This window comes from Streptomyces sp. AC558_RSS880 (assembly GCF_019049255.1).
Classification (GTDB): domain Bacteria; phylum Actinomycetota; class Actinomycetes; order Streptomycetales; family Streptomycetaceae; genus Streptomyces.
The window spans coordinates 1-46,935 of record NZ_JAGMUJ010000085.1; the positions used below are offsets into that span (position 1 = coordinate 1).

24 protein-coding genes and 4 pseudogenes are annotated in these 46,935 nt (G+C 71.1%); 22 read left to right on the plus strand and 6 right to left on the minus strand.

Features of this window, described 5'->3' with window-relative positions:
* From KUM38_RS42200 to KUM38_RS27065, 8 genes and pseudogenes are all read left to right on the plus strand, one after another.
* A pseudogene (locus tag KUM38_RS42200) lies at positions 1 to 124 on the plus strand (IS6 family transposase); the annotation flags it as partial.
* Positions 125 to 1,010: 886 nt separating this feature from the next.
* Positions 1,011 to 1,451, plus strand: a complete 441-nt coding sequence (locus tag KUM38_RS27035; RefSeq protein WP_217132844.1) for a hypothetical protein — start codon at positions 1,011 to 1,013, stop codon at positions 1,449 to 1,451.
* A gap of 896 nt (positions 1,452 to 2,347) precedes the next feature.
* Positions 2,348 to 3,412 carry an NAD-dependent epimerase/dehydratase family protein gene (locus KUM38_RS27040; RefSeq protein WP_217132846.1) on the plus strand — a complete coding sequence of 355 codons (1,065 nt, stop codon included), beginning with the start codon at positions 2,348 to 2,350 and terminating at the stop codon, positions 3,410 to 3,412.
* Positions 3,403 to 4,242, plus strand: a complete 840-nt coding sequence (locus tag KUM38_RS27045) for a UbiA family prenyltransferase (protein ID WP_217132848.1) — start codon at positions 3,403 to 3,405, stop codon at positions 4,240 to 4,242. Before KUM38_RS27040 ends, KUM38_RS27045 begins: the two co-directional genes overlap by 10 nt.
* The gene (locus KUM38_RS27050; RefSeq protein ID WP_217132850.1) at positions 4,242 to 5,423 is read left to right on the plus strand and encodes an NAD(P)/FAD-dependent oxidoreductase; all 1,182 of its coding nucleotides are present in this window, start codon (positions 4,242 to 4,244) and stop codon (positions 5,421 to 5,423) included. The genes KUM38_RS27045 and KUM38_RS27050 overlap by 1 nt, the downstream gene beginning before the upstream one ends.
* Positions 5,420 to 6,502, plus strand: coding sequence for a type III polyketide synthase (locus KUM38_RS27055; protein ID WP_217132852.1), 1,083 nt, complete (start codon positions 5,420 to 5,422; stop codon positions 6,500 to 6,502). The genes KUM38_RS27050 and KUM38_RS27055 overlap by 4 nt, the downstream gene beginning before the upstream one ends.
* Positions 6,503 to 6,505: 3 nt before the next feature.
* Positions 6,506 to 7,024, plus strand: coding sequence for an isoprenylcysteine carboxyl methyltransferase family protein (locus tag KUM38_RS27060; RefSeq protein WP_217132853.1), 519 nt, complete (start codon positions 6,506 to 6,508; stop codon positions 7,022 to 7,024).
* Between the two features lie 10 nt (positions 7,025 to 7,034).
* Positions 7,035 to 8,063, plus strand: a complete 1,029-nt coding sequence (locus KUM38_RS27065) for an NAD(P)/FAD-dependent oxidoreductase (protein ID WP_217132854.1) — start codon at positions 7,035 to 7,037, stop codon at positions 8,061 to 8,063.
* An 87-nt stretch (positions 8,064 to 8,150) separates the two neighbouring features.
* On the opposite strand, the gene KUM38_RS27070 is transcribed toward KUM38_RS27065, so the two are convergent.
* A protein-coding gene (locus tag KUM38_RS27070; RefSeq protein ID WP_217132855.1) for an IS3 family transposase occupies positions 8,151 to 9,361 on the minus strand; the annotation gives its coding sequence in 2 pieces (ribosomal slippage) (positions 8,151 to 9,109 and positions 9,109 to 9,361; 1,212 coding nt in all).
* Between the two features lie 413 nt (positions 9,362 to 9,774).
* Positions 9,775 to 10,668, minus strand: coding sequence for a class I SAM-dependent methyltransferase (locus KUM38_RS27075; protein WP_254397810.1), 894 nt, complete (start codon positions 10,666 to 10,668; stop codon positions 9,775 to 9,777).
* 253 nt (positions 10,669 to 10,921) lie between these two features.
* Here KUM38_RS27075 and KUM38_RS27080 point away from each other — a divergent pair, with 253 nt between their 5' ends.
* The 4 genes from KUM38_RS27080 (at position 10,922) to KUM38_RS27095 (ending at position 28,190) form a co-directional block, all read left to right on the plus strand.
* Positions 10,922 to 12,043: an SDR family oxidoreductase gene (locus KUM38_RS27080; protein ID WP_217132856.1), complete on the plus strand. Its 1,122-nt coding sequence runs from the start codon at positions 10,922 to 10,924 to the stop codon at positions 12,041 to 12,043.
* 258 nt (positions 12,044 to 12,301) lie between these two features.
* Positions 12,302 to 13,927 (plus strand): PfaD family polyunsaturated fatty acid/polyketide biosynthesis protein, encoded by a 1,626-nt coding sequence (locus KUM38_RS27085; protein ID WP_217132857.1) that lies wholly within the window; start codon positions 12,302 to 12,304, stop codon positions 13,925 to 13,927.
* Between the two features lie 23 nt (positions 13,928 to 13,950).
* Entirely contained in the window at positions 13,951 to 20,205 is a 6,255-nt protein-coding gene (locus KUM38_RS27090; protein WP_217132858.1) for a type I polyketide synthase, read from the plus strand.
* A gap of 5 nt (positions 20,206 to 20,210) precedes the next feature.
* Positions 20,211 to 28,190 carry a beta-ketoacyl synthase N-terminal-like domain-containing protein gene (locus tag KUM38_RS27095; protein ID WP_254397812.1) on the plus strand — a complete coding sequence of 2,660 codons (7,980 nt, stop codon included), beginning with the start codon at positions 20,211 to 20,213 and terminating at the stop codon, positions 28,188 to 28,190.
* A 148-nt stretch (positions 28,191 to 28,338) separates the two neighbouring features.
* Here KUM38_RS27095 and KUM38_RS27100 read toward each other — a convergent pair.
* From KUM38_RS27100 to KUM38_RS27110, 3 genes and pseudogenes are all read right to left on the minus strand, one after another.
* Positions 28,339 to 29,005 (minus strand): annotated as a pseudogene (locus KUM38_RS27100) (transposase).
* Positions 29,006 to 29,041: 36 nt separating this feature from the next.
* Positions 29,042 to 29,545: pseudogene (locus tag KUM38_RS27105) on the minus strand (transposase); the annotation flags it as partial.
* Positions 29,546 to 29,823: 278 nt separating this feature from the next.
* The gene (locus KUM38_RS27110) at positions 29,824 to 32,532 is read right to left on the minus strand and encodes a GDSL-type esterase/lipase family protein (protein WP_217132859.1); all 2,709 of its coding nucleotides are present in this window, start codon (positions 32,530 to 32,532) and stop codon (positions 29,824 to 29,826) included.
* A gap of 377 nt (positions 32,533 to 32,909) precedes the next feature.
* On the opposite strand from KUM38_RS27110, the gene KUM38_RS27115 reads away from it, so the two are divergent.
* Positions 32,910 to 35,693, plus strand: coding sequence for a LuxR family transcriptional regulator (locus KUM38_RS27115; RefSeq protein WP_217132861.1), 2,784 nt, complete (start codon positions 32,910 to 32,912; stop codon positions 35,691 to 35,693).
* Between the two features lie 400 nt (positions 35,694 to 36,093).
* Here KUM38_RS27115 and KUM38_RS27120 read toward each other — a convergent pair whose 3' ends face one another.
* Positions 36,094 to 36,354 carry a hypothetical protein gene (locus KUM38_RS27120; RefSeq protein ID WP_217132863.1) on the minus strand — a complete coding sequence of 87 codons (261 nt, stop codon included), beginning with the start codon at positions 36,352 to 36,354 and terminating at the stop codon, positions 36,094 to 36,096.
* Between the two features lie 712 nt (positions 36,355 to 37,066).
* On the opposite strand from KUM38_RS27120, the gene KUM38_RS27125 reads away from it, so the two are divergent.
* From KUM38_RS27125 to KUM38_RS27165, 9 genes and pseudogenes are all read left to right on the plus strand, one after another.
* A complete protein-coding gene (locus KUM38_RS27125; protein WP_217132864.1) occupies positions 37,067 to 37,906 on the plus strand; it encodes an NADPH-dependent oxidoreductase in 840 nt (279 codons plus the stop codon).
* Between the two features lie 32 nt (positions 37,907 to 37,938).
* On the plus strand, positions 37,939 to 38,544 hold the full coding sequence (locus KUM38_RS27130; protein WP_308409057.1) for a TetR/AcrR family transcriptional regulator C-terminal domain-containing protein: 606 nt from the start codon (positions 37,939 to 37,941) through the stop codon (positions 38,542 to 38,544).
* 18 nt (positions 38,545 to 38,562) lie between these two features.
* Positions 38,563 to 38,757 (plus strand): annotated as a pseudogene (locus KUM38_RS43700) (IS5/IS1182 family transposase); the annotation flags it as partial.
* Between the two features lie 252 nt (positions 38,758 to 39,009).
* A complete protein-coding gene (locus KUM38_RS27140) occupies positions 39,010 to 39,906 on the plus strand; it encodes a transposase family protein (RefSeq protein ID WP_254397813.1) in 897 nt (298 codons plus the stop codon).
* A 359-nt stretch (positions 39,907 to 40,265) separates the two neighbouring features.
* Entirely contained in the window at positions 40,266 to 42,521 is a 2,256-nt protein-coding gene (locus tag KUM38_RS27145) for an FUSC family protein (protein ID WP_217132872.1), read from the plus strand.
* Positions 42,522 to 42,874: 353 nt separating this feature from the next.
* A complete protein-coding gene (locus tag KUM38_RS27150; protein ID WP_217132873.1) occupies positions 42,875 to 43,789 on the plus strand; it encodes an MBL fold metallo-hydrolase in 915 nt (304 codons plus the stop codon).
* Positions 43,790 to 43,809: 20 nt separating this feature from the next.
* Positions 43,810 to 45,303 (plus strand): carboxylesterase/lipase family protein, encoded by a 1,494-nt coding sequence (locus tag KUM38_RS27155; RefSeq protein ID WP_217132874.1) that lies wholly within the window; start codon positions 43,810 to 43,812, stop codon positions 45,301 to 45,303.
* Positions 45,304 to 45,350: 47 nt separating this feature from the next.
* Positions 45,351 to 45,731: a RidA family protein gene (locus tag KUM38_RS27160; protein ID WP_217132875.1), complete on the plus strand. Its 381-nt coding sequence runs from the start codon at positions 45,351 to 45,353 to the stop codon at positions 45,729 to 45,731.
* Positions 45,732 to 45,816: 85 nt separating this feature from the next.
* Positions 45,817 to 46,662 (plus strand): hypothetical protein, encoded by an 846-nt coding sequence (locus KUM38_RS27165; protein ID WP_217132877.1) that lies wholly within the window; start codon positions 45,817 to 45,819, stop codon positions 46,660 to 46,662.
* Positions 46,663 to 46,935 lie beyond the last annotated feature (273 nt).

The window sequence follows — 46,935 nt, forward strand, 5'->3', positions numbered from 1 at the left end:
GTGGCTGTACTTCCGCTTCCCGTTGTCCTACCGCGAGGTCGAGGAACTGATGCTCGAGCGCGGCGTGATCGTCTCGTACGAGACCGTGCGACGGTGGTGTCGGAAGTTCGGGCAGGCCTACGCGAACGGGTGATGAAGGGCTTCCGCTCCGTGGGCGGGGCGCAGAGGTTCCTGTCCGCGTTCAGTGGCATCTCACCCCACTTCCGGCCTCGTCGCCACCTGATGCCCGCACCTCACTACCGAGCCGAAATGACCGTCCGCTTCACCATCCGGGAGCAGATCACCGGCGTCACGGACCGACCTGCCACGGCCTGAGCACCGGCCCGGAACCCGGCCCCACCACACCTCGACACACCGTCAGACGCCCACACACCCAACAACGTGACAACGCCGTCGGTGGTGTTCGCCCGGGCCGTCGTCTGCCGGTTTCCCGACGTCGATAGCCCTCGGCCTCAGATGGAGAGACCGGGGGCTACTTACCATGACGGGGCGGTTACCAGAGCCGGCGGTGACGCATCCCATGCCGGAGAGAATGAGGACCGGAGGGCACCGATGCACGCGTGTCGCCTTGTCCAACGGACGGAACCCGGCGCGGTCACGGGAGACATCACTTCCCTCTTCAAGTCGCACCGGCGGCTCGTACTCGTGCCGAACTTGTTGCCTTATAAAGTACCTCTCGGTGGGAACGGCTCGGAGCCGTGACTATGGTCCGGCCCGGGGAGAACCGAGTGGCGAGAAAACGTAGGACACCCGTGTCGGTACGCGGCCACAAGCGCCGCCTGCCCAACGGGAGAACGACATACGTACGTCGGCACACCCGAACCTACTGGACCGGGCGGAAGCCCCAACTCGCCGTGCGCGGGCCGGGACGCTCCACGGGATCGACGCGACACATCCCTACGCGATCGACGTCGGACAGTACGCGATCCCTCTCGCCGAAGACGGCCAAGCCAACGGAGGCAAGCGCGGCCTGTGGCGCGTGGGGATGCTTCGGCCTTCTGTCCACCGTCATGATCTTCGCCTCGCTGATATCGGAGAAGGGGGAGCGGCCGTACCTGTCCATCATCGTTCCGGTTTTCGTCGCGGCGGTGGTCGCGGGTTGGCTGTGCGGCCGCGTCTTCTCGCCCAGCACGGCCCAGGGGCGGAGGCGGTTGACGACAGCCAGGCGGATCGCGCTGGCCTTGGGCGCCTCCATCGCGGTAGTGCCGATGCTGGTGTGGGAGGCGGTGTCCGACACCGCGGAGCTGGCGCCCATGTGGCTCAACGTCATCCGAAATCTCGGCATGGGCTTCCTCCTGTCCTGGGTGGCCGGCACTCGAAGAGGAGTCAGCAGCGCGGCTTCGGCGCAGAGCACGTCGCCCGAGTCATGCTCGCCACAGCATGAGGCTGCTCCGGACGACTGGACCAGCGTCCCGGACAAGGGCCGCACCATTCAGTCCGACCAGGCATGACGGGCCGTAGGTACGACACAAGCATCACGCCAACGGAAACAACACCCCGCAGGCAGGCGTTCTGCGGTCAGCGCGCGGAGGCCCGGCCGACGCGCAACAGACCAGGATGGCCCCGATCCCCCGGCCGCACGCCCGCCCCGCCCCGCCGCCCGCCCGTCCCTTCCTTTCCTTTCTTCTTTCCGGTCCGGGACCAGCGCAAGGGGTGTACACAGGGGGATGTCGGGCTCCCGGCCACGACCGTACAAGCGTGGTGACCTGCGTGTTTGGAGCTCGGGGACGGACTGCCCACAGACAGTTGTCGGTGAGGTTGTGGGCCTGGTCGCCGACGGTGTTGTCGCATCGTGACCGTGGCCGGGCTCTGGTGGTCGGCGTACTGGTCGGAGGCGGCTGATGCCCTGCCTCGTACCCGCGGCACCCGGTGAGGGGTGGTGGCGTGGTGTTCGCCCTTGCCGACGTCCAGGCCGAGGAAGACGTCGATGTCGCCGGTGTCGATCACGTGCAGGCCCCTCCATCACGCTTTCGTCCGGCCTTGCCAGGGCATCGAGCTGCCACATCCACGTTACGGAGAGCTCTTCCGGTCTTGGGTGAAGCCGGTGCTCAAGCCCCTCATCAGCGGTCCGTCGATGCCTCCGGGCCCGGTGACACCCCCCCGGATCATCAACCGCAACAAGGGGGGAAGTCATGCCGGACCCGAAGGCCGGTAGCTCCATTGCGGAGCCACGAAAAAGGTAACGGGGGGACGGAGAGGTGGCCGCCCTCGGCGCGGCATACACGCAGAAAACGCCCCATGTCCGAAGGATGCACACACGCGCAGTGCACCGGCCGGATGACGTCGGTGTCCGCCGTATGCCGGAATACCCCGTGTGAGAGGAGGGACGACGGGCAACGCATCCTGCATGCGCATCGTGGTCACCGGGGTGACCGGAAACATCGGTTCTGTCGTCGTGCGACGCTTGCGTGCCGAGGGCGGGCACGACCTTGTGGGTCTGGCCCGGCGGCTGCCCGAGGGCCGTGACAGCTGGGGCGTCGACTGGCGCCCGGCGGACCTCAGCACCGAGGCCTGTCACGGCACACTCGTCGAGGCGTTCACCGGTGCGGACGCGGTCGTCCACCTGGCGTGGGGTTTCCAGCCGTCCCACGATCTCGCCTATCTCAGGGAACTCGGCGTCGGCGGCACCCGCCGCGTGCTCCGGGCCGTCGCCGACACCGGTGTCGCGCACCTGATCCACATGTCCTCGGTCGGCGCCTACTCACCGAAGAAGGACGATCGTCCGGTGGACGAGTCCTGGCCCACCGGGGGCGTGCGCAGTTCGCGGTACAGCCGGCACAAAGCGGCGGCCGAACGTCTCCTCGACCGGTATGAGGCCTCCGGCGCCGGCACGCTCGTCACCCGCCTTCGGCCGGGAATCGTCGGGCAGCGCGCCGCCGGCAGCGCTCTCCTGCGGTACGGCGTGCCCGCCCTCGTGCCCTCCAAGGCGCTCGGTTTGCTGCCGGTCCTGCCGATGGACCGGAGGCTGACCATCCCGATGGTTCACACCGACGACGTCGCCGAGGCGATCGTCACGGTGCTGCACCGGCGCGCGGCAGGTCCGTTCAACCTCGCCGCCGACACGCCCGTGACCGCGGCGATCATCGCGGACGCGCTCGGCGCCAGGCTGGTGCACGTGCCCTCCGCAGTGGTCCGCACCGTCATGTCGGCCGCCTGGCACGCGCGCCTGCAACCGGTCGACACCGGGTGGCTCGACATGGGCTTCGCGCTCCCGGTGCTGGATACGACCCGTGCGCGCACGGAACTCGGCTGGGCCCCGGCCAAGGACGGCCCGCAGGTGCTCGCCGAGGTGATCGAGGGCATGAGGGAGGCCGCGTCCGGCCGGACACCCGTGCTGCGCCCACGCACCGTCCTCGGGGCGCTCGGTGACGCGGTCCGTCGTGGGCCGGTCGCTGTGCGGCGATGCCCGTGACCACCGGCACGGCACCGACGCGTCCCGGACCGCCGCCGGTCGCGCTGCTCGCCGCCGCCCACGGCGGACCGGCCCTGGCGGTCGCCGCCATCGCAGGCCTGCTCACGTTCCGCAGCGACCTGGATCCGCTCGATGCCGCCGTCGTCACCGCTGCGGTACTCGCCGGGCAGCTCACGATCGGTTGGGGCAACGACCTGCGGGACCTGCCTCGCGACCGTGCCGTCTGCCGGACCGGCAAGCCGTTGGTCACCGGAGCCCTTCCGGTCGGCCGGGTGGTGCGCGCCCTGGCCGTGGCCGGACTCGCCTGCATCGTGCTGTCCGCGCTCGCCGGCTGGCGCAGCGGGCTGGTCAACGTCGTCCTCGGCGCCGGCGCGGGCCACGCCTACAACCTGGGGCTCAAGTCGACCCGGTGGTCGTGGTTGCCGTACGCCAGTGCCTTCGGAACGCTGCCCTCGGTCGTCACCCTCGCCGGCCCCGCCCCGGCCTGGGCGCCGCTGTGGATGACCGGTGCCGGAGCCGCGCTCGGTGTTGCGGCACATCTGCTCAACACGCTGCCCGACCTCACCGACGACGAACGCACCGGCGTCCGCGGCCTGCCGCACCGGCTCGGCGAGCACCTTTCGCGCACCCTGGCCGTTGTGCTGCTGGCCGCCGCCTCGCTGCTGGCCGTGCTCGGTCCCGCCGGGTCCCCTCCGGCGTGGGCGTCGGCGGTCCTCGCTCCGGTGGCGTTCCTCGTGGTTCTCACGGCGGCCGCCCACGGCCGTGCTCCCTTCCGGGCCGCGGTGGCCGTCGCCCTGCTCGATGTCGTGCTGCTCGTGGCGGCCGGTTGATGGCACCTACCTCCACTCGTTGGGACCTCGTGGTGGTCGGCGCCGGGCCGGCCGGCGCCGCCGCCGCCCTGGGCGCGCTGCACGCCGACGCAAGTCTGCGCGTCGCCCTGCTGGACCGGGCGGGCTTCCCGCGGGACAAAGTCTGCGGCGACGGGGTGGCCCCGCACGTCCTCGACCTCCTCGCCGAGGTCCGCGTCACCGGTCTCGTCGACGACCGGGTCCCGGTCGAACGCCTCCGCCTCGGCCGGGGCGGCCTGGTCGTCGAGCGGCGGACGGCCCGCCCGGCGTGGGTGGTGCCACGCCGGATCTTCGATGCCCGGCTGGTCGACGCGGCCGTCGCCGCGGGCGCCCGGCTCCTGCGGCACCGGGTCCGCGATCTGTGGCAGGACACCGATGCGGTGGTCCTGGACGGGGAGGTCTGCGCCGCGGTCGTGGTCGGCGCCGACGGCGACCACTCGGTCGTCCGACGCACGCTCGGCCGCTCTCGCGGTCCGGTGGCCCTGGCGCTGCGCGGCTACGCCCCGGTCACACCCGGGCGGCGAGGCGTGCAGGTCATCGAGTTCGGCACCCGTCATCAGCCGTCGTACGCCTGGTCCTTCGACCGCGGTGACGGCCATGCGAACGTCGGGTACGGCGAGGTCCTCCATGGAGGCCGGCCAGCGCCGACCCGCGCCCAGTTGTTCGAGCGGCTGGAAGCGCTCCTGCCCGGTGCGACCGAGGAGGGACGGAACTGGGCCGGACACCTCCTGCCGCTCTCGACGGCACGTTGGCGCCCTCCGGCCGGCCGCGTACTGCTCGCGGGCGACGCCGCCTGCCTGGTGAATCCCTTGACCGGAGAGGGCATCCACTACGCCGTGGCCACCGGCATCGCGGCCGGTCGCGCCGCCGCCGCAGCCCTGCGTGACAGACGGCCCGAGCAGGCGGGAGAGCGATACGCCCGCGTCACCCGCCGGATCCTGCTGCCCCACCTGCGCCACACCGCGCTGGCCGCCCGGCTCGCCCGCACCGCTGGTGTCCTCGAGGCCGGGCTGCGGGCCTCAGCCGCCGACCAGCGCGTCTTTGACGACTTCGTCGAACTCGGTCTCGCCAGGGGCCGGCTCACCCCCGCCGTCGCGTTCGGCCTCGGCCGGGCGCTCCTCACATCCGTCCGTCCGACCGACCGTCCTCAGGAGTCGGCATGACCATGAGCGTCCTCAGTGTCTGCGGTGTCCTGCCCGATCACCGCTACCGACAGGAGGAGATCACCGAGTCCTTCGCCGGCATACTGGTCGAAGGCGCGGTCGACCGCGGCGTCGTCGAACGGTTCCACCGCAACACGTGCGTCGAGACCCGGCACACCGTGCTGGCGCTGGAGGAGTACACCCGCCTCGGGGACTTCGGCCGGTCGAACGATGCCTTCATCCGGACGGGCGTCGAACTGGGCGGCCGCGTGGTCGTCAACGCGCTCAAGGAGGTCGGCCTCACGCCGACCGACGTCGACTTCATCGTGTCGTGCACGGTGACCGGTCTGGCCGTCCCCTCGCTCGAAGCCCGCATCGCGGCGGAGGTCGGGTTGCGCCCCGACGTGGTGCGCATGCCCCTGGTCGGCCTCGGCTGTGTCGCCGGCGCGGCCGGCATCGCACGCCTGCATGACCTGCTGCGCGGCTGCCCGGGCGGGGTCGCGGTACTGGTGTCGGTCGAATTGTGCTCGCTCACGTTCCAGCGTGAGGACACCTCGCTCGCCAATCTCGTGGCGAGCGGCCTGTTCGGGGACGGCGCCGCGGCGGTGGTCGCAGTCGGTTCCGGGCATCCGCTCGCCCGGTCCGACGATCCCGCCCGCCCCGAGGTCCTCGCCTCGCGCAGTCGCCTCTACCCCGACTCGGAACGCATGATGGGCTGGGACGTCGGTTCCGGCGGATTCAAGATCGTGCTCGACTCCTCGGTCCCCGACCTGGTGCGCCGGTACGTCGGCGACGACGTTCGTGGCTTCCTCGCCGACCACGCCCTCACCGGCGACGACATCGGCTGGTACGTCGCGCACCCCGGTGGCCCCAAGGTGCTGGAAGCGCTGCAGGAAGTGCTCGGGATCGAGCGCGACGCCCTGGGGGTGACCTGGGACTCACTGCGTCGGATCGGCAACCTGTCCTCCTCCTCGGTGCTTCACGTCCTGGCGGACACGCTCGCCGACCGCCCTCCGCGGCCCGGCTCCCACGGGCTCATGCTCGCCCTGGGCCCGGGCTTCTGCTCCGAACTCGTGCTCCTGCGCGCCCCGGGAGGATGAGAGGTGAGCGGCGGAGTCCTGTTCACCGTCCTGGTCCTGACCGTCGGCCTGGAACGGGTCGCCGAACTGTCCGTGTCCCACCGCAACGCCGTCCGGAGCCTTGCACAGGGCGGCGTGGAGGCCGGGCGGGGTCACTACCCGTTCATGGTGGTGCTGCACACGGGCCTGCTGGTCGGCGCGCTCGTGGAGGTATGGGTGCGGCGGCCGGACATCGTACCGGTCCTCGCCTGGGCCATGCTCGCCCTCGTCGCGGCCTCGCAGGCGCTGCGCTGGTGGTGCGTCGCCACCTTGGGCCGGCAATGGAACACCCGGGTGATCGTCGTACCCGGCGCTGCTCGCGTGACCTGCGGCCCCTACCGCCGGCTCCCGCATCCGAACTACCTCGCCGTCGTCGTCGAAGGGCTCGCACTTCCGCTGGTGCACTCGGCCTGGGTCACGGCGGTCGTCTTCACCGTGCTGAACGGGCTCCTGCTTGTCACCCGCGTCCGCGTCGAGAACACCGCCCTGGCGCGGCTGGCCTGAGGAGGGGCGCATGGATCTTCTCGTCGCCGGTGGCGGACCAGCGGGTCTCGCCACGGCACTGCACGCGGCTCGGGCAGGCCTCGAGGTCGCCGTCTGGGAGCAGCGCGCCGGTACCGTCGACAAGGCGTGCGGCGAAGGTCTGATGCCGGGTGCCGTCGCCGCCCTGGCAGCGCTCGGTGTGCACCCGCCGGGACACGACCTGCGGGGTATCGCATACGTTTCCGGGCCGCGTCGGGTCGGCGCCGACTTCCGGGCAGGGCCGGGCCGCGGGGTGCGTCGCACCGTCCTGCACGCGGCGCTGCGGGAGGCAGTGCTGGCCGCCGGCGTACGGGTCGAGCAGCGCACGGTGCGCCGTGTCGAGCAGGACGAGGGCGGTGTGGTGATCGACGGCACCCGTGCCGGGCACCTCGCCGCTGCGGACGGCCTGCACTCGCCGATCCGCCGGTCCCTGGGTCTGCACCGGCCGCGTCGGGCCCACCGGCGACACGGGCTGCGCCGCCACTACGTGTCCGCCCCCTGGAGCGATCGCGTCGAGGTGCACTGGGCCCGTGACGCGGAGGCCTACGTGACCCCGGTGAGCGACGACCTCGTCGGCGTCGCGGTGCTCACCGCCGGCCGCGGACCGTACGACGACCACCTCGCCGCCTTCCCCGAGTTGCGAGAGCGGCTGGCCGGGGCCGGGTCCGCCGGACCGGTGCGCGGGGCGGGGCCGCTCCGCCAGGACACGAACGCACGCACCGCCGGCCGGGTGCTGCTTGTCGGCGATGCGGCCGGTTATGTCGACGCGCTGACCGGTGAGGGCATCGCGCTGGCGCTCGCGCAGGCCTCGGCGGCGGTGCGAGCAGTCGTCGACAACGACCCGGCAGCGTACGAGCGGGAGTGGCGACGGCTCACCCGGCGCCACCGCTGGCTGACCCAGGCGCTGCTGGGCGTGACGAGGATCCCCCCGGTCCGCTCAGCGCTGGTACCTGCGGCACAGCGGCTGCCGGGGTTGTTCTCCGCGGCCGTCAATGCGCTGGCGCGTCCGGCGGGGACGTGATCCGGCAGGCTTCGGACACCCGCGCCGTGTACGGGCAGAAGGGTCCGGTGCCATCTGAGGCGTCCCCTGGAGTGTGGACACGGGGGTTCATGCCGCGAGAGTGAGTCTATGCTCTGCCCGGTGCCGCTGTTCGAACTCGATGGGTGAGAGGTAGCCGAGGGAGCTGTGGCGCCTGCGGGCGTTGTAGTACGTCAGCCACTGGAAGATCTCCAGCCGGGCCTGCCGCACCGTCGTGAACACCCCGCGCAGGGCTTCTCTCTTCAGCCCCTGCCAGAACGATTCGGCCAGGGCGTTGTCGTAGCTCGACCCGACACGACCCATGCTCCGGCGGATGCCGAAACGGTCGCTGACGTGGGCGAACGCCGCTGAGGTGTATTGCGATCCCCTGTCCGTGTGGAAGATCACTCCGTCCACGTGGCCGCCGCGGGTCGCCACCGCCATCGTGAGCGCGTCGACGACAAGCTCGGTCCGCATGTGCGTGGCCATGGACCAGCCGAGCACCCGGCGCGAGCAGATGTCCAGGACGCACGCGAGGTAGAGCCAGGCGCCGCCGACCTGCACGTATGTGATGTCGCCGCACCACTTCTCGTCCAGGTTCTCGGCGGTGAAGTCGCGTCGGACCAGGTCCGGCGCGGGCGGCGCGAGCCGGTCGGGGACGGTGGTGCGCTTCCGCCGCCGCAGGTGCCGGCCCTCGATTCCTTCCCGGCGCATCAGCCGCTCGACCCGCTTGCGGTTGACCGTGTGCCCGAAGCCCCGCAACTCAGCGTGCACGCGCCGCACTCCATAGGTGCCACGGTGGTCGGCGTGGATCTCGCGGATCTCCGCGACCAGTGCGTCGTCGGCCGCCCTGCGCTCGGCGCGGGCCGCCGCGCCGGCCGTCCACCGGCAGTAGCCCGAGCGCGAGACGCCGAGGACCCGGCATATCCGCTGCACGCCGAAGTCGGCGCGGTGGAGGGAGATGAAGTCCCAGCGGCCGGTCATGCCCTCATCTCCCGGGCGAAATACTGGCCCGCCCGCCGCAGGATCTCCCGCTCCAACTGCCATTCGGCCTCGGCCTTGCGCAGACGGCCGAGCTCGGCCCGCAGCCTCGCCAGTTCCTCGTCCAGGCCCTCAACGGCCTCGCCGCCGCGGGCCCGGCCCGCCTGCTCGTCGGCCTGACGCACCCAGGACCGCAACGTCTCGCCGGTCACCCCGACATCCGCCGCAACCGCCGCGTACGTGCGCCGACCGGTGGCAGCGCGATACAGCGCCACCGCGTCGTTCCTGAACTCCTCCGGATACGGAGACCTACGTCCCACAGGACACCCTTCCTCGGACCATCAAGATCCATTGTCAGAGTGTCCACACCCCAGGGGTCACCTCACCCGTCAGTAGCCCCAACACCGTAGTTACACCACTCATTTGACAGACCCGCCCCGGCGGCGACCGGGAGTGACCGCCTCCTGACATCGGTCCGGCCGGGGTCCCCATCGGTGAAGGCCCCATTGCCCAGCTCCTCGGAATCCACGTCGTGCACCAAGCGTCTTGCAGGCCGCGGAGCTGTCTTGCCCATCGCACCCCCGGCCCCGAGGATCAGCGCAGGAGCCCACCGACCGCCGCGCGAAGCAGTCCCTCGGTGCCGCGCACCGGGCAGCTCGCTCCGCCCGAAGCGGGCTCATCGAGCACGTCCAGGGCCAGTAGCAACGGCGGCTGAGCCGGCCGAAGGTGGTGATCAGGCTGGTTTGTCGAGCACCAGGGCGACGTAGCCCGTGCAGCGTCCTACGGAGCAGTGGGCGTCGACACTGGCGAGGGTGTGCCGCCAGTCCTGTTCGCTGAACTCGCGCAAGTCGGGCCAGCGCAGGCACAGCAGTTCCCGGCCGACCTGGTTCGTCGCCATGCGTGTCAGGAGAGCGCCGAGACGGGAGAAGCCTTCGATCACCGGACGGGTCCAGTCGACGGTGCGCCGCATGACGAACCCCGTCTCCTCCGCGTGCCTCAGGTAACGCCTCAGGGGCTCGAACTCGTCGAACTGCCACGCCTCGCGCACGAGGCCCAGTGGATCGAGCTGCCGGATCATCGACGGATCGTCCGTGTTCCAGACGAAGTCGACCAGGACGAACCTTCCGCCGGGGCGCAGTACCCGGAAGGCTTCGGCTAACAGAGCGCGGCGGTCGGCAGGAGAGAGGTGGAAGGCCGCCTCCAGGCAGAGCACCCGGTCGAACGAGCCGTTCGTGGCACGGATGCCCTCTGCCTGCGGCAGGGCGGTGACATCGGCCACGGCGAAGGTGGCGCGGACGGCGTCGCCGTACCGGGCGCGAGCCTGTGCGATCTGGTCGGCGGTGATGTCGACCCCCACGGCGTCACAGCCCGCGGCAGCCAGCCGGGCGGTGGTGTGGCCGCGTCCGCAGCAGGCGTCCAGCACCCGGTGTCCCGGACTGGCTTGCAGGAGTGCCAGGCTCCTGGTCTCGAGCCGTCGTTGAAACCAAGCCAGCCCACCGACGATCCCGGGGAGGGTCGGAAGGGTGTGGTAACCGAGGTTGACCAGCGCGCCCCAGCCCAGGTGTCGGCACAACCGGAACAGTGGATTGGCATCGCCGTAGGACGCTGCAAGGCGGTCCTGGCCCATTGAGTTCCTTCCTGTGTGTTCCAGGCGGCTCGCATTCCAGACGGCTCGCAATACCCAGGAACGCAGGGGCAAGCAGGCGTGCCGGACCGCGCCCACGCACGGTACAGAACAGGTGCTTACCGGCGAAAGCGGCGGTGTGCCAGCGGTTCTGCCTGAATATCAGCACAACGAGTGGTGCCGTTCCCGTGGCCTCGTCCCACCGCTTTCCGCGTGAGAACGTGGGCCAGCATCAGGGACGAGAGCTGGGGGTACGGTGCGGGTGGCGTTGACCGGTGCCACGGGTTTCCTTGGCCTTCGACTTCTGCACGAGCTGTTGCGCCGTCACCCGTCGGTCACAGTGCTCGCGCGCGGGGAGCCCGACCGCGTACGGGAGCGGATCACCCGAGGCCTCGGCCGGTTCGCCCCCGACCTCACCGGCCTCGCCGACCGCGTCCAGGTGGTGTCCGCCCGGATCACCGAACCTGGCCTCGCCCTGCCGAAGAGTGACTACCAGGAACTGGCGGACTCGCTGGACGCGATCTGGCACTGCGCCGGGAACACCACACTCGACGGTGACCTGGCCACGCTGCGCGAGGTGAACGTGGAGGGCACCCGGTACGTCCTCGACCTGGCCGGGGCCGGACGCCGTACCCCCGTGGTGTTCCACGTCTCTACGGCGTTCGTGGCCGGGGCGCGTCGCACCGGGGTGGTGTACGAGGACGAACTGACCGATGCCTACGGCTTCGAAGGCACCTACGAACGGTCCAAGTTCGAGGCGGAACAGTTGGTGCACGCGTGGGCGAGGGCCACCGGCCGGCCGGTGGTGATCTTCCGGCCAAGCGTCCTGACCACCGGTCTGCCGCCCCACCCGGATCTCCCGGAACACCCGTTGCTGAACATCACGCGGAACCTGTCCGGCATCGCACGGAGCCAGCTCGGCCCCGGCCTGACACCGGACGTGCTCCTCTCCCGGACCAACCGCTTCCGGATCCTGGGGCGGCCGGACGGACAGCTCAACCTGATGCCGGTGGAATCCGCCGCCGCCGTGATGGCCCGGCTCGCCGACCTGCCTCCTCCCGACGGGGTGGAGACCTACCACGTCGTACACGGCCAGGAGACACCGGTCCTCGTGTTCGGCAGACTGCTGGAGCAACTCTCCGGGGTCCGTATCGCAATTGTGCCGGAGCTCCCCGACCCCTCGCCGTACGAGTCGGTCCTTTCACTGGTCAGGGGGGTGTTCTGCTATCTGCGGCACCACCGTCGGTACGACGACTCCCGGGTGAGGGCCAGACTCGGACCGGCGGGCGTCCCGGAACACATCAGCCTGGAGTACCTGCTGTCCGGGCTCCCACCCCGAACGGAGGCTGCCCCGGTTGACCCGGCACCGCATCGCTGAACTGCTGTGGCCCGCTTCGGGACGGCGGGTCGACTCCTGGGGCCGTTCCCCGGCCGTCCCCGTGTCGCGTCCCCGGGCGTGTTCTTCCGTGCCCGGCAGTGCGGCCACCCGGGAGGTGGGGGACTCGGCGAGCCCGCCCGCTGTCGGTCGTGCCGCCGCGGACGGTCGCCGCAGGGCAGTCGGCCCAACCGGGAACGGGTACGGGCCGGCCGGAGGACCTACGCCCACACCGACGCCGCGTCCGAGAGGAGCCGACCGGTGAACACCACGCTGTCCGAGGCGCCCGGACGTGCCGCCGACGCGCCCCAGGTCTGCTGGCGGCCCGGCCCGGAGCCGGCCGCGTTCGACCCGGCCGGGATCTCCGCCTGCGCGGCCCGGATCCGTGAGCCTTTGTACGTGGTAGGCGGCGGATCCGGGTACGGGTTGGCCGTGGGCGGGACGCTCGGGCCTGGTGGGGGCCACCCGCTCGTCGGGCTGGCCCCACCGGTGTACCCGGAGTGGCTTGGCGACCGAGGCTTCGCCGAGGCACACGGAACACGGTTTCCCTACGTGGCCGGGGAGATGGCCAACGGGATCGCCACCACCCGGATGGTGACGGAGCTGGCCGGAGCCCGGCTCATGGGCTTCTTCGGCGCCGCCGGACTCGCCCCCGACCGGGTGGAACAGGCGGTGACGGAGCTGACCGCGGCGTTGGGCGACGCGCCCAACTGGGGCGTCAACCTGATCCATTCACCCGGCGAGCCCCGACTGGAGTCGCAGGTCGCCGACCTCCTGCTGCGTCACCGTGTACGCCGGATCTCGGCCTCCGCGTTCATGGACCTGACGCCCGCCGTCGTCCGCTGCGCGGCGGCCGGACTGCGGCGGGACGCCGACGGCCGGGTGGTCAGGGACACCTGTCTGTTCGCCAAGGTGTCCCGTCGTGAGGTGGCCGAGAAGTTCATGTCGCCTGCGCCGGAGGCGCTGTTGGACGCGCTGGTCCGGGACGGGGCTCTCACCGCCGAGCAGGGCCGGCTGGCCCGCCTGGTCCCGGTCGCCGAGGACGTGACCGTCGAGGCCGACAGCGGCGGTCACACCGACAGCCGTCCGCTGTCCGTGATCCTGCCCGAGCTGCTGGCGCTCCGGGACACCCTGGTGGCCAGGTACGGCTTCCTCCGCCCGATCCGGGTCGGTGCCGCGGGCGGTCTGGGCACCCCCGGCGCGGTGGCCGGTGCCTTCGCACTCGGCGCGGCCTACGTGATGACCGGATCGGTCAATCAACTGGCAGCAGAGTCCGGGGTGTCCGCGGACGCGCGGGAGCTGCTGGCCGGAGCCGGCGTCACCGACATGGCCATGGCCCCGGCCGCGGACATGTTCGAGCAGGGCATTCAGGTCCAGGTTTTGACGAGGGGCACCCTGTTCGCGGCGCGCGCCAAGCGACTGTACGACGTCTACCGGCGTCACCGGTCCCTGGCGGAGATCCCCGCCGAGACGCGGCACAGGCTGGAGAACGAAGTGTTCGGCGCGGACCTGGACGCGATCTGGGCGGACACCGAACGGTTCTGGCTACGGCGCGACCCCGGACAGCTGGCCAGAGCCGAACGCGACCCCAAGCACCGGATGGCCCTGGTATTCCGGTGGTACGTGGGCAACGCCAGCCGATGGGCGATCGAGGGCCGGCCGGAGCGCCGCACCGACTACCAGTTGTGGGCCGGTCCCTCGCTCGGCGCGTTCAACAACTGGGCCCGGGGCAGCCTGCTTGCCGATCCGTCCCGGCGCACCGTCACGCAGATCGCCTTGAATCTGCTGGAGGGCGCCGCCGTGATCACTCGCGCGCACCAGCTGCGTACCTTCGGGCTTTCCATACCGGACTCCGCCCTGACGTTCCGTCCCCGCAAACTCGCCTGACCCCTGCAGGAGTGTCCGCGCAGATGAGAGCAGAACGTGCCCAGGTTCCCGTCGCGGTGGTCGGTCTCGCCGCGTTCACCCCAGGCTCCCGAGACGTGGCAGGGTTCTGGCGGAACGTCCTCGCCGGCCGGGATCTCATGTCCGACGTACCGGTGGAGCGTTGGTCACCGGCCGACCACTACGACCCTGACCCGTTCGCTCCGGACAAGACCTACGTGCGGAGGGGCGCGTTCCTGCCTGACTTCGAGTTCGATCCGTTGGCGTACGGAATCCCGCCGAGCGACCTTGCGGCCACCGACACCGCCCAGCTGCTGGCCATGATGGCCGCGGGTGACCTGCTGGCCGACTGCGGCCTCGGGCAGATGACCGCACAACAGCGGGAACGGGTCGGGGTGGTGCTGGGCACCAGCGGCCTGGCCATGGGGTTCGAGGTGTCAGCGCGGCTCTCCCGGCCGGTGTGGAGAAGGGAACTCCTCGCCTCCGGTCTCGACCCGGCCGCGGCCGACGAGATCTGCGACCGGATCAGTGCCAACTTCCCTGCCTGGACCGAGGCGACCTTCCCCGGTCTGCTCGGCAACGTGGTGTCCGGCAGGATCGCCAACCGGTACGACCTGCACGGCGTCAACCACGTGACCGACGCCGCGTGTGCCTCGTCGCTGGCCGCGCTCTCCACCGGACTGGGTGAGCTCGCCCTCGGCAGCTGCGACCTGGTGATCTGCGGCGGCGTGGACGTGCTGAACGACATCACCATGTACGTGTGCTTCTCGAAGACTCCGGCGCTCTCTCCGACGGAGGACTGCCGGCCGTTCGCGGCCGACGCCGACGGCACCATGCTCGGCGAGGCCGTGATCATGTTCGCGCTGAAGCGGCTGGCCGACGCCGAACGCGACGGGGACCGGATCTACGCGGTGATCCGGGGCCTCGGCGCAGCGTCGGACGGCCGGAGCAAGGCCATCTACGCGCCGCTGGCCGCCGGCCAGGAACGGGCGCTGCGCCGGGCGTACGACGTGGCCGGGTACGGCCCGGAGAGCGTGGAACTCGTCGAGGCGCACGGCACCGGGACCAAGGCCGGTGACGCCGCCGAGTTCGCCGCGCTGAGGGAGGTGTTCCAGGCTGAAGGACGCCCTGACCGGCAGTGGTGCGCCTTGGGCTCGGCCAAGTCCCAGTTCGGGCACACCAAGTCCTCCGCCGGCGCCGTCGGAATGCTGAAAGCCGTACTCGCCCTGCACCACCGGGTGTTGCCTCCGACCATCAAAGTGGGGCGGCCCAACCCCGAACTTGAGCTCACCGATTCCCCCTTCTACCTGAACACCGCCACCCGGCCCTGGATCAGCGGCGCCGGTCGGCCGCGCCGCGCCGGCGTGTCGAGCTTCGGTTTCGGAGGCACCAACTTCCACGTCACGCTGGAGGAATACGTTCCCGCCAGGGGCGGCCGACGAGCCTGGCACCTCCCGGCGGCCCCCGGCGAACTCGTCCTGTTCAGCGCGCCCTCCCCCGGCGCACTGGCCGAACTGATCCGCCGGCCCCGGCCCGACCGGCCGTTGGCGGCGATCGCGCGGGAGTGTCAGGCGGCGTTCAGGACCGAACACCGGGCGAGGCTGGCCGTGGTGGCCGACGACGCCACCGATCTGGCGGGGCGGCTGGACGCGCTGGCGGTCCGGGTGGAGGCCGGGGTGCCGTTCTCCGCGCCCCGGGCGCACTTCGCCACCGGTGATCCCGCTCCCGGCCGGGTCGCTTTCCTCTTCCCCGGCCAGGGCGCGCAGTACGTGGGCATGGGCGCCGAACTCGCCATTCACCACAGGGCGGCCCGGGATGCCTGGGACGCGGTCGCGGCAGTCCTCCCGGTGCACCGGGAGGTGTTCCCGCCCCCCGTGTTCAGCGAGGAGGACCGTGCCTCGCTGGAGGCGGCACTGACCGCCACCGAGGTCGCTCAGCCGGCGTTGGCCGCGCACAGCCTGGCCCTGCTGGCCGTGCTGTCGGAACTGAAGCTGACGCCTGACTGCGTGGCAGGGCACAGCTTCGGTGAACTGGTCGCCCTGCACGCGGCGGGCTCCTTCGACGCCCCCACCCTGGTCCGGCTGGCCCGGCGGCGGGGGGAGCTGATGCGGGACGCGGCCACCACCGCCGGGAGGATGCTCGCGGTGAACGCGCCGCTGGAGCGCATCGAGGAGCTGACGGAGCAGGTGGACGGGGTGTGGGTCGCCCACCACAACGCGCCCCGGCAGGTCGTCCTGGCCGGCACGGACCAGGCATTGACCGCCGTGGAGGCCCGGTGCGCCGCGACCGGCGTGGTCATCCGCCGGCTGAACGCCGCCGCCGCGTTCCACAGTCCCCTGGTCGCCGACGCCACCGAGCCGTTCACCCGTTTCCTTGCCGACCTCACGGTTCACCGGCCGGCACGGACGGTGTACGCAGGAGCCGATGCGGCCCCGTACCGGCGCGAACCGGCGGCGGTGCGGCGCGGCATCGCCGCCCAGCTGGCCGCGCCGGCGCGGTTCGGCGACATGGTGGAGGCGATGTACGAGGACGGGGTGCGCACCTTCGTCGAGGTCGGGCCCGGCACCACCCTGACCGGGCTGACCGGTGAGGTACTCGGTGACCGTGAGCACGCGGCGATCAGCCTCGACCGGCGCGGAAGCCACGGGTTGGCCGCGTTCTACGACGGGCTGGGGCGGGCCGCGGTGCGCGGGGTCGCCATGGACCTGTCCGCGCTGTGGGAGGGGCACAAGCCCGTGCCCGAGCCGGATCGTGAGGAGAAGCCACGGATGACGGTCCTGATCAACGGCGGCAACCACCGCGATGACCATCGTGGCGGACGTGCCACTCCCGCAGCTCCGGGACCGGTGGCGTCGCCCGACGGGGCGCCGGGGCGGCCGGGACCGGTGGTGCCGCCCGCGGTGGTGTCGGAGGCGACACCACCGGTCCCGGGCCCGATGCCGGCGGCGCAATTGTCGGTCCAGCCGGTGGCCTGGTCGGCGCCGGTGTCCTCGGCCGGCCCGTCCCCGGAGCCGGTCCCGGATCTCGCCGAGCCGGCCGGGCCCGGCACGCAGGCACCGCTGATCCCCGGCCAGGTGGCCACGGACAGGCCCGGAGACATCCGGCCGGGCACGCCGGCTCCCGTGGCCACCCCGAGCGTCCGGTCCACCGGCTCGGCCCACCCCGCTCCGCCGACGGATTGGTTGCGGCTCCTGGCCGAGGCCCAGCGGCAGAGCGCGGAGGCGCATGCCACGTACCAACGGGTGACCGCGGAGAACCACCAGCTCTACCTGCGGACGGCGCATGCCTCGATGGAAGCCCTGCTCGGCGCCGCCGGTGTCCGTCTCCCCGCCGTCGGCGTGGACGACCCGCAGCCATGGCCCGTCGCAGAGGTCGCGGTGGGTGCCACCGGCGCGCAGGTCGTGCCCTCCGGTCAACCGGTCCACGCCCTCGTGCCGTCAGGTACGGTCCCCGGCTCTGGCCAGCCCTTCCGTTCCGGTTCGGGCGGCGACAGGGATGAGGCGACATCGGCTGTGCCGGCGCCACCCCCGCAGGCCACCGTCGTGCCGTCGCCCGTGGAGGCCCCGGCGCCCGGGCTGGTGCTGCTCGGGCCGCAACCGGACGCGTTGCGGCTGGACGGGCTGCCGCTGGACGCCGAGTCGATCGGCGCGCTGCTGCTGGAGGTGGTCGCCGAGCGCACCGGCTACCCGGCGGACATCATCAACCTCGACATGGAACTCGAGGCCGACCTGGGCATCGACTCCATCAAGAAGGTCGAAGTGCTCTCCCGGGTCCGCCAACGTGTGGGTGAACTGCCCGCAGCCGACCTGTCCGAGCTGGCGTCCTTGCGCACGCTGCGGGAGATCTCGGTCAAGGTCGCCCAGCTGGCGGGACAGATCGATGACGCCGGCAACCAGGCGTCCGCCGGTCCGTCGCCGGTGTCCCCGAAGACTCCCGGGACTTCCGCCCCCGGATCCCCGGTGTCCCCCCAGACCCCCGGGACCTCCGCCCCCGAATCCCCCGAGGACGTGGACTCCGAGCCCGCCGCCGGTCCGGAAGCCACCGATGCCCCCGCCGCCGAAGTCCCCACCACCACCAGCCGTCCGGAGCCGGTCCGCCTGGCGGTACGCGCCCTGCCGCTGGCGCCGGCCGGGCTGGCCCTGGCCGGTCTGCGCGACCGGGAGCTCCTCGTGCTCGACGACTCCACCCGGGTGGGTCATCTGCTGGTCGAGGAACTCGCGGCCCACGGTGTGCCGGCCCGGCTCGTCACCGGTCTTCCGGCCGAGGCACGGTCGGTGATCCTGCTGGACAAGGGCGACGACCCGCCGGCCGCCTTCGCGGCGGTCCGGGGGCTGGCCGACCGGCTCAGCTCGGCCGGCGGCCTCCTGGTCACCGTGCAGGACACCGGGGGCGACTTCGGGCTGAGCGGAAACGGCGGCCGGCCGGTCCATGGTGGTCTGGACGCACTGGCCAGGACCGCCGCCCGGGAGTGGCCCCTGGCCACGGTGAAGGCCATCGACTGCGCACGCACCGGGCGCAGTGACAAGCAGGTCGCTGCCGCGATCGCCGCCGAGCTCACCGCAGGCGGGCCGTCGATCACGGTCGGTCTCCCCGCCGACGGAAGCCGGACGGTTCCGCTGGCGTGCCCCGTCGCACCCGGCCCCGTCGAACCCCGGGCCGATGCCGACTCGGTGATCGTGGTCACCGGCGGCGCACGCGGCGTCACTGCGTCGGCGATCCGCGAACTCGCGGCCGCCCACCGGCCCAGACTGGTGCTGCTCGGCCGTACCGCACTGGCCGAGGAGCCCGCGGGGCTGGCCGGGGCCACCGACGAGGCGGGCCTGATCCGGCTGCTCGCCACCGGCCCCCGCCAGGCCCCACCAGCCGAACTCGCCGCCGAAGCGCGGCGCGTGCTGGCCGTACGTGAGGTCCGGCAGACCCTGCAGGCCCTGAAGGATGCGGGCTCGCCGACGCGCTACCTGTCCGTGGACACCCGGGACGAGGTGGTCCTGCGCGACGCCCTGGCCGAGGTACGCCGGGACTGGGGCCCGATCACCGGGGTGGTGCACGGCGCCGGGGTGATCGCCGACCGGTTGATCGGTGCCAAGACCAACGAGCAGTTCGCCCTGGTGTACTCCACCAAGGTGGACGGGCTGCGCGCCCTGCTGGCCGCCACCGCCGACGACCCGCTCTCCCTGCTCGTGGCGTTCACCTCGGCCTCCGGAGTGTTCGGCAGCCCGGGGCAGGCCGACTACGCGATGGCCAACACCGCCGTCGACCACCTGCTCTCCGCGTACGCCGCCGCCCATCCCGGTTGCCTGACACGCTCTTTGGCCTGGGGTCCTTGGGACGGCGGCATGGTCACCCGGACGATCGCGGAACGGTTCCGCGCCGCCGGGGTCGAGCTGATCGAACCGGCTGCCGGAGCGCGCGCGTTCGTCGCCGAACTCGCCGACCCCGGCGGGCCCACCCGGGTGCTGCGCGCCGCCGGGGACGTGGCTCCCGACGTCCTTGCCGGGCAGGGACCGGTCGCCGAACTGACCCTCGCCCGGCCGCAGTACGCGCTGCTGGACGACCACCGGATCGACGGGGCACCGGTGGTTCCGGTCGCCGTCCTGGTGCACTGGTTCACCGGGCTGGCCCGGTCCTGGCGGCCGGACACCGGCCCGTTGGTCCTCCACGACCTGCGGGTACTGCGCAGGATCGAACTGCAGGAACCGGGCGAGAGGCTCGTGCTGCGCGGCCGGACGAGGACGGACGGGTCCGCACGGCGCGGCGGTCTCACCGTCGAACTGGGCGCCGTGGGGGCCAAGTACGCCGGCACGGTGGTCGCCGACGGCCCGCCGCCGGACCCGCACCGCTGGCGGACGCCGGAAGGCCTCGAAGAGGTCCCCGAACCGTACGACGGACCGGCGCTCTTCCACGGCCCGGTGTTCCAGGTCCTGGACCAGGTCCGGCTCGGCGCCGACGGGGGTGTGGCCGCGCTCCGCCCCCGGGACGTCGAGCCCTGGCTGGCCGTGCCCTGGACGGTGGACGTCGCCGCGCTCGACGGCGCCCTCCAACTCGCCGTCGGCTGGACGTTGCGGGCCGGTGTCGGGGCGGCGCTGCCGATGTCGATCCAGGAGTGCCGGATCCACCGGGCGGGGACCGACTGGGGAGCCGCGCGCGTCGTCGTCTCGGCACGACGGACCGACGGGATGTCCGCCGAGTGCGACGCGGCCGTCCTGTCCGAGGACGGCACCGTGCTGGCCGAGCTGCTCGGGGTGGAGCTGATCCGCCGGCCCGACCCGACCGAGGGCTGACGCGAATGCGTTCTCCGGAAGCGACTCCTCGGCAGGCGCCGTTCTTCGAACCGGTCGCGATCGTCGGGCGCGGCTGTGTACTGCCCGGTGCGCTCGACCCGGACACCTTCTGGGCCCAGATCGCCGCAGGCCGTTCCGCCCTGTCACCGGTGCCCGACGGACGCTGGCGGGTGCCGCCGGCACGGGTGTCGGGTGCACCTGGTGACACCGATCGGATCTGGACCGACATCGGAGGCTACGTCCACGGCTTCGACGAGGCGTTCGACCCGACCGGGTTCGAGCTGCCCCCGGCCGAGATCGCCCCACTGGACCGGGTGTTCCGCTGGGTCCTGCACGCCGGCCGGCAGGCGTTGGACGAGGCGGGCCGGCCCGATCTCGGCCGCGCGGGGCTGGTCCTGGGCAACCTGGCGTACCCGACCACGGCCATGGCCCGTTACGCCGAGCACGTGTGGCTGTCCGGTTGGGGGCGGCCGGGGCCGAGCGACGACTTCCGCCCTGATCCCCTGAACCGGTTCGGGGCCGGTCTCCCCGCCCATCTGGCCGTTCGCGCGCTCGGCCTCGGCGCCGGCGGTCATGCCCTGGACGCCGCCTGCGCCTCCTCCCTGTACGCGGTGAAAGCCGGCTGCGACCGGCTGCGGGACGGGGACGCCGACCTCGTGCTGGCCGGGGCGGTGGCCGCCGCCGACAGCCTCTACATCCATCAGGGGTTCTGCGCGCTGACCGCGTTGAGCCGGTCGGGCCGTAGCCGTCCCTTCCACCGGGAGGCGGACGGACTGGTGCCCGCCGAGGGCGCGGTGCTGTTCGCACTGGCCCGGCTCGATGACGCACTCGCCCAGGGCATGCCGGTCCTGGGCGTGATCCGAGGCATCGGGCTGAGCAACGACGGCGTGGGCGGTGGCCTACTGGCCCCGGACCGGGTCGGTCAGGAGCGCGCCGTGCGCGCCGCCTACGCCTCGGCCGGGATCGCACCGGAGACTGTTTCGCTGGTCGAGTGCCACGCGCCAGGCACCCCGAGCGGGGACGTGACCGAGGCACTGGTGATGCGTGAGGTGTTCGCTGATGCGGTGGACCTGCCGATCGGTTCGGTCAAGTCCAACCTGGGACACCCGCTCGCGGCGGCCGGCGGTGCTGGTCTGCTGAAGGTTCTCGGTGCGTTGCGTGCCCGGGTGCGGCCGCCGTCCCTGCACGCGGACGCGCCGTTGGACATGCTCGCCGGAACGCCGCTGCGACTGCTGCGGGAGGCCGAGGAGTGGCGCGGGCGGCGCAGGGCAGCGGTCAGCGCGTTCGGATTCGGCGGCGCCAACGCGCATGTGGTCGTCGATGCCTGGGAGCCCGGTCGGGCCGCATCCACCGCTGCCCTCTCCCCCCGCCCTGTTTCCAGCCGGCCACGGGTGGACCAGCGGGTGGCGATCGTGGCGATCGGTGCACGGGCCGGGTCGGGGGCCAGCTACCGGGACCTGTGTCACGCGGTCCTGGACGGCGCGCCCAGCCTTGGCCCCCGGCGCTCCATCGAGGTCGCGCTGGCCGGGCTGCGGTTCCCTCCGGCCGATCTGGCCGAGGCGTTGCCGCAGCAGGTCCTTGCCTTGGAGGCGGCCCGGGAAGCCGCCTCCGCGACCCGGCTGCCGCCCGACCGGACGATGGTCCTGATCGGCATGGGCACGGACCCCGAGGCGGCGCGTCCCGGTGCCCGCTGGCGTGCGCCGGGCTGGGAAACCGCCTCCGGCCTGCCCGCTCCGGTGCCGGACTGGCCGGACGCCTTCCGCGCTCCGCTGGTCCCGGAAACCGTGCCGGGCACCATGCCCAACCTGGTGGCCCACCGGATCAACGCCCAACTGGACCTGCGCGGCCCCAGCCATGTGGTCTGCGCGGAGCAGGCGTCCGGCCTGGTCGCCCTGGATCTGGGGGCGCGGGCGCTGCGGGCGGGGGAGGCGGACGCGGTGCTCGCCGGCGCGGTCGACCTGTCCCATGAGCCCGTGCACCTGGCGGCGCTGGGCGCGCTGGGAGATCACCGGCCCGGTGGTGACGTGGCCGTCGTCCTGGTGTTGAAACGCCTGACCGACGCCGAGCAGGACGGCGACCAGGTCATCGCGTTGCTCGACCACGCGACGGCCCGGACGGCCCCCGCCGGCCTGCTGGTCGGCGACGCGGACGCCGGAGGCACGGACGGGACCCACCGGCTCCGGGATCACGAGGTCCCGCCCGATCGTGACGGCGACAAGATCGACAGGGGCCGGGCGGGGAACCAGGAGGACGGGGACGACCGGGACGTGATCGGAGGGGACGGCGAGCCGGCCGGCCGGCCGCCCACGCCCCGCGTCACCGCCCGGTACGACCACAGCGAACTGTTCGGGACGGCCCATGCCGCGCACGGTGCGCTCGCCGTGGCGGTGGCCGCGATCGCGGTCCACCACCAGGCGGTGCCACGGTCGGGTGCGGCCGCGCTGCCCGCCGACGCGCCCCTGACCGCCTGCGCCCGGGTGACCCCCCTGGGCGCCTCCCCGATGTCGGTCCGCCTGCGTCCGGCCGGCCCGCCGCTGCCCTGGTCCTCGATCGCGCCCCGCTCCCACGTGTTCTCCGGCGCCGATCGGGCCGAGGTACTGGCCGCACTGGCCGACGGACGGGAGTCCGACACCGGTCCCGCTCGCCTCGTGGTGGTGGTCGACCAGGTCTCCGAGACGCTGCGCGAACGGCTGGCGGTCGCACGCCACTGGTTGACGTCCGGCGGGCCCCGCCCGGACCGGATCGCCTACCAGGACGCCCCCACGAGCGGAGAGGTGGCTTTCGTCTTCCCCAGCGGCCAGGCGAGCTATCCCGGGTGCGGGGCGGAACTACGACTCGCCCTGCGCGCCCCCCGCACCGAGGAAGCCGCCCGGCCCGTCCCGGTGCCGGAGCCCCGGCACTCCACCGGCACCGCCCCGGTCCCGGTCGTGACGCGGATCCGGGACACCACCGAACTCGCCGCCCTGCACGGCGAGATCACCCAGAGCCTGCTGGGGCTGCGGCCGGACGCGGCGATCGGCTTCTCCTCCGGGGAGTCCACCGCACTGATCGTGCTCGGGGCGTGGCCCGACGCGGCCGGCCTGTACCAGGCGGTCTCCGACAGCGACGTTTTCCGGTTCGACCTGTCCGGGGAGTTCCGCGCGGCGCACCGGTTCTGGCGCGGACACGGCCAGGAGCGGGGGCGTTGGGCCGAGTACCTGGTGCACGCGACCCCAGCCGACGTGCGCGCCGCCCTGGCAGGCGAACCACTGGCCCACCTGCTCGCCGTCGACTCGCCCGACACGTGCGTGATCGGCGGACTGGACGCGGCCTGCCGGCGCGTGCTGGACCGGATCGGCCCCGGGCTCCCGATGGCCGACGGGTACCAGATGGTGGCGCACGCCCCCGAGGCGAACCAGGTCGCGGCCGCATTTCGCGCCCTGCACCGCCGGCCGACCAGTCCCACGCCGGGTATCCGCTATTACAGCGCGGCCACCGGCGAGCCGTACCCGGTCGATCCGGACCACGTCGCGGACGCGCTGCTCACCCAGATGACCAGCACGCTCGACTACCCGAAGGTGGTCGAGCGGGCCTGGACGGACGGGGTGCGCGTGCTGATCGAGCATGGCCCGCAGAGCGGGCGCACCCGGTCGATCCGCCGGATCCTGGCGGACCGGGACCACCTGGCGGTGGCGCTCGATGTGCCGGGACGGGGCCTGCGGCAGCTGTGCGACGCGGTCGCCGAACTCGTCGCCGCCGGGGTCTGCCCTGATCCCGCGCCGCTGTTCGACCGGCTCACAGCGGCCGCCAGGCTGCCGGCTGATCCGGGGAGGACGATCACCCTGCCGGCGCACCCGCCCGCGATCCGGCTGCCCGGAACAGATCATCCGGAGCAGCGGATGGAACCTGCGCCGGTATCGCCTCCGGCGACGGTACCGACGAAACCGGTCGGCGCGCCGGCCGGTCCCGGTACGGCGGTCCCCTCCGATGCCCAGGGCTCGGCCTCGCCGCGTGCCAGAGCTGTACCCGTCGCACGAGCCGCGTCGATCGGCCCGGTGACCGCTGCGGATCACCCGGTGCCGCCCCTTGCCCCTGCGAACCACCGGGCGCCGGCCGTGGCCGCTGCCGACGATCCGGTGCCGGCACTTGCCGCCGCCCACCACGCCCGTCTCGCCGTCGCCCAACAGGAGTTCCTGGAACGGCAGGGCCAGGCTCACGCGGCGTTCCTCCGCACCCGGCAGCTGGTGATCGGCTCGATCACCGCCGTGACGGCCGGCGGTGACCGAGCCCTGTCCCCCGCCCCGGATCCCGCGCACCTGCCGCAGGCCATCGAGCCCGCGCCGGTGGCGATCCCGTCACCGGGCTCTCCGCCCCTGCCGTGGCGACCGGCAGTACCGGAGCGGCCCACGCGGGGACTGTCGCTGCCCCTGGACCGTGCCCGGCTGGAGTACCTGGCGCACGGGCGGATCTCCGACGTCTTCGGTCCCGCCTTCCGCGCGCAGGACCACAAGCGACGGCAGACCCGGTTGCCGCGCCCTCCGATGCTCCTGGTGGACCGGGTCACCCGGCTCGACGCGGAACCCGGCTCGATGTCCACCGGCACGGTTCACACAGAGACCTACGTCGCCCCGGACGCCTGGTACCTGGATCCGGCCGGCCGGATGCCCGCGGGCCTGTTCATCGAGGCCGGCCAGGCCGACCTGCTGCTGATCAGCTGGCTCGGGGCGGACCTGCTCGACCACGGCGACCGGGTCTACCGGCTGCTGGGCTGCGAGGTGACGTACCACGGACCGCGGCCGGCCGTCGGGGAGACGCTGCGGTACGAGATCCACGTCGAGGGCCATGCCGAACACGACGGCGTGCGGCTGTTCTTCTTCCGCAGCGACTGCTACGTCGGGGAGGAGCTGCGGCTGTCGGTACGCCAGGGCCAGGCCGGTTACTTCACCGACGCGGAACTCGCCGGTTCGCAAGGAGTGCTCTGGAGCCCGGAACCGTCACCGGCAGGGGCGGTCGACCCGCCCGCTGTTCCTCCGGCCGCCACCGCTTTCGGTCCCGACGCCGTACGCGCCTTCGCCGAGGGCCGACCGGCGGACTGTTTCGGCCCCGGCTGGGATGTGTCGCGCGCCCATGTGCGTACCCCGACTCCCGGGGAGGGCCGGCTGTGGCTGCTGGACGAGGTGAGCGAACTCGACCCCGCCGGGGGCCCCTGGGGTCGTGGCTACCTGCGTGCGGAGAGCGAGGTCCGGCCTGACGACTGGTTCTTCGACGGCCACTTCCACAACGATCCCTGCATGCCTGGCACGCTCATGTTCGAGGGCTGCGTGCAGGCGATGGCGTTCTATCTGGCCGCGCTGGGCTTCACACTTGACCGGGACGGCTGGCGGTTCGAGCCGGTGTCCGACGAGTCCTACCGGATGCGCTGCCGGGGGCAGGTCACCCCCCAGAGCCGTCGGGTCCGCTACGAGGTGTTCGTCAGCGGACTGTCGTCCCATCCTCGGCCCACGCTCCGTGCCGACCTGCTCTGCACGGTGGACGGCCTGCCCGCTTTCCACGCCTCCGGGGTGGGGCTGGCACTGGTCCCGGACTGGCCCCTGGAGTACTGGCGGTGGCTGGGGCCGCCCGCCGTTCAGACCAGTGGGGCACCGGTGCCGCTACCGGTGCTCGGTGGCCTGCGCGGTCTGTACCCCGACCCGGCGGCGGCCACTCTCGCCGGACGGAGCGCGGACTTCCCGCTGATGCTGGCCGCAGCCTGGGGCCGGCCCAGCACGTTCGGCACCCGTGGAACCCGGTTCGACGGCGGCAAGCGCTGCGCTCGACTGCCGGGCCCGCCCTACCTGTTCGTCACCCGCATCGTCGACGCCGGCCTCGAACCGGACCGGCCGCGCCCGGGTTCCTGGCTGGTCGCCGAGTACGACGTACCGGAACAGGCCTGGTACTTCGAGGAGAACGGCACCCGGGTGATGCCGTTCGCGGTGCTCAACGAGGTGGTCCTGCAACCGTGCGGGATGGCCGCGAGCCTGCTCGTGCCGCAACCACCGGACGCCCCCGAACTGTTCTTCCGCAACCTGCAGGGGACCGGCACCGTCCTGCGGGACATCCCGGCCGGGACCCGCACCCTGCGCACCAGGGTCGAGCTGGGGGACCTCTCGCAGTTCGACGGCGTCACCCTCGTCCCGTTCGAGGTCTCCTGCGAGGCGGTCGACGAGACCGGCGCCCTGCTGCCGCTCATGGAACTGTCCACGCAGTTCGGGTACTTCCCGGCGGCCTCGTTCGCCCTGCAGCCCGGATTGCCCCCCACCGCCACCGAACGCGCCCGGCTGGCCGAACCCTGCGACCGGGTGGTGGAGCTGCGGCATCGTCAAGAACGCTACGGCTCCGGCTCCCTGCGGCTGCCCGGACCGATGCTGCTGATGCTGGACCGAATCACCGGGTACTGGCCCGATGCCGGACGGGCGGGACTTGGCCGGCTGCGCGCCGAGCGCAAGGTCGACGCCGGGGACTGGTACTTCCGCGCCCACTTCTTCACCGACCCGGTACAACCCGGATCCCTCGGCCTCGAAGGTGTGGTCCAGCTGCTCCAGTGGTACCTCCTCGAACGCGACGCCGGCACCGGGCTGACCGCCCCACGCTTCGAGTCCGTGGCCGTCGGTCACGAGGTGCGCTGGCTCTACCGGGGCCAGGTGGTGCCGAGCGACGGCGTGGTCACGTTCGAGGCCGAGATCACCGAGTACGGGACCGACGCGCGCGGCCGATACGTACGTGCCGAGGCCTGGCTGTGGATCGACGGACGTCGCATCTACCACCTGCCCCGCATCGGGGTCCGGGTGGTCGACGGCCATCCGGCCGTGCGGGAGCTGGAGCTGGACCCGGCAGTGGACACCTGGCTGGACGACCACCGGCCCAACTTCGCGGTTCCCGCGGTGCCCCTGATGACCACGGTGGATCAACTCGCCATCGCCACGGCCAGGCTGACCGGTCAACCGGTCGTCGGCCTGCGCGAGGTTCAGCTGCACCGCTGGCTTCCCCTGCCCGGCCCCACGCGGATCCGTACCGACGCCGAACCGGCGGCCGGGGAAGGGACCGCGGTTCGTCTCTCCGTCTGGCGGGAGGCCGGTGAACTGTCCGGGTACGAGGTGGTCGGCGAGGCCACCGTACTGACCGGAACCGTGCCGGGGCCTCCCCCGGCCCTGCTTCCTCCGCTCCCCGACGGCCGGCCGCAGCCGGACCCGTACGAGGCCGCGGAGCTGTTCCACGGCCCGGCGCTGCAGTACCTGACCTCACTGACCGTGGGCTCCACCGGCTCCAGCGCGGTGCTCGACGCCGGACGGGGCACCACGCCGTTCGGCCAGCTGGGGCAAGGGCTGCTCGACGGTTTCCTGCACGCCATCCCGTCCCAGTCGCTCTGGCGGTGGATTCCTGGCCTGTCCCAGGACCTGGTCGGCTACCCCCACCGGTTACCCTGGCTGGACCTGTATGAGCCGCTGCCGACCAGCGGTGAGCTGCGGGTCGAGGCCCGGTTCGCCGGCTTCGACCAGGGGCACCACCTGCTGCCGGTGATCGACGTCCAGGCCCAGATCGGCACCCGGGTCGTGGCGCGCCTGAGGCTGGTGGAGATCCTGGTGCGCCTGCCGGGGATCGAACGGGCGCCGCTGCGGGACCGCAGGGCCTTCGCGACGGGCCTCCGGTATGTCCCCACCGCCAGTCTGTCCAGCACCCGGGACGGGATCACCACACTCTCCGTCGACACGGTCCGCCGGCTCGACACCCTGCCGGGCACCACCTCACGGATCTACCGGCTTCCGGCCGGTCTTCCGCTACCCGAACGCAGCACGCGCATCGCCGTCAAGGAGCACGTATCCGGCCTGGCCAGGGCCCATCCCGGACAGATCGAGGTGGCAGCCGACCTGCGCTCGGCCTGGGTGGCCGGTGCCCCCGGCACGGTCTGGCCGGTGCGGGTCGAACACGAAGCGGGCGTGGTGGTGGTGCGTTGCCCTCTCCCCGACTGAGATGCCTGACCCGGGGTCCGGTACGGTGCCGGCTCCCGCCAAGTGGACCGGCCGTAGGTACCTCTGAGGGGCGCTGTCACATTATTGGGTGCGTGGGTCTCTGGCGGCGCGTCGGGGCGTGGGGAGGGGCCGGGTTCCGGGCCGGTGCTCAGGCCTTGACGGGCCGGCCGGCGGCGCGGGTGGTCTGGTCCCAGACGGCGAAGCGGATGGTCGTCTCGGCTCGGTAGCCGGGGGTGGTCATCAGGTGGTGGCGGGGCCGGAAGTGGGGTGAGATGCCGCTGAGCGCGGCCAGGAACCGCTGGGTTGCGCCGACGCTGCGGAAGCCTTTCATGGCGCGTTCGCGCTGCCGGGTGGGCTGGTGGCTGTTCTCGGTCCGGTTGTTCAGGCCCTTGTGCGAGCGGTGCTCGACCGAGGGCATGACCTCGCGGTGGGCCGCTCGGTAGGAGCGCGGCTTGTCGGTGACCACCACCCAGGGCACCGTGCGGGTCGTCTTCAGCAGGCGTCGGAAGAAACGCCGGGCCGCGGCCTTGTCCCGCCGGTTCTGCACGAGGATGTCCAGGACGGCGCCGTCGGCGTCGGCGGCGCAGGCCGTTCGCGTAGATCTGCCCGAACTTCGCGCACCAGCGCCGGACCGTCTCACGGGAGACGAGCACACCGCGCTCGAGCTCCTCGACCTCGCGGAAGCTGAGCGGGAAACGGAAGTACAGCCACACGCAGTGCGCGATCACCTCGACCGGGTGCCGGTGCCCCTTGTACGACGGCGACGCGGACGACACGAGCGAACCCCTCCCCGGCACAACCAACTCCAAGATCATCCAGGCCGGTCAGCCAACGTGACAACGCCCGACGGGGACTTTGTCGGTGATGGTGGAGATGGTCTGGCGGGAGACGTCGGCGCCGTAGACCTCGGCCGGGTGGGCCTGGAGCTCACCGGTGGTCAGGCCCTTCGCGGCCAGCGAGATCACCATTTCGTCGACGCCGGGCAGGCGCTTCTGCCGCTTCTTGACGATCTTCGGCTCGAAGGAACCGTCCCGGTCGCGGGGCACGGCTATCTCCGCCGGCCCCACCTCTGTCAGCACGGTCTTGGAGCGTTTGCCGTTGCGGGAGTTGCCACCGTCTTTGCCCGCCGGGTCGTGCTTGTCATAGCCGAGGTGGTCGGTGATCTCGCCTTCGAGAGCGGACTCCAGCAGCCGCTTCGTCAGCTGCTGCAGCAGCCCGCCCTCCCCGGTCAGCTGCAGACCCTCGGCCTGGGCCCGGACCACCAGTTCGTCGATCAGCTGGTCGTCCACGGCCTTCGCCGACACAGCCGCTGCCGACTCCCCGGCCTCGTGCTCGGCCACGTTCTCACTGGTCATCGATGCATCTTCCATGATCGGGAGTTACACCGAACGATTTACAGTCCCGGCAGTCCATGCGCGAGGTGGTCGTGAACGTCAGGTCCAGCAGGCGTGTACTACGCGGCCGTGTCGCTGGAGGCCGGCAAGATCGCGGTACGTGACCCTGCCGGATATCAGTGAGGGGGCGGTGATGGGCAGCGTGGCGGTGCACGTCTTCGCCCTCGCCGTCGGCTGATCCGCCACCAGTGTCCCGTGGTGCCGCATGCGCGGCAGCACCACGGGACACCGAGGCCGGGTTAGCGATCACCTCCGTTGACCCCGACACCGACCGCGACGGGACTTCCCGTGCCGTCAGGGTTCCTCAGGGCGGTCAGCGAACCGATGTCCACCGCGTCCGACGCCGCGGTACGAGCGCTCGGTGAGAGGTTCAGCGCGCTACTGCCGGGGTTGGTCGGCGCGCTGCCGTCGGGATGGGGCGGGATGACGCAGTTGGACTTGTCGGACTCGAGGGAGCCGTTGACGGCCGTCACGCAGAACTCGAAGTTCCACACGCCCGGGAACAGGAAGCCGACGCCGTAGTGGGTGTCCTCGATGATGTTCTCGTCGGCCTCCGGCGGGGTGGTGCCGCCGTCCTTGACGTTGGAGACCCACAGCCGGTAGCCGGCCGCCGCGTCCGCGCCGTTCCAGTCCAGTTCCACCGTGGTGGGATCGACGGTGGTCACCCGCAGGCCGGTCGGGGTGGCCGGGATGCCGCCGCCGACCATCACCGGCCGGGCCAGTGTGGGCAGCCCGCCGCCGGCGGCGTTCCAGGTGGCCGCCGCGACGAGGTAGCGGTGGCCCGGCTTCAGCCCGTAGACCTTGACGCTGTTGCCGCGGAAGCCGGTGCCGGTGAGCCAAGCACCGGGCGTGTCCTTGTCGAAGAGGATCAATTCGTACCGGTCGATGGTGGTGGGGTAGTCAGGTGGTGCGATCTCGAGCTCGATGCCGTCCTGGCCGATGGGCCGGCTGGCGACGATCCGCGGCGGCGGCGCCGTCTTCGGGTGGGCGACCGCGCTGACCGTGCCGGACCAGGAGCCCTTGACATTGTCACCGCCGACGGTGCGCACCTGGTACTCCCACCGGATGCCGTCGACGGTCCAGGTGGTGTCGGTCCGGTTGCTGTTGACGCGGCCCTCGCTCCAGGCCGTCTGGCCGGCGATCCGCGACCGCACGTCGTAGCCGAACGCCCCGTACACCGGGTCCCAGGTGACCGTCACACCCTGCGGGCTGGACTCGGCCTTCAGACCGGCCGGCACAGGTGTCGGCCGGACCGGCAGGTTCTCGGGCGGGAAGGGTATCGGGGCCCGGCCCAGGCCGTACCGGTCGTGCAGGGTCTGCTCGAAAGCGATGGCGAGCTGGTACTCGCCGAAGGCGTTGGGGTGCAGGCCGTCGTAAGCGGCCGGGCAGGCGGCGGGGGCGCAGGAGTACCCTTTCTGCCAGTCGACGACCTCCACCTGGGAGATGGCCTTGCTCCACCGGGGGGCCGCGTTCGCGAGCAGCCGGTTGTAGTTGTCGGTCTTGGTGATCAGGTCGTCCCGGCCGCCGATCTTCGACCGGTGCGGCACGGTGGCCACCGCGAAGTCGACCCCCGGCCGGGCCGCGCGGGCCTGGTCGATGATGGTCTCGACGCTGTCCAGGGTGCCGTTCTCGTCGCTGACGAACCAGCCCATGTCGTTGAAGCCGGCCGCGAGCAGGATGAGGTCCGGCTTATAGGTCTCGACCTGCCGGCGGATGTCGTCCTTGATCTGTGCGGCCTGTCTGCCCCAGTGCGCGTAGTGGTCGCTGTCGAAGGCGACCCCGGCCGCGTAGCCGCCGTCGACGCGGATGCCCTGGTCCGTCGGCTTCTCACCGACGAAGGGCGGCGGTTTCGGCGGGGAGGGCTGGTCCGGGGTGAACGTGCCGTGGTAGGGACCGACGAAGTCGACCGAGATGTTGTTCTCCTGGAACCACTGCCACAACCGGTAGCGCCAGGTGTAGTCGCCCTCGTGGCCCTGGCTGATCGAGTCGCCGACCACCATCACCCGGATCGTCGACGGCCAGGCGGCGGGTCGCAGGCCCCGGCTCGCCCGTTCGATGTACGATCTCAAGTACCCCCCGAAGTCCGGCAACGAGTCTATGATGCGCTGCAACGGCGCAGACCACGAGCCGAGCCTGAGGGCGAAGTTCCTCATGGTCTCCCCCACCACGTCGACCAGCGAGACCACCCCCTTGGATGCCCACGCCACCAGCCCCCCGGTGCCGAGCCCGGTCAAAGCGCCCCACGCAGTCTGGGTGACTGCCTCAGCCCAGACCGTCCCGTCGCCGAGCGACCGTCCGTCGAAGTAAGCGTTCATCAGGTCAGTGACGAGCCCGGTCATTGCGCCGAGGATGGCCCCGCAGGTAGGTACGGCGAGGGGCGCGGCGGGGGCGAAGACGGAGAAGGAGGTCAAGCACGCCACGCCGGACACGACACCCACCGCGGTCCCGACCATGTTGGCAACCAACTTCTGCCACCAGTTCGCCGAAGCGTTCACCTCGCCCGTGGGTATGACGATGACGAGGCTGTCGCCGACGACCTGGATACTGCCGTCGAACCGGACGTCGCTTTGCCGGTCGTAGAAGTCCACGTTGCTCTTCTGCGCCTGCAGGTCGAAGGACTCGCTGAGCGTGAGCCCCTTGTCCTTGTCGGCACGCACCGTGTCGACCATCTGCGACATCTGCCGCTGCCACTCGTCCGGCCGCTGCGCGGTGTTGAAGTCGATGGCGGCCACCATGTCGGTGTCGCTGTCCGCCAGCGGCCGCAGCGATCCCGCGTCGCGGGCGCATCCCATCCGCAACGCCGCCGTGCTCTCCGCGATCGTCTGGCTGGCGAAGTTCGATCCAGCCGTGGCACACGCCTCCCCAGCCGCCTCGGCCGGTTCCGCCATCCCTGCCGTCATCAGCGTCACTGCTAAGACGAGCGCGGTCAGCCACCCGGGTCTTCTCATGAACGTCCCCAATCAAGTCGACTGCGTAGAAGTGGCGTACAAGCGACCGCATGCCGTACGGACCCGAGCCGACCAGCCACGAGCGTCCAGTAACCATGACAGCGCCTTCCGGTGAGGGTGTCGGCTTATGCGATCCTCGTCGTCGATGGCACGACACCACCGGCGACGCACGGCCGTTCCTGCCCGCCGTCCCGGAAAGACGCGGCCGTGCCCGCTTGACGATTCTGCGGCTCGACGAACAGTCGGGGTATGCGTCACGTGACTGCATCGGTGCCCCGGACGACGACTGCGCTCTGAGCGCTCTGAGCTGGGTTCGATACCGCTGCCGCCGTAGCACCACGCTAGTGTCTGGGATATCTCGATTCCTTGGAGCATCCGTGCAAAACGATGGAAGGGCTCGTGGGGGCCAGCGCTCGACGCGTAATTCCGGTCCGGCGGTGGTGAGCCGAGAAGCCGAGACCGCAGAAATCATCCGGCGTGTGGGCACTGACCGGTCCCACAGCGACGTTTTGATCGTCACGGGTGACCCCGGTGCCGGAAAAAGCACGCTGCTCGACCTCGCGGCCGATCGCGCACGGGGCGCGGGTGGCCGAGTGCTGCGGGCGGTGGGGAGCGGATCCGAGGCGCACCTCGGATTCGCCGGTCTTCATCAGTTGTTGCGCCCGGTACTCGCTGAAGCGCAGGGACTGCCGTCGCGGCAGCGCTCCGCGCTCCGAGCCGTCCTGGGGCTCGAAGAGTGTGCGGAGACTCCCGACGCAATGCTCGTCGGTCTGGCGGTCCTGACCTTGTTGTCGGACCTGGCGGAAACCGCCCCGCTGCTGGTGGTGGTCGACGACGCCCAGTGGATCGACCGCGCATCACTGGACGTTCTCGCGTTCGTGGCGCGACGCATGGACAGTGAGCCTGTCACGCTGCTGGTCGGAGTCCGCACCGCGGCCGCCCTGCCTGGATTCGACAAGGGATACGAGCGCCTCGAACTCGGCCCGCTGGACGCTGAGGCGGCCAACCTACTGCTGGACCGGCAACCCACGCCGCCCACCGGCCGAGCCCGGGTGCGGATCCTCCAGGAGGCGGCCGGCAACCCGCTGGCCCTGGTGGAACTGACCCACGCCACCGCGATCCGGCACCCCGAGGGCAGTGGCGTGCAGGGCCCGCTGCCGGTCACCGACCGACTGGAGCGGATCTTCGCGGGGCACACGGCGGACCTGCCGGAACCGACCCGCCGCATCCTGCTGCTGCTCGCGGCCGCCGACGCGGCGGACGCTCCGGCGGCGGCCGTGGGACTTCCCGAGGCGGACGACGAGGCATGGGTACCCGCGGACCGGGCCGATCTTGTACGCCAGGACGGATCCCGGATCTCCTTCCGTCACCCGCTCATCCGCTCCGCCGTCTACCATGCCGCGTCGTTCGAGGAACGCCGCCGGGCCCACCTCGCTCTCGCGGAGTTGCTGCGCGAGGAGCCCGACCGCCGCGCCTGGCACCTCGCCGCCGCGACCGTACGCCCCGACCAGGACGTGTCGGCCGCACTGCAGCAGACGGCCGACCGGGCCCGGCGCCGGGGTGGCTTCGCGGCCGCGGCCGCGGCCCAGGAGCGCGCCGCGGAACTCAGCCCGCGCCGCGAGGACCGGGCCCGTCTTCTGACCGAAGCCGCCACCACCGCCGTCTTCACCGGTCAACTCGGCTGGGTGGAACAACTGGCCGCCGCAGTCCGCCAGTGCACCGACGACCAGGCACTGCTGGGCAAAGCCGCGCTGGCCACCGGACAGCTCATGTCCCTGGGCTCCCATCACACAGCAGCCTTCGCTCTGCTCATGCGTGTTGCCGACGAGGCGACGGACGCCCGGTCGCCCCTCGTTCTCGACGCGCTGGCCGCGGCGGCGGTGGTCTGTTACTACTCGGGCGAGGAGTCCCAACAGCGACAGATCCAGAGCCTGCTCTCCCGCGTGCCCGACGATGCCGCCGCAGCGGCGCTGCGCGCCTGGGTCCTGGCCGTCTCCGACCCCAGCAGCGCAGGAGCCTTCCTCACACCGGCCCTGCCCGGGCTCATCGCCAAGGCCAAGGGTGACGCCAGTCGCCTGACCGCGCTGGCCATCGTCGCCTGGCTGCTCGACCAGACCACCCTCGCCGCCAGGACCTTCGGCGAGGCGTTCGACCAGTGGCAGGCCCGTGGATGGCTCCCGGACGGACTGGGATGCGCGGTCGGCTGGACCCACCTGGAGCAGGGCCGATGGGCCGAGGCCCGTTCGGTGGCGACTGACATCGCGGCCATGGCATCGTCGGCCGGACTCGACCATGCCGAGGCGTGTGCTCACGCACTCGATGCCACGGTGGTCGCTCTGCTGGGCGACCCGGCCACCACACGCCGGCTCGTCGAACGAGCCCTGGCTCTCGTCGATCCACTGGAGAGCCGCTCCGTCGCGGTCTTCGCGCGTCGGGCCCTGGGGATGGCGGCCGTGGCCGAGGGCGACTACGACACCGCGTACACGCAGTTCCGCTCCGCGTTCACCGATGACGGCGATCCGGTCCACTACCACGTCTCCTACACCCTCCTGGCCGAACTGGCGGCGGCGGCCGTCCGCCGAGGACGACAGGAGCACGCCGCAGAGCTACTGGAACGGTCGGCGCGGCGCCTCGGTACAGGCATGTCGGCACGGGTGAGGACACTGATCGACCGGGGCCGCGCCCTGCTGGCGGAACCCGAGCACGCGGAGCTGTTCTTCCGCGCGGCGCTCAAGGAACCCGCAGGTGAGCAGTGGCCGTTCGAACGGGCGCAGACACAGCTCGACTACGGGGAATGGCTTCGGCGGCAGCGCCGTATCGCCGAGGCCCGTCCGCTGCTGAGCGCCGCCCTCGAAACCTTCCAGCGGCTGGGCGCGCAGCCGTGGGGCGAGCGGGCACAGGCAGAACTTCGCGCCGCCGGCATCGAGGCCGGCGACGTCGTACCCACTGCCTTCGCCGAACTCAGCCCCCAGCAGCAGCAGATCGTCCAGCTGGCGGCCCGTGGCCTGACGAACCGTGAGATCGGGGAAAAGCTGTTCCTCTCACCGCGCACGGTCGGTTCTCACCTCTACCGGGTGTTCCCCAAGCTCGGCATCACCGCCCGCTCACAGCTCCGCGACGTGGTCGAAGGCATCCTGTCGGGTACCGGCGTCCAGGGCTGAGTGCAGTTTCCCGTAATAGTGGACACTCGATGCTTACGCTGCGAGGGCGTGTTCTTGCTCGTGTCGCTGCCGGGTCTCCAGCGGGGTGAGGTAGCCCCACACTGGACGCCTCCGCAGCCGCTTGCGGTGGTAGAAGGTCTCGATGAAGGTGAGAATCTCAGCGCGGGCCGTGGTCCGGTCGGGCCGGCGGCAGGTGCCGATCTCGGCTTTCAGCAGCGCGAAGACGCTCCCCTCGGCGAGGCGAGCGCCTGGCCGGGATGCTCCCGGGCCACCGGCAAGTCCGAGGAAGGACAGCACGGTCGATCGGAGTGCGAGTCAGGAGGCCGCGAGAGCATCCCGGCACCCGCATCCTGGCGCGTCCATCGCTGTGCGGGTCAAGAGGCCCGGAATATCCGGTACTTCACATTTTCACTGTCCGAGTGCGCGATGCAGCCGGGCTGGGGGCCTCTGCGGCCGGTGCCATCGTCAGTGCGTCGACCACGGGGGATGCACGGTGGGGGCTGGCCATCAAGTAGCCGAGGATCTCGCGAGTCGCCAGGTCTAGCCACGTCGCCGGATACAGCCAGCCCTCGTTGGTGGGGATGTCGGTGATGACACCGACCAGATTCCGCCCCGGGGCGGCGGCCGTGAAGTCACGGCCGATCAGCGAAGCCTTTCTCATCCCACGCCTCGATGTCCCCGGCAGTCTGCCCCGGGGGAGCGTTGCCTGCCGTCGCCGATGCCTTGCATCATCGCAGGACCGACATGGATCTCGGACAGGTGGACAGCGTCGTCGTCCAGCCATCGGCGCAGCAGAGGACGGGGTGTGCGGATCTCAATCATGGTCCCATCCTGCCGACGCGGCGGCGGGAACATGAATCGCGGTGCCGCGCAGCTCGTCACTCGGGACTCGGACATTCGGCCCGACTCCCAGGAATCGAATACGCCGGCGCAGATACCTGTCGGCCGACCAGCTCCGCCGACGGGTCCGTACCGGCCACGACGACGCCCCTGCGACTCCAGAGTCTGCGGCTTCGACGCCGGAAAGGGAATCAACGGCCGCAAGAGACACATCGCGGTCGCCGCCTCGGGCTCCCGGTGACGACCACGGTGACGCCCTCGGACACCACCAGCCCTGACACCACCCGCGAAATGCTCTGGCAGCTGCGGATCACGCAGCCCCAGATCGTCCGGGCCCGGGCCGACGACTCCGCCGACACCGGCTGCTCACCTACTCGTCCGACGACTCCCCTCCACCTCGACGGAAGCCGTACGCAGCCCTTGGCTCAGGGCCCTGTCCAGCTTCTTGCCGACAGGCCGGGACAGCGGGGAATGAACCCGGCCGGCTGGTGGTTGCCGAAACCGAATCTGATTCGGATAACGGAAGGACAGCCATGACCGACTCGTCGCAGCGGGACGCACTCCTGGAAGCCCGCTACGGGCAGCAAGCGACGCCGAAGAACATCATCTGGAACGAGCAGATCGAAGCGCTGCTCGCGCACCGCTCAGTGCGCGCGTTCACCGACGAGCCGCTGCCCGACGGCGCTCTGGAGACGGTGGTGGCAGCCGCCCAGTCGGCCTCCACGTCGTCGAACCTTCACCAGTGGAGTCTCGTGGCCGTCTCGGACCCGGAGACGAAGGCCGAGCTCGCGAGGCTGACACACGGCGTGGAGTTCACCGGGTTCGAGTTCGTCGCCCAGGCCCCCAGCGTGCTGCTGTGGGTGGCGGACATGTCGCGCAACCACGCGATCAGCGTCGAGCAGGGCGGCAAGCCCGTCGTCACCGACTACGTCGACGCCTTCCTGATGGCGTCGATCGACGCGGCCCTGGCCGCCCAGAACGGTCTCGTCGCGGCAGAGGCGATCGGCCTGGGAGGCGTGTACCTGGGCTCGCTGCGCAACCATGCCAAGGAGCTCGCCGACCTGATCGGACTTCCCTCGTACGCCTATGTCGTGTTCGGCATGGCCATCGGCACCCCGGACCCGCACCGCCCCAGCGCGGTACATCCCCGCCCGGCGCAGGACGTCGTGCTGCACCGCGAGCGCTACCGGACACGGCCGACCGAGGAATGGATCGAGGACTACGAGACCGCGTTCAAGGACTTCCGCGCCGAGTACGGACTGCGTGACAAGACATGGAGCCATTCCGTCGTGGTGGGCATGGGCCTGGACTACATGGACGGGCGTGAGAACCTGCGCCGTACGCTGGAGGAGCGCGGCTACCTGCTGCGCTGAAGGGCATTCGACAGGAAGTGGGGGCACCGGGCGTGGCCAGGCCGAAGACGCCGCTGTTGTCCGCGACACGCATCGCGGACGGCGCGATCGAACTCGTCGACCGCACCGGTGACATCCAGATGGTTCAGCTGGCCCGGCACCTCGGCGTCGCCCCGTCCTCGCTCTACTCCCATGTCACAGGCCGGGCGAAGGTCATCGACCTCGCCCGGCTGCGGATGCTGGAACAGATGGAACCCGTCGGACCCGCACACGACTGGCGCGAGGCCGTGGCCAACCTCCTGCGCCAGCTCACCACCCTGTACGCCAGGCACCGACGCATCCTGCCGCTCCTCTCCACCACCGCCGTGGCCTGCGACCGTTCCATCGCGGTTTACGAGCCGATGTTCGCCGCACTGATCGAAGGAGGCTTCCGGCGAGACCAGCTACGCCTGGTCGTCGCCATGGTCGAGTTCCAGGCATTCGGTCTCGCCCAGGGGCTGCCGGCGCCGGCCATGTCCGACCACATCCGCAAGACCCTTCCCGCCTACACCGCATCGGTGGACCACTCGCGCTACGACCTGGCCACCGCGACCGAGTTCTCCGTGGCCATGGTCATCGGCGGGCTGGAAGCGATCCGGACCCACCCCGGTGGGCCGTGAGCACTCCGGCACAACTGCGGCCGTCACGGCGGGCGGCCACCGGCATTCGACCGTCACATCTATCAGCGTCGCAACGTAGTTGAGCGGTGCTTCAACCGCCTCAAGGGTTTCCGCGGCATCGCCACCAGATACGACAAGACCGTCACCTCCTACGAGGCAGCGGTCAGTCTCGCGTCATTCCTACTCTGGACAAGATCAGTGATGACGGACCCTGACGAGCTCGTGCATGGTTGGCGTCTGGGCCGCGGGGCGGCATGGTCGTCCCATGGGGAGCGTTGCCCGTGCGGTGATCGCCAATGGTCCGCGGATCACTGGTCCGGCCGGGAGCGTTATTGCTGAACTCGTCGCCGAGACCGGCCCGTTGTGGGCCGCCAGTGGCATCGGCACCCTGCGGGACGTCCCAGGCGACGAGCGATAGGAGCGGGAGCCCGCTACAAGCTGGTCTTCGTCGACCGGCTGCTCGCCATGCTCGTCCACTTCCGTCACGGGGTGACGCAGTCCGTGTCGGCCTGTTGGTTCGGGGCGGACCGCTCCGCCAACACCCGCGCGATCGGCGAGATACGCCCCTTGCCGGCCCAGCGTGGCTGCGTGGTCGTAGCGGCCATCCGACTGCACACGCTTGCTGCTGTTGTCGACTATCTCGGCGCCAGCGGACAGAGCGCCATCATCGACGCCACCGAGATCCGCGTCCGTCGCCCCGTCCACGGCACCGACGGCCGCGACCGCTGGCTGCATCTCCGGCCAGGGCAGGCAGAACGCGGTGAAAGTCCTGGCCGTCACCGATACCCATGGGCAGCTGCTGTCCGGCGGCGCACTCAAGCCTGGCAGCTGCCCAGACATCACCCAAGCCCACGGGTCGAACTACTCGGCAGACACCGAGGCCTGCGCATCCTCGCGGATGCCGGCTACCAAGGGCTGGGCGCCCAGACCGTCGGCCAGGTGATCACACCACCGCACCGCAGAATCAAGAAGAACGCCCCGACCTGGTGGGAAGAACGGGTTCACCCAGCAACCAAAGGCCCACTCATCGCAACGGTCCGCGTCGAGCACGGCATCGCCCACCTCAACAATTGGCGGGCTCCGGCCCGCCACCACGGCCGACGCGAACTCTTCGACGAACTCGTCCCCGCTGTCGCGGGACTCGCGTCCATCCGTCGACCGTCACCGCACCCTGCCTCAGCAGGGTGCGCAACACCCCGCATGCCCCGTCGCCATGCCCCGCGCGAACCATGCACGAGCTCGTTAGGATTGTCATTTTCGCGGGTGTTGACCGCGCTGGGCATGGCCGATCCAGAGTCGGCCCACGAGGCAGCTCTTGAACGGGCGAACGACCGAGCGAACGCGCAGGGCGCGGAAACCTGAGGCCTGACGAAGACGCTCCGGGTGTCGAGTGTCCCTCGGCCACCTGGCAATTGTCCGTCCCAAGTCCGTGCACTGCCTGGCCCCCTGAACCGTAAGCCATTGTCCACGGGTACAGACCCGTCCGGCGCCGCGCGGTCGTCAATGCCGACAACGGACGCCTTGTCTCGTTTCACCGTCCAGACCACTGCGAGCTACCCCACGCTCCTCCACCTGCGTGCTGCAGAACCTCCGAGAGCAGTCACCTGACGCATACCGGAGGGGGTCCCCGCGTACCGAGACTGGCGAAGCGGGCGGTGGCCGGCCAGAGCCTCGAGACACCCCTGGCGGTCGTGCACCCGCGAAAGGACCTACGGAGCACCATGGTGGCAAGGACAACGGCAGCACTGTGGGACCGCTGCGCCGCCTTTGACCCCGGGCTCACGCGTCTGACCTCCGCGATGCGCGCCGTGCTCGGCACAGCCGCGGCACTTGCCGTGCTGACAGCGCTGCGAGCGCCCGAAACGGTGCTGGTGGTCGGCGGTTTCACCGCGATGACGACGTCACTGGCGATCAGCGACCTGCATCCGCGCAACCAGCTCATCACCCTCGGGCTGGGCGCTCCGCTCTCTCTCGCGTCCCTGGCCGCCGGAGCTGTGCTGACGCCGTACCCGACGGCAGCCAAACTGATCTTTCTGGTGGTGATCTACCTCGCCGTTCAGGCCCGCCGGTTCGGCTCACGAGGGCTGGGCCTGGGGATCTTCGGGTTCATGTTCTTCCTGCTGTCTCAATTCGTCCAGGCCCGAGCAGACCAGCTTCCGCAACTCGGGGCATCGGTACTCGTGGCTTTCGGGGCCGTTACGACCGTGTGGTACTGCGTCGGCCCCGTCACGGCGGCTGGAGCTCTGAGACGGCTGCGGCACGCATTCGGCGTGCGTCTGTACGACGTCCTCCGGGACACGGCCTCGGTGGTCGCCACCGGGCAGGACGACGGCACCCGCAGCCGTCTGTTGCAGGAGCGCCTCGACAGACTGCACGCAGCCACGCTGCTGATCGAGGACTTTTTCGACGAGCGCGCAGTCGACGAGGGCACCGAGGCCCCGCTGCGGCACATTGGTCGTGTGGAGGTGGCCGCGCAGCGCCTGGCCGTACTCACCGTCCGCGCGGTCCGCACACCGGCGGCCCGCGACGATCTGGCGGAACGAAGGGCGCGGCAGCGGCTCGCGCAGCGGATCCGGGCTCTCGGGCACCGGGTCACCGCGGGAACGGCCCGCACATCCGAACAGTACGAGGAGAGGGACGAAGGCGGCCCGGCGAACCGGCCGGCCGGCTCCGCACATGTGCAGGACTGCTTCCTAGCGGTCGACGAACTCACCACAGCCCTGCGGGTTCTCGGCCCACGCGGCCGCCCAGCAGGGTTCGGGACACCTCCTTACAAAGCCGCCCCATCAGCCTTGGGTGCGGTACCGCGCAGGGACACAGACACCGACAGCCTGAAGCGACAAGCCACCCGCCAGGCGGTCCAGGTGACAACAGCCTCGGCCCTCGCAGTCGCGGGCGGTCATCTCCTGTCTCCGCACCTGTGGTACTGGGCAGTAGTGACCGCATGGGTCGTCTTCATCAGGACCGAGAGCACCGGCGAGGTGCTGCTGCAAAGTGCCCGGCGGCTGGCGGGCACTGTCGTCGGCGTGATTTTCGGCTACGGCCTCGCCGCCCTGGTCGGTGGAGACGGCCCAGTCCTCCTGATCCTGCTCCTGCTGTGCATGTTCGGGATCTTCTACACCCCATCACGGGCCTATTGGGCCGTGACGTTCTTCATCACCGGCACACTCAGCATGCTGCTCGCGCTGATGGACACCTTCTCGACGCACGTGCTGCTTCTGCGTGTCCAGGAGACCACACTGGGAGCAACCTGCGGAATCCTCGCCGCCACCCTCGTTTTTCCCACCACGGTCCGCCGGGCCAGTGACGAGGAGCTGGTCGGTTTCCTGCGCGTCCTCGACCGCCTCCTTCAGGCCATCGCGTCAGGAAGCACGGACGCGGAAACCCCGGCGAACTGGGTCCGCGCGGCACACGACCTCGACCAGGCACTGGAGTCCTTCCGCAAGGCCTGCCTGCCTCTCACCCATCCGCTCAATCCGCAGCGCGGCCGACGGCACCACACCCGCCACCTGCTGGAACTCCTCGAGGCCGGCGCGTACCACGCACGGAGCCTGGCCGCCACGGCCGAGCGTCTCCCAGCGGGCCATGCTTCGGAATGCGCCTCCCGCCTCACTGCCGCGGCCGACCGTGCGCACGAGACCGTGGCCCACCTGATCCGCGTCACCGGCCATCGACCGGGATTCTCCTCGCACACGGCACGCCCCAGAGTCGTCAGGGCACTGTCCCTGCTCTCGGAGGAGCCGCGCGTCAGCCGCAGCCGGCCGTCGCCGGAGTGTCGCCTGCAGCAGCACATCAGTCGCCTCGACGCGACCTTGACCGCGCTGGTGCGAGCTGCGGACCCGCTCGTCCCGGACCCCGGCCGCACCACCATGGTCCCGCCCGAGAGCGTTGACATCCCGTCGCCGCACGGGCCGGCCCCGGTTGTCGCGGTGCGCTGCGTCGATCTCGAGGACCCATGCAACGCCCAAGCCGTCTGACACCCGCCAGAACGCATCACGGGGTGACCGCGCACCCTTGCATTTTGCTGATTTGCAGGCATCAAAGCCGTCGGTGTGAAAGGCAGGGACAGCCACCGCACACGACACGGCCGACAAGCGGGCATACGGATCCGATTGCCGTCTCGTGAACGCGGCGAGGTAGCCAAGCGCTCATCCACAAGGCATCCGGGAACGGAACTGGAAACGGGGAGCCGCCTCGCCTTTCACCTGGCCTAAAAGAGGGAAAGTCCCTGTTCGGAGCCGTACGCACCGGTGCAGTCACGTGACGGATACCGCGCCCGCCGAAGCCGCTCGTACGGTTGGGTAAACCCTACGAACTCCAAGGAAATCACATGGAACAGATCACGCTCGGCAACGTCTCCATCACCCGCGTCTGGGAATATTACGGGTCCGTCGAAATGGAGCCCCACGCCTTCTTCCCGGAAAGCTCGCAGGAAGTCTGGAAGGACGGCGTCCACTGGCTGGCCCCGCATTTCCTGGACTCCGAGACCAACATCGTGAATTCCGCGATCCAGACCTGGCTGCTGCGCAGCGGAGGCAAGACCATCCTCGTCGACACCGGTGTGGGCAACCACAAGGAGCGCCCGTACGCGCCGGTCTGGAGCCACCTGGAGACGGACTTCCTGGCCAACCTCGCCCGGGCAGGTGTCCAGCCCGAGGACGTGGACATCGTGATCAACACGCATCTGCACATCGATCACGTCGGCTGGAACACGTACCTGGACGGGCGGAGTTGGGTTCCCACCTTTCCCAACGCCACCTATCTGATGCCGAAGGACGACTTCGACTTCTGGAACCCGGCAAACGGCCACCAGCCGCTGCTCGGCCGCGGCAACCAGAACGTCTTCGAGGACAGCGTGGCCCCGGTGCACCAGGCCGGCCAGACGCTGCTGTGGGAGAACAGCCATCAAATCGACGCCGACCTGCGCCTGGACGCGGCTCCCGGACACACCCCCGGCTCCTCCGTGCTGACCCTCAGCTCCGGGACGGACCGCGCGGTGTTCGTCGGTGACCTGCTGCACAACCCGGTGCAGATCGTCGAGCCGGACGCCAACAGCTGCTTCTGCGAGGACCCCGCGGGCGCCCGCGCCACCCGCCGCAAGGTGCTGGGCTGGGCGGCCGACAACAACGCGCTCCTGATCCCCGCGCACCTGGGTGGTCACGGTGCCGCCGAAATCGCGCGTAACGGCAACACGTTCGACATCAAGGGCTGGGCGCCCTTCGCCCCGTACTCCGAGCAGGGCTGACGCCCCGGAAAGGCATAGCTGTGAGCCACGAACCCGAGCCCGTCGTCACCACCGCACAGGGAGCCGTCCGCGGTCTCCGTCAGGACGACGGCACCGCCACCTTCCTGAACATCCCCTACGCCGCTCCTCCGATGGGCGCCGGCCGGTTCGCCCCGCCGCAGCCGCACGAGCCCTGGGACGGCGTACGGGACGCCACCGTGCCCGGCCCCAACGCCCCGCAGTCCGAGCGGAAGCTCGGCAGCATCGACATGGCCCCCTACTTCGGCGCCGGCTGGAGCCGCGGCGAGGACTACCTCACCGTCAACGTCTTCCAGCCCACCACCGCGGACAGCGGCCTGCCCGTGATGGTGTTCGTCCACGGCGGCGGGTTCGTCGCCGGATCGACGCGGTCCGCGCTGTACGACGGGTCCGCCTTCGCCCGCGACGGCGTCGTCCTGGTCACACTCAACTACCGGCTGGGCATCGCCGGGTTCCTCGACATCCCCGGGGCGCCCGCCAACCGCGGCCTGCTCGATGTCGTCGCGGCGCTGCGCTGGGTGCGGGAGAACATCGCCGCCTTCGGCGGTGACCCGGACAACGTCACCCTCTTCGGCCAGTCGGCCGGGGCGACCGTCGTCGGCGGCATCCTCGCCACCCCTGAGGCCGCGGGCCTGTTCCGCCGGGCGATCGTGCAGAGCGGCAGCGGTCTGGGCGCGTTCACCACCGAGCAGGCCGCCCGCGTCACCAAGGCCGCGGCCGAGGAACTGGGCATCGAGCCGCACACCGACGCCTTCGCGGACATCTCCGACGAGCGCCTGGTGGAGGCCGCCTCCCGGCTCGCGGGCATCGACCTGCAGACCGAGACACACCACGATCCGCTGATCGGCCTCAGCCCCTTCAGCCTGGTGCTCGACACACAGCCTGCCGTCTCCGTCGGCGCCGGCCTGAGCGCTGATGTCGACCTGCTCATCGGGACCAACACCGAGGAGGGAAACCTCTACCTGGTCCCGGTGGACAAGTACGCCACCTCGACCGCCGACGATGTCGACGATACGGCGGCGCGCTCGCACCCGAAGCCCGCGCAGCTCGTGGAGACGTACCGCACCACCCGCCCCGAGGCGTCCTTCGGTGAGCTGCGGTCGGCCATCATGGGCGACGCGCTGTTCGGAGCGGGTAGCTGGGCCCTGGTCGGCGCACATGCCGCCCACCCCCAGTCCGCCACGTTCAGCTACGAGTTCGCCTGGCGCTCCCAGGCCCTGAGCGGAGACCTCGGCGCCACCCACACGATGGAACTCCCCTTCGTCTTCGACATCGCCGAACTCCCGCAGCTGGCGGGTGAGGGCGCCCTGCTCGGCCCCGGCAAACCCCCCGGGGACCTCGCCACCCGCACGCACGAGGCCTGGATCCGCTTCGCCAGGACCGGCAACCCCGGCTGGGACCAGTACGACACCACACGCCGGACCACGATGCGCATCGACGCCGAGTGGACCCAGGTCGACGACCCCCGCAGCCAGGAACGACAGGCCTGGGCCTGACCCCGTCGCACAGATCGCTCTGTGCGCCCTTCCGTCAAGGACACACCATGAAAACCGTCATCACCACCGAGAACGCACCCACTCCGGCAGCCCCGCTGTCCCAGGGCATCCGCAAGGGCCCGATCCTTCAGGTCTCCGGGCAACTCCCGGTCGACCCGGCCACCGGCGCGGTCGTCGGCACCACGGTCGCCGAGCAGACCACGCAGACCCTGCGCAACGTCACCGCCGTACTCAAGGCGGCCGGCGCCGGACCGGAGGACGTCGTGATGCTCCGCGCTTACCTCACCGACCCCGCCCACCTGCCCGAGCTGAACGAGGCGTACGCGGCGGCCGTCGGCGAACCGTTCCCCGCCCGCACCACCGTCTACATGCAGCTCCCTCCGGGACTGCTCGTGGAGATCGACGCCCTGGCAGTCCTGGACGACTGACTCGGCTCCAGGGCAAGGCCGGTCTGGCGCGGCCCCCGGGACCGCGCCAGACCGGCCTCCGTCCCTGAAAGAGGAGAGGGACACGATGGATGATCGCCTGTCGAGAGCGTGCGTCAACCTGAGGGTTGCACCGGCGAAACTGCTGGACGCCTTGTGCTCCCTGTCGGGGCGCCCTGCACCGCCCTCCGGTCCTCATCCGGCACGGCGCGTCTACGGGCGCGTACTGCACGCAGCGACCTCGCTGCCGCTGGGCGCGCTGCAACCGGGCGACGTGAGCGCGGCCACCGAGGTGCGCGCCGGCTTCCTGAACGCCCACGTCCCGCCCCTGTCGGACGCGGTCGCCCGTTGCATCCAGCACACGGTCGACGACCTGGGGCCCGCCGACCTGTGGACGCTGGCACGCTGTACCGCCATGACCCGCGACGACCTCGCATGGGGCGCCACCGCATCTCTGGCGCGAGAACGCCTCGAACAGCCGGACTCTCTGGACGACATCGCCGCGCAGGTCATCGTGGACGAAATCGCTGAACGGACCCCATGCCGGTGGGGCCGTCACCACAGCGACACGGCTCGTGCCGCGCTGTATCGGACTCTGGCCGACCTCGCCGATGTCCTCCTGGAAGTGTCGGAGTCCTCCCCGACGCCCCTGGCCTGGAGCACCGACGACAACGTGAGGCGTTCCTCTACCGTGATTGGCGGAGTGGTCCACGACGTACTGGTCCAGAACGCGGAGAACCCACCCTCCTCCGCACAGCCCGTCTGGCACTACCCCTCACCCCCTGCCGCACACACTGCCTGGCAGTGGCGTATCACGAACGGACCGACCGGCCGCGCTTCCCACGGTTGCGGGCCCTTCCCTTCCGCGCTCGCGGCACGGCACGCCGCCGAGTGCGCGATCACGGCCCTCGCCGCCGGGAAATGCAGCCTATGAGGGGCGTCGGCAGGTGAATCCGTGCCGATCCCGGACCACCCCACACCGCGCCCCCACGGCTGCCGAAGCACGGATCTGCGCGCTGCGGCACGAGCGGAAGCTCGGCCCAGCACGATCGCCCCGGTCTTGGGCATACCCGCCTCGGGCCTTGACCCCGAATCCTGGACACGGGTTATGCGGCTGGTGCCAGCGTAGTTGATGTTGTTCGGGAGGCCGTCTCGTAGGCGATCGGGCTGCGGTGTCCGAGACGGGAGTGACGGCGTCGGGTGTTGT

Coding starts and splice junctions, on each gene's coding strand:
- KUM38_RS27095 (WP_254397812.1), top strand. CDS start 20,211: ATGCGTTCTCCGGAAGCGACTCCTCGGCAGGCGCCGTTCTTCGAACCG.
- KUM38_RS27050 (WP_217132850.1), top strand. CDS start 4,242: ATGGCACCTACCTCCACTCGTTGGGACCTCGTGGTGGTCGGCGCCGGG.
- KUM38_RS27120 (WP_217132863.1), bottom strand. CDS start 36,354: ATGAGAAAGGCTTCGCTGATCGGCCGTGACTTCACGGCCGCCGCCCCG.
- KUM38_RS27125 (WP_217132864.1), top strand. CDS start 37,067: ATGACCGACTCGTCGCAGCGGGACGCACTCCTGGAAGCCCGCTACGGG.
- KUM38_RS27160 (WP_217132875.1), top strand. CDS start 45,351: ATGAAAACCGTCATCACCACCGAGAACGCACCCACTCCGGCAGCCCCG.
- KUM38_RS27090 (WP_217132858.1), top strand. CDS start 13,951: ATGAGAGCAGAACGTGCCCAGGTTCCCGTCGCGGTGGTCGGTCTCGCC.
- KUM38_RS27065 (WP_217132854.1), top strand. CDS start 7,035: ATGGATCTTCTCGTCGCCGGTGGCGGACCAGCGGGTCTCGCCACGGCA.
- KUM38_RS27165 (WP_217132877.1), top strand. CDS start 45,817: ATGGATGATCGCCTGTCGAGAGCGTGCGTCAACCTGAGGGTTGCACCG.
- KUM38_RS27075 (WP_254397810.1), bottom strand. CDS start 10,668: ATGGGCCAGGACCGCCTTGCAGCGTCCTACGGCGATGCCAATCCACTG.
- KUM38_RS27045 (WP_217132848.1), top strand. CDS start 3,403: ATGCCCGTGACCACCGGCACGGCACCGACGCGTCCCGGACCGCCGCCG.
- KUM38_RS27150 (WP_217132873.1), top strand. CDS start 42,875: ATGGAACAGATCACGCTCGGCAACGTCTCCATCACCCGCGTCTGGGAA.
- KUM38_RS27140 (WP_254397813.1), top strand. CDS start 39,010: ATGCTCGTCCACTTCCGTCACGGGGTGACGCAGTCCGTGTCGGCCTGT.
- KUM38_RS27145 (WP_217132872.1), top strand. CDS start 40,266: ATGGTGGCAAGGACAACGGCAGCACTGTGGGACCGCTGCGCCGCCTTT.
- KUM38_RS27055 (WP_217132852.1), top strand. CDS start 5,420: ATGACCATGAGCGTCCTCAGTGTCTGCGGTGTCCTGCCCGATCACCGC.
- KUM38_RS27110 (WP_217132859.1), bottom strand. CDS start 32,532: ATGAGAAGACCCGGGTGGCTGACCGCGCTCGTCTTAGCAGTGACGCTG.
- KUM38_RS27040 (WP_217132846.1), top strand. CDS start 2,348: ATGCGCATCGTGGTCACCGGGGTGACCGGAAACATCGGTTCTGTCGTC.
- KUM38_RS27035 (WP_217132844.1), top strand. CDS start 1,011: ATGATCTTCGCCTCGCTGATATCGGAGAAGGGGGAGCGGCCGTACCTG.